At 31.8% G+C, this 57671-nt stretch carries 58 protein-coding genes and 5 pseudogenes (1 of these 63 running past the window's edge); 30 read left to right on the top strand and 33 right to left on the bottom strand.

Going from position 1 to position 57671, the window contains the following annotated elements:
* On the top strand, positions 1–241 hold the 3' end of the coding sequence (locus tag FS802_RS00315; protein WP_098720417.1) for a DUF7018 domain-containing (lipo)protein. The gene continues 269 nt to the left of window position 1, outside the view; only the last 241 of its 510 coding nucleotides appear in the window; the start codon falls outside the window, past its left edge; its stop codon occupies positions 239–241.
* A gap of 198 nt (positions 242–439) precedes the next feature.
* Here FS802_RS00315 and FS802_RS00310 read toward each other — a convergent pair whose 3' ends face one another.
* Complete coding sequence (locus FS802_RS00310; protein ID WP_033657770.1) at positions 440–1138, bottom strand: hypothetical protein; 699 nt, start codon at positions 1136–1138, stop codon at positions 440–442.
* 509 nt (positions 1139–1647) lie between these two features.
* On the opposite strand from FS802_RS00310, the gene FS802_RS00305 reads away from it, so the two are divergent.
* Complete coding sequence (locus tag FS802_RS00305) at positions 1648–2448, top strand: GNAT family N-acetyltransferase (RefSeq protein ID WP_098707718.1); 801 nt, start codon at positions 1648–1650, stop codon at positions 2446–2448.
* 45 nt (positions 2449–2493) lie between these two features.
* Positions 2494–3357 (top strand): glycerophosphodiester phosphodiesterase, encoded by an 864-nt coding sequence (locus FS802_RS00300; protein WP_098720418.1) that lies wholly within the window; start codon positions 2494–2496, stop codon positions 3355–3357.
* A 270-nt stretch (positions 3358–3627) separates the two neighbouring features.
* Here FS802_RS00300 and FS802_RS00295 read toward each other — a convergent pair whose 3' ends face one another.
* Complete coding sequence (locus tag FS802_RS00295) at positions 3628–4089, bottom strand: hypothetical protein (RefSeq protein ID WP_000021530.1); 462 nt, start codon at positions 4087–4089, stop codon at positions 3628–3630.
* 174 nt (positions 4090–4263) lie between these two features.
* Here FS802_RS00295 and FS802_RS00290 point away from each other — a divergent pair, with 174 nt between their 5' ends.
* On the top strand, positions 4264–4794 hold the full coding sequence (locus FS802_RS00290; RefSeq protein WP_000495201.1) for a DUF4269 domain-containing protein: 531 nt from the start codon (positions 4264–4266) through the stop codon (positions 4792–4794).
* 45 nt (positions 4795–4839) lie between these two features.
* Here FS802_RS00290 and norG read toward each other — a convergent pair whose 3' ends face one another.
* Positions 4840–6273, bottom strand: a complete 1434-nt coding sequence (gene norG / locus FS802_RS00285) for an efflux pump transcription regulator NorG (protein WP_098720419.1) — start codon at positions 6271–6273, stop codon at positions 4840–4842.
* Positions 6274–6419: 146 nt separating this feature from the next.
* On the opposite strand from norG, the gene FS802_RS00280 reads away from it, so the two are divergent.
* From FS802_RS00280 to FS802_RS00215, 15 genes and pseudogenes are all read left to right on the top strand, one after another.
* Entirely contained in the window at positions 6420–7334 is a 915-nt protein-coding gene (locus FS802_RS00280) for a DMT family transporter (protein WP_098720420.1), read from the top strand.
* A gap of 138 nt (positions 7335–7472) precedes the next feature.
* Positions 7473–8834: a family 8 glycosyl hydrolase gene (locus tag FS802_RS00275; RefSeq protein ID WP_001013582.1), complete on the top strand. Its 1362-nt coding sequence runs from the start codon at positions 7473–7475 to the stop codon at positions 8832–8834.
* 161 nt (positions 8835–8995) lie between these two features.
* Positions 8996–9919: a nucleoside hydrolase gene (locus FS802_RS00270; protein ID WP_098653998.1), complete on the top strand. Its 924-nt coding sequence runs from the start codon at positions 8996–8998 to the stop codon at positions 9917–9919.
* 76 nt (positions 9920–9995) lie between these two features.
* Positions 9996–10454: a GNAT family N-acetyltransferase gene (locus FS802_RS00265; protein WP_098707723.1), complete on the top strand. Its 459-nt coding sequence runs from the start codon at positions 9996–9998 to the stop codon at positions 10452–10454.
* A gap of 60 nt (positions 10455–10514) precedes the next feature.
* On the top strand, positions 10515–10961 hold the full coding sequence (locus FS802_RS00260) for an NUDIX domain-containing protein (RefSeq protein ID WP_098707724.1): 447 nt from the start codon (positions 10515–10517) through the stop codon (positions 10959–10961).
* Between the two features lie 199 nt (positions 10962–11160).
* Positions 11161–11433 carry a heterocycloanthracin/sonorensin family bacteriocin gene (locus tag FS802_RS00255; protein ID WP_001013079.1) on the top strand — a complete coding sequence of 91 codons (273 nt, stop codon included), beginning with the start codon at positions 11161–11163 and terminating at the stop codon, positions 11431–11433.
* A gap of 102 nt (positions 11434–11535) precedes the next feature.
* A complete protein-coding gene (locus FS802_RS00250) occupies positions 11536–12552 on the top strand; it encodes a serine hydrolase domain-containing protein (RefSeq protein WP_098707725.1) in 1017 nt (338 codons plus the stop codon).
* Positions 12553–12583: 31 nt separating this feature from the next.
* Positions 12584–12727, top strand: coding sequence for a hypothetical protein (locus tag FS802_RS30855; RefSeq protein WP_000653369.1), 144 nt, complete (start codon positions 12584–12586; stop codon positions 12725–12727).
* 283 nt (positions 12728–13010) lie between these two features.
* A complete protein-coding gene (locus FS802_RS00245; RefSeq protein ID WP_000815162.1) occupies positions 13011–14219 on the top strand; it encodes an L-lactate MFS transporter in 1209 nt (402 codons plus the stop codon).
* Positions 14220–14508: 289 nt separating this feature from the next.
* A pseudogene (locus FS802_RS00240) lies at positions 14509–15134 on the top strand (cadmium resistance transporter).
* A gap of 189 nt (positions 15135–15323) precedes the next feature.
* Positions 15324–15740, top strand: a complete 417-nt coding sequence (locus FS802_RS00235) for a GNAT family N-acetyltransferase (RefSeq protein ID WP_000706727.1) — start codon at positions 15324–15326, stop codon at positions 15738–15740.
* Positions 15741–15964: 224 nt separating this feature from the next.
* Positions 15965–16408, top strand: coding sequence for an NUDIX hydrolase (locus FS802_RS00230; protein ID WP_000757647.1), 444 nt, complete (start codon positions 15965–15967; stop codon positions 16406–16408).
* 30 nt (positions 16409–16438) lie between these two features.
* Complete coding sequence (gene dnaN / locus FS802_RS00225) at positions 16439–17569, top strand: DNA polymerase III subunit beta (protein ID WP_144524690.1); 1131 nt, start codon at positions 16439–16441, stop codon at positions 17567–17569.
* Between the two features lie 22 nt (positions 17570–17591).
* Positions 17592–18104: an NUDIX hydrolase gene (locus FS802_RS00220; RefSeq protein WP_088107275.1), complete on the top strand. Its 513-nt coding sequence runs from the start codon at positions 17592–17594 to the stop codon at positions 18102–18104.
* An 82-nt stretch (positions 18105–18186) separates the two neighbouring features.
* On the top strand, positions 18187–19128 hold the full coding sequence (locus tag FS802_RS00215) for a hypothetical protein (RefSeq protein ID WP_098653993.1): 942 nt from the start codon (positions 18187–18189) through the stop codon (positions 19126–19128).
* A 60-nt stretch (positions 19129–19188) separates the two neighbouring features.
* On the opposite strand, the gene FS802_RS00210 is transcribed toward FS802_RS00215, so the two are convergent.
* Positions 19189–20151, bottom strand: coding sequence for an MBL fold metallo-hydrolase (locus FS802_RS00210; RefSeq protein ID WP_098653992.1), 963 nt, complete (start codon positions 20149–20151; stop codon positions 19189–19191).
* Between the two features lie 296 nt (positions 20152–20447).
* On the opposite strand from FS802_RS00210, the pseudogene FS802_RS00205 reads away from it, so the two are divergent.
* Positions 20448–21040: pseudogene (locus tag FS802_RS00205) on the top strand (hypothetical protein).
* 152 nt (positions 21041–21192) lie between these two features.
* Positions 21193–21588 carry a RidA family protein gene (locus tag FS802_RS00200; RefSeq protein ID WP_098720424.1) on the top strand — a complete coding sequence of 132 codons (396 nt, stop codon included), beginning with the start codon at positions 21193–21195 and terminating at the stop codon, positions 21586–21588.
* Between the two features lie 628 nt (positions 21589–22216).
* Here the strand turns inward: FS802_RS00200 and FS802_RS00195 are convergent.
* From FS802_RS00195 to FS802_RS00170, 6 genes and pseudogenes are all read right to left on the bottom strand, one after another.
* The gene (locus FS802_RS00195; RefSeq protein ID WP_098653990.1) at positions 22217–23032 is read right to left on the bottom strand and encodes a YwqG family protein; all 816 of its coding nucleotides are present in this window, start codon (positions 23030–23032) and stop codon (positions 22217–22219) included.
* A gap of 78 nt (positions 23033–23110) precedes the next feature.
* Positions 23111–23518 (bottom strand): DnaJ family domain-containing protein, encoded by a 408-nt coding sequence (locus FS802_RS31365; RefSeq protein ID WP_001070912.1) that lies wholly within the window; start codon positions 23516–23518, stop codon positions 23111–23113.
* Positions 23519–23539: 21 nt separating this feature from the next.
* Positions 23540–24699, bottom strand: a pseudogene (locus FS802_RS31360) (alpha/beta hydrolase).
* Positions 24700–24778: 79 nt separating this feature from the next.
* Complete coding sequence (locus tag FS802_RS00180; RefSeq protein WP_000432668.1) at positions 24779–25144, bottom strand: hypothetical protein; 366 nt, start codon at positions 25142–25144, stop codon at positions 24779–24781.
* A gap of 268 nt (positions 25145–25412) precedes the next feature.
* Complete coding sequence (locus FS802_RS00175; protein WP_098653989.1) at positions 25413–25784, bottom strand: YxiJ-like family protein; 372 nt, start codon at positions 25782–25784, stop codon at positions 25413–25415.
* A 12-nt stretch (positions 25785–25796) separates the two neighbouring features.
* Entirely contained in the window at positions 25797–26648 is an 852-nt protein-coding gene (locus FS802_RS00170; RefSeq protein ID WP_098707561.1) for a patatin-like phospholipase family protein, read from the bottom strand.
* 179 nt (positions 26649–26827) lie between these two features.
* Between FS802_RS00170 and FS802_RS00165 the strand changes: the two genes are divergently transcribed.
* Positions 26828–27205, top strand: coding sequence for a PH domain-containing protein (locus FS802_RS00165; RefSeq protein WP_000522465.1), 378 nt, complete (start codon positions 26828–26830; stop codon positions 27203–27205).
* Between the two features lie 121 nt (positions 27206–27326).
* Here FS802_RS00165 and FS802_RS00160 read toward each other — a convergent pair.
* The 5 genes and pseudogenes from FS802_RS00160 to FS802_RS00140 form a co-directional block, all read right to left on the bottom strand.
* Positions 27327–27801: pseudogene (locus tag FS802_RS00160) on the bottom strand (GNAT family N-acetyltransferase); the annotation flags it as partial.
* A gap of 1 nt (position 27802) precedes the next feature.
* Positions 27803–28324 (bottom strand): YfiT family bacillithiol transferase, encoded by a 522-nt coding sequence (locus FS802_RS00155; RefSeq protein ID WP_000999066.1) that lies wholly within the window; start codon positions 28322–28324, stop codon positions 27803–27805.
* Positions 28325–28340: 16 nt separating this feature from the next.
* Positions 28341–28868, bottom strand: coding sequence for a GNAT family N-acetyltransferase (locus FS802_RS00150; protein WP_000708345.1), 528 nt, complete (start codon positions 28866–28868; stop codon positions 28341–28343).
* Positions 28869–28931: 63 nt separating this feature from the next.
* Entirely contained in the window at positions 28932–30254 is a 1323-nt protein-coding gene (locus FS802_RS00145) for an NAD(P)-binding protein (RefSeq protein ID WP_000482020.1), read from the bottom strand.
* Between the two features lie 62 nt (positions 30255–30316).
* Positions 30317–31096: an undecaprenyl-diphosphate phosphatase gene (locus FS802_RS00140; protein ID WP_001104283.1), complete on the bottom strand. Its 780-nt coding sequence runs from the start codon at positions 31094–31096 to the stop codon at positions 30317–30319.
* Positions 31097–31228: 132 nt separating this feature from the next.
* On the opposite strand from FS802_RS00140, the gene FS802_RS00135 reads away from it, so the two are divergent.
* A complete protein-coding gene (locus FS802_RS00135; RefSeq protein WP_000267714.1) occupies positions 31229–31435 on the top strand; it encodes a hypothetical protein in 207 nt (68 codons plus the stop codon).
* Between the two features lie 52 nt (positions 31436–31487).
* Here the strand turns inward: FS802_RS00135 and FS802_RS00130 are convergent, their stop codons facing one another.
* The 4 genes from FS802_RS00130 to FS802_RS00115 all read right to left on the bottom strand — a co-directional run bounded on the left by FS802_RS00130 (position 31488) and on the right by FS802_RS00115 (position 34626).
* The gene (locus tag FS802_RS00130) at positions 31488–31868 is read right to left on the bottom strand and encodes a nucleotide excision repair endonuclease (RefSeq protein ID WP_001048941.1); all 381 of its coding nucleotides are present in this window, start codon (positions 31866–31868) and stop codon (positions 31488–31490) included.
* 77 nt (positions 31869–31945) lie between these two features.
* Positions 31946–32509: a GNAT family N-acetyltransferase gene (locus FS802_RS00125; RefSeq protein ID WP_000282956.1), complete on the bottom strand. Its 564-nt coding sequence runs from the start codon at positions 32507–32509 to the stop codon at positions 31946–31948.
* A gap of 39 nt (positions 32510–32548) precedes the next feature.
* Positions 32549–33121, bottom strand: coding sequence for a YybS family protein (locus FS802_RS00120; protein ID WP_001015346.1), 573 nt, complete (start codon positions 33119–33121; stop codon positions 32549–32551).
* Positions 33122–33195: 74 nt separating this feature from the next.
* Entirely contained in the window at positions 33196–34626 is a 1431-nt protein-coding gene (locus FS802_RS00115; protein ID WP_098720426.1) for a PQQ-dependent sugar dehydrogenase, read from the bottom strand.
* Positions 34627–34827: 201 nt separating this feature from the next.
* Here FS802_RS00115 and FS802_RS00110 point away from each other — a divergent pair, with 201 nt between their 5' ends.
* Both FS802_RS00110 and FS802_RS00105 read left to right on the top strand, forming a co-directional pair.
* Positions 34828–35085, top strand: coding sequence for a hypothetical protein (locus tag FS802_RS00110; RefSeq protein ID WP_098720427.1), 258 nt, complete (start codon positions 34828–34830; stop codon positions 35083–35085).
* Positions 35086–35133: 48 nt separating this feature from the next.
* The gene (locus FS802_RS00105) at positions 35134–35583 is read left to right on the top strand and encodes an NUDIX hydrolase (protein ID WP_098707563.1); all 450 of its coding nucleotides are present in this window, start codon (positions 35134–35136) and stop codon (positions 35581–35583) included.
* Positions 35584–36018: 435 nt separating this feature from the next.
* Here the strand turns inward: FS802_RS00105 and FS802_RS00100 are convergent, their stop codons facing one another.
* The 8 genes from FS802_RS00100 to FS802_RS00065 form a co-directional block, all read right to left on the bottom strand.
* The gene (locus tag FS802_RS00100) at positions 36019–36207 is read right to left on the bottom strand and encodes a hypothetical protein (RefSeq protein WP_000170114.1); all 189 of its coding nucleotides are present in this window, start codon (positions 36205–36207) and stop codon (positions 36019–36021) included.
* A gap of 177 nt (positions 36208–36384) precedes the next feature.
* Entirely contained in the window at positions 36385–37053 is a 669-nt protein-coding gene (locus tag FS802_RS00095; protein WP_098653983.1) for a DNA alkylation repair protein, read from the bottom strand.
* A 427-nt stretch (positions 37054–37480) separates the two neighbouring features.
* Entirely contained in the window at positions 37481–38596 is a 1116-nt protein-coding gene (locus FS802_RS00090; RefSeq protein ID WP_098654057.1) for an NAD(P)/FAD-dependent oxidoreductase, read from the bottom strand.
* Between the two features lie 126 nt (positions 38597–38722).
* Positions 38723–39376: a YdeI/OmpD-associated family protein gene (locus tag FS802_RS00085; RefSeq protein ID WP_098720428.1), complete on the bottom strand. Its 654-nt coding sequence runs from the start codon at positions 39374–39376 to the stop codon at positions 38723–38725.
* A gap of 153 nt (positions 39377–39529) precedes the next feature.
* A complete protein-coding gene (locus FS802_RS00080) occupies positions 39530–40297 on the bottom strand; it encodes an arylamine N-acetyltransferase family protein (RefSeq protein WP_098653981.1) in 768 nt (255 codons plus the stop codon).
* Positions 40298–40435: 138 nt separating this feature from the next.
* Positions 40436–40960 (bottom strand): MepB family protein, encoded by a 525-nt coding sequence (locus tag FS802_RS00075; protein ID WP_078183525.1) that lies wholly within the window; start codon positions 40958–40960, stop codon positions 40436–40438.
* 84 nt (positions 40961–41044) lie between these two features.
* The gene (locus FS802_RS00070) at positions 41045–41416 is read right to left on the bottom strand and encodes a DUF4180 domain-containing protein (RefSeq protein WP_000403433.1); all 372 of its coding nucleotides are present in this window, start codon (positions 41414–41416) and stop codon (positions 41045–41047) included.
* Between the two features lie 171 nt (positions 41417–41587).
* On the bottom strand, positions 41588–42280 hold the full coding sequence (locus FS802_RS00065) for an HAD family hydrolase (protein ID WP_141547119.1): 693 nt from the start codon (positions 42278–42280) through the stop codon (positions 41588–41590).
* Between the two features lie 446 nt (positions 42281–42726).
* Between FS802_RS00065 and FS802_RS00060 the strand changes: the two genes are divergently transcribed.
* The 5 genes from FS802_RS00060 to FS802_RS00040 all read left to right on the top strand — a co-directional run bounded on the left by FS802_RS00060 (position 42727) and on the right by FS802_RS00040 (position 47706).
* The gene (locus tag FS802_RS00060; protein ID WP_000800743.1) at positions 42727–43392 is read left to right on the top strand and encodes a response regulator transcription factor; all 666 of its coding nucleotides are present in this window, start codon (positions 42727–42729) and stop codon (positions 43390–43392) included.
* Positions 43385–44857: a sensor histidine kinase gene (locus tag FS802_RS00055; protein ID WP_144524688.1), complete on the top strand. Its 1473-nt coding sequence runs from the start codon at positions 43385–43387 to the stop codon at positions 44855–44857. The genes FS802_RS00060 and FS802_RS00055 overlap by 8 nt, the downstream gene beginning before the upstream one ends.
* A 613-nt stretch (positions 44858–45470) precedes the next feature.
* Positions 45471–46487, top strand: coding sequence for a hypothetical protein (locus tag FS802_RS00050; protein WP_098653976.1), 1017 nt, complete (start codon positions 45471–45473; stop codon positions 46485–46487).
* 297 nt (positions 46488–46784) lie between these two features.
* The gene (locus tag FS802_RS00045; RefSeq protein WP_098707566.1) at positions 46785–47321 is read left to right on the top strand and encodes a DinB family protein; all 537 of its coding nucleotides are present in this window, start codon (positions 46785–46787) and stop codon (positions 47319–47321) included.
* Between the two features lie 202 nt (positions 47322–47523).
* Entirely contained in the window at positions 47524–47706 is a 183-nt protein-coding gene (locus FS802_RS00040; protein ID WP_098653974.1) for a hypothetical protein, read from the top strand.
* A gap of 295 nt (positions 47707–48001) precedes the next feature.
* Here FS802_RS00040 and FS802_RS00035 read toward each other — a convergent pair whose 3' ends face one another.
* From FS802_RS00035 to FS802_RS00005, 6 genes and pseudogenes are all read right to left on the bottom strand, one after another.
* Positions 48002–48679, bottom strand: coding sequence for an ABC transporter ATP-binding protein (locus FS802_RS00035; RefSeq protein ID WP_098653973.1), 678 nt, complete (start codon positions 48677–48679; stop codon positions 48002–48004).
* A gap of 11 nt (positions 48680–48690) precedes the next feature.
* Entirely contained in the window at positions 48691–50124 is a 1434-nt protein-coding gene (locus tag FS802_RS00030; protein WP_144524686.1) for an ABC transporter permease, read from the bottom strand.
* A 614-nt stretch (positions 50125–50738) separates the two neighbouring features.
* Positions 50739–51338 carry an undecaprenyl-diphosphatase gene (locus tag FS802_RS00025; protein ID WP_098653971.1) on the bottom strand — a complete coding sequence of 200 codons (600 nt, stop codon included), beginning with the start codon at positions 51336–51338 and terminating at the stop codon, positions 50739–50741.
* Positions 51339–51762: 424 nt separating this feature from the next.
* Positions 51763–54333 carry a type I pullulanase gene (gene pulA / locus FS802_RS00015; protein ID WP_098720432.1) on the bottom strand — a complete coding sequence of 857 codons (2571 nt, stop codon included), beginning with the start codon at positions 54331–54333 and terminating at the stop codon, positions 51763–51765.
* 485 nt (positions 54334–54818) lie between these two features.
* Complete coding sequence (locus FS802_RS00010) at positions 54819–56522, bottom strand: M4 family metallopeptidase (RefSeq protein ID WP_098653968.1); 1704 nt, start codon at positions 56520–56522, stop codon at positions 54819–54821.
* Positions 56523–57407: 885 nt separating this feature from the next.
* Positions 57408–57671 (bottom strand): annotated as a pseudogene (locus FS802_RS00005) (bifunctional metallophosphatase/5'-nucleotidase); the annotation flags it as partial.

Below are 57671 nucleotides of genomic sequence, written 5' to 3'. Positions count from 1 at the left end.
AGGTAATTTTAAGGTTGTAACACAGAAAATGAAAGAGATAAAACCACCTAAGAAATATGATGATTTACAAAAGGAGTTGTCTGATGCAATGTTAATGTACGAAGACTCTTTAACAGAAATGGTAGAAGGTTTAGATAAAGGTAACCCCGAAACAGTCACACAGTCTTCTAAACATATGGATGATGCTTTAAAGAAGATAAAGAAAACAATACAGACAATAAAAGAACTAAAAGATAAATAGTAGTAATTAGGATATAGATTTCTATGAGATACAAAATTCTAACTATATCTACAAGGGATTCTTTTGCATAGTGATCAAGATTTCCGGGATATTCCAAACTAATATAATGATTCCCTACAAAAAATAAGACAGTACACAATATTGATTTAAAGTAAAACTCAAATTATAAAAAGCACAGGATAATCATCCTGCGCTTATCTATCGTAGTTCAGCTGTCTTTCTAATAACAATCTTATCAATATCATCTTCTTCATCACCGATAAATAAACCGCGTTCTTTTAAATACGCCTCAAAATATAAATCTGCCTCTGCACGTTCATCATATGGTTTTACAGATAGAACGAAACCTAATTTATTTTGTTCCTCTAAATGAGAAGTGGAGATGTAGGCCGGTACATTGTGGCGTAAAAAGAGTTCTTTAACCGGAATAATCATATCTTTCATTAATTTCGTTAACATACCCATTTCAAACTCGAAATTAAAGCGATCTATGCTACATAAATCAGCGAATACTACACCAATAAAACCTGTATTAAATACTTCTTGATATTCTACTTCTTCGTTACCGTAAAAATTCTTTTCGATTAAATAATTTATAAAGTAAGAAACACCGTCACTTTGTTCAAATGGTTTCGTTGAAAGAACAAAGCCGATTTTCTTTTGTTTATGTAAATACACACATGACATGTATGCTGAAATGTTATGTTCTTTAAATAGAGAACTTGTTGCTCCAGAGAGGCCATCAAGTACGTGATGAACAATTTGAAGTTTTTTACGAGCGAAATAATAGGATTTCTTTTGTAACTCCAATGTATCAATAAAGACAGAGCCGATAAAGCCTGTATTTGAAATAATAGGTGTTTGCTTTTTTCTTCCTCTGCGCTTTGCTTGAGCCATTGTAAAAATCATCCCTTCATGTACAATTAAAATAAAAAAGAACGTTTGTTCGTATATTTATATTTTACTATTAAAACACTCTAAAGTAAAGGGTTTTTGATGAAAAAATAACAAAAAAGACACCTGTAAAAGGTGCCTTAAACGCTGTAGGGAAGAGGGTTCATCCCAACTATTTATATTATGATACAGAAACGATCTCTTCTGTATCTTCTACATCTAAATGACAGTCCATAGTACGAACATCTTGATCTTCATGACTTCCGAAATAAATAGTAATTTTCATATGTATCGCTCCTTTATTCTAGGAATACCTAAAATAATTACTAGTAATGTTACTGTTTATTATATACCACTTTTTTCATTCCGACAACGTTATATCATTTTTAATTCTTTTAGGGGAAAAAAGAGTAATGTATAGAGATATTTTTATAGAAATAGATACATTTCTTATGTGTTATATTTAATACTGAAGAATTCGAAAACGAATTTTTATGAAAGGAGAAAAATGAATGAATTATAAACAGTTACTAATAGATAACTTCACATATAAAACCTCATATATTGCGCGGCAGTTACATGGAATGAATGTAAAAGAAACGAAGGACTACATTGCTGTCGAATGTGGTTTACCGGCAGATACATTTAATATCATTACTATACTAAACAATAATTTAACGGAAGGTATTGAGAAACTATATAAAGTGGTAAACAACTATAATCAAAAGAAACTTCCAATGAGTGTTTGGTTTTGGGATGATAGGCATGAGCAGACTATAAAAAGCGTATTAATAAAACTTGGCTTAAAAGAAGCAGAACAAAATATCGCGATGGTAGCAGACTTAAAAACAATTCATCCAACAATAAACATGCCAGAAGGTTTTACGATACAAAAATCATCTTCGTCAGGACAAATTAAAAAGTTTGGGGAAACATTAGCTAATCTATTTGGTACATCAGAGGAAGGTACACATGTTCAAGCGTTCTACAATCAAACTGCTTCTTTCGATTTATGGAATAGTGAACAAATGAAACTGTACTTAGGATTTTATAAAGAAGAAGTCGTATCGGTTGGTTCATTAGTATGTACAAAAGATAGTATTGCTATTTATGATATAGCAACTAAAGAAGAATTGAGAGGGAAAGGGTTCGGCTCTGCTATGTTTAATTACTTGCTGCAAGAAGCAAAGGAATTGAAAGTTGCTCAATGCGTATTACAAGCTTCACCTGATGGCATTAATATTTATAAAAAGACTGGTTTTCAATCTGTAGGACAAATGACTGTTTTTGAAAATCGACATTTAATGGAATAAATCATCCAAGTCAAATTGCTTTCATGTAGGAGTTAAAACATCATTATGAAGAAGATATATATCGTTACAATCATTTGCACCTTTATAGTAATAGGTACTTTTGTTTTTCATAAAGCAAATGAACTTAAGTACACGAAAGCTATTAATCAATTAAATCATATAAAAAACATTGCACATAGAGGCGCTTCTGCGTATGCGCCGGAACATACAATAGCAGCGTATAAATTAGGGCAACAATTGAGAGGAGATTATATAGAAATTGATCTCCAAATGACAAAAGACGGACATTTAGTAGCTATGCATGATGAAACAGTAAACCGCACTACAAACGGTACGGGGCTAGTTAAGGAACATACATTAGAAGAAATAAAGCAACTTAATGCAGGTTCTTTTTTTAATGAAAAGCATCCAAGTTTAGCGAAGAAAGAATTTGAAGATGCTAAAGTTCCAACACTAGAAGAAATTATTGAAACGTTTGGGCATAATGCTAATTATTACATTGAAACAAAATCGCCAGATGAATATCATGGTATGGAAGAAAAGCTATTAGAAATTATAAAGCACTACGAAATAAGTGATAAAATTATTATTCAATCATTTAGTGAAGAAAGTCTGCAAAAGATTCATAGTTTAGATGTTAATATACCGCTAGTACAATTACTACCTTACAAAAAGGCAGCTCATTTAACTGAATTAGAGATAAAAAAGTATAAAACATACTGTATCGGTCTTGGGATGAACTATAAATATATTGATTCAGCTTATGTAAAGAGTATAAAGAAAAATGGATTAGAAGTTCATCCATTTACTGTAGATAATGAAACAGATATGAAAAAGTTAATTTTATGGGGAGTTGACGGGATGTTTACGAATTACCCAGATCGTTTACATTCATTATTACAGCCTTAAACTATAATGGTGTAATTATCACTGAATCAATAATACAAGTACCCAGAAGTATACAAAGATAGTTCGTCATCCAAATGGTAACATCATTGAATACATATAGCCGATATTGAAATGAAATCCGAAAAAGAATCCAATATTTTTATTGGATTCTTTTTATTTAGCTCTAAGTGACGAACTTAAAGCAATATGAAATTGAATTTGTTAATAAAATATTACATTGAGTATGAATTTTGTAATTACCATCAGAAAGTAACGAAATTGTAATGAATTTTAACTACGCTTTTTATATTTTTTTGATACACTGGCTACGAGAGGAATACCGATTAATGTAGGTAAAAACCAAAACCATATAGGCGGTAATAAATTAATTATGGGAATATGAATACCGACGTTTACTAAAAGTGCGGTAACGGCACCTATATAAGAGCCTAACATACCTCTAATATGGTGGTGAAGCCAATTTTTCCAACGTTTTTTTCGTGCGAGGTATCCATATATCGCAAATGAATAAGAGAAAATTGCTACATAAAATAAATATGCGATTTTATCCCAATTTATAATGGATAATATAATTGCAGTAACGGTGATAACAACATAGGATGCATGATATATTTCACCCCATTCCGTATGTTTTCCTTTTTTCTTTTGAGCAACCATCGCTACAATACCGCTGATTAAGCATATTGTTCCAAATAATATGTGGATGGTTAAAAGAATGTGAAAAATGCTCATAATAATTCCTCCTTTTTTATTTTTATAGTATTGCAGTATAGGAGGAAAGTTGAAACATATTGTTTGTTCGTCTTAATATATTGAAGTATTGGTACTCCTAGTACAAGTTTCAACGGATAAATTTTTCTTGAATTTAATAATACACGTATTACGCGAAATGAAGGAGAGACTTCCATGTTTACATCAATTACATATTTACAATCTGGGAATGAGAAGCAACAAAAAGTGTATGATGTTTTGAATAAACTTAACATTATGGAGGATTTAACTTTGTATAGTCCGGTTCTTTGCGGAACAATTCCTATTAGAATTGATACTCTTCAATCTGACTTAGATATAGTAATGGAAGTACATAACTTTGATGTTTTTGAACAGGAAATGAGATCTTTATACGGTTCTTATAAAGGATTCAAAATAAAAAAGAAAAAAATTAAAACTACAGAATCGATAAAGGTAAATTTTGAATTTGAAGGTTTTAAATTTGAATTATTTGCTCAGCCTAAGCCAGTGCGTAACCAAAATGCATATAGACATATGATAGTAGAGCACATGTTATTAATGCAGCATCCCCATATAAGGGAAGAAATTCTTCACTTAAAAGAGAACGGTTTAAAAACAGAACCTGCTTTTGCTCAAGTATTAAATATTGACGGAGATCCTTATGACGAACTTATTTTATTGGGACAGGAAATGAGATTGTGGTAAATATGATATACAAAAACTCCTCTATAAATAAAAGAGGAGTTTTTGTTATGGCATTAGCTTACGAATTAATTCACTCAGTAATTTAATCCCGTTAGTCATTTGCTCCGAAGAAGCATATCCATATGATAAACGAATGTACCGATCTGATTCTTCTTCATATATACGTCCTGGGTTTAAAAGAATTCCTTTTGATAGCGCCTCTGAAAATAATTTCTTCATCGGAATGCTAGGTACAATCTTTAGCCATATAAATAATCCGCCACTAGGAATATCCCACGATGCAATATCTGCGCAGTACTTATTTAAAGCTCGTATCATGATTTGTCTTCGTTCTTTTAGTTTAATTCTTACGTTTGCAACATGTTCTTCATAAAAACCTTTATTTATCCATTCAGCAGCAACTCTTTGGGATAATGAGCTTGATCCATAGTCTGTTTGCATTTTTATATCTGACAATCTATCAATTACAGGTTCTGGTCCAATAATCCATCCAATTCTAAGTCCAGGAGTAAGTGTTTTAGAGAGACTACCAACATATAATATATGTCCATGTTTATCTATCGACTTTAAAGGAGCTGGAGGTGGTTCATCAATCCATAACTCGCGGTAAATATCATCTTCAATAATAGGTAACTGTTCTTTTTCACATATTTTTAATATTTCTTTTCTTCGTTCTTGAGACATTAATATCCCTGTTGGATTTTGAAAACAAGGGATAGAATATAAAATATTTTTCTTTTGACTATATTTAATTCGTTTTAAAAATTCGTTAGGTAAAATACCGTGATGATCCATAGATATACCAGATAGATTTATATTTGCTGATTGAAATACATGAAGTGAATATAAGTAAGAAGGCTGTTCAAGTAAAACGGTTGATTCTCTATGCAAAAGACCAATTGATATTAATTGGAGTGCTTGTAATGCACCAGAGACGATTAATATAGAACTGGCTGATGTATGTATTCCGAATGATTTTACGTATTTACTAATTGCTTCACGTAACGGTAAAAAACCTTTTTGTTCTTCGTATCCAAAATACTCTAATTCCTCACATATGCTTTTCATAATCGTCTGCATAGTTTCTAGCGGGAAAAGTTGAGGCGCAAGTTCACCTTTACTAAGATGGATAAGTTTTTTATTTGCTTCTGCTTCATTGATTTCTCGTACTATTAACTTGCTAGGTTTATGAATACCGGCCTTTACATATTCACTCCAATCAGGCGGGGGATTCGTCGCTAATAATGACCATGTATTATTTGTTACAATTGTTCCTGCTCCAATTTTCCCTTGAATCAATCCATCTGCCATAAGTTCATCTAGCGCAGTTATTACAGTACTTCGATTTACATGAAATAATTTGGCTAACTGCCGTTGACTAGGAATCTTACTTCCAATAGGCCATTCACCGTTTTCAATTTTTTCTTTCATATAGTCTACTATCTGCCGATATTTAGGCAGTTTTTTATTAGTTGTCATAAAAAAACTCCTCGTTCACTTTATAAATGCCAAGTGGTTGGTTTTTACGATAAGTAACTGGTTGAAGACATTGTATCAACTATTAAATATGATGAAAAGAAATAATTGGTAATTATAAAGTGGTTGGTTTGAAGGAGGAGAAAAACATGAATTATAAAAAATGGGATTTTCGGATTATTTGTGCTCATGCTTTTACGATTTTAATATGGGGGACTGCCTTTCCGGCAATTCGTATGGGGCTTGAATCTTACACACCTGAGCATCTTACTTTACTACGTTTATTAATCGCTTCATTTATACTTCTGTTGTTTTCTTTTATTTACAAGTTACGGCTACCGGATTTAAAGGATATCCCAGCAATTTTTATGTTCGGTGCTTTAGGATTCACTTTTTATCACATTGCATTAAACTACGGCGAAAAAACAGTAAATGCTGGATCTGCAAGTTTAATTGTTTCAGTCACACCTATAGTAACGGCTATTTTTGTATCTGTTTTTTTGAATGAAAAAATGAAAATAAATGGTTGGATCGGTGGTGTAATTAGTTTTATAGGAATTGCTTTCATATCATTTAGTCAAGGAGATGCTATTCAATTGAATAGTGGAGGATTATTTATATTATTAGCAGCGATTTCAGAAAGCTTATTTTTCGTTTTCCAAACTTCTTACTTAAAAAAGTATGGTTTCTTGCCATTTACCATATATACAATTTTGTCTAGTACTGTATGTATGCTTATTTTCTTACCCGGAGTTTATCAAGAAATACTAGCAGCTCCTCTTGAAGTGAATATGAGTGTTATATTTTTAGGTTTATTTCCAACAGTACTCCCATATATCGCATTGGCATATATCATATCTCATTCTGGTGCTGCTGAGGCAACAAGTTCTCTATATTTAACGCCAGTAACTGCATGTTTTGTTGCTTGGATATGGTTAGGAGAAGTGCCAACTTTTGTTTCGATAATTGGCGGAGGGATTACTATACTTGGAATTGTGATTGCTCATATACCAGTATTAAGAAAAGAAAAACATAGGAATTTAGCAAATAATCAATCCGTATAATGTAATTCAATAATAATTTTATGATACTTTTTTATGTAATTTCCTTCTTATGTTGATAAATATAATATTTTGTATTTCAGTTAAATATTGTATGTTACATTTTATGTAGTAAGCATTTTAAAAGGAGATGACAACATAATGAATGGAAAAAGAAAAATTTTCACATGTATTTCTATTATAGGAATTGGACTAGCTAGTTTTTCTAATTCTAGTTTCGCAGCAAATGTAATGGACAATTCAGTACAAACTTCTATTCCCATAGTCAATCAACAAGTAGCTGCTGTAAAAGAAATGAAACCATTTCCCCAGCAAGTTAATTATGCAGGTGTTATAAAACCAAATCATGTTACACAGGAAAGTTTAAATGCTTCTGTAAGAAGTTACTACGATAATTGGAAAAAGAAATATTTGAAAAATGATTTATCTTCTTTACCTGGTGGTTATTACGTAAAAGGAGAGATTACGGGTGATGCTGATGGGTTTAAGCCACTTGGAACTTCAGAAGGTCAAGGGTATGGGATGATAATTACAGTATTAATGGCTGGTTATGATTCGAATGCTCAAAAAATCTATGACGGTTTATTTAAAACAGCAAGAACTTTTAAAAGCTCTCAAAATCCTAATTTAATGGGATGGGTTGTCGCAGATAGTAAAAAAGCACAAGGTCATTTTAATTCTGCTACTGATGGGGATTTAGATATTGCGTATTCTCTTCTTCTTGCTCATAAGCAGTGGGGATCACATGGAACGGTTAATTATTTGAAAGAAGCACAAGACATGATTACAAAAGGTATTAAAGCTAGTAATGTTACAAATAATAACCGACTAAATTTGGGAGATTGGGATTCTAAAAATTCACTTGATACGAGACCATCTGATTGGATGATGTCACACCTTAGAGCATTTTATGAATTTACAGGTGATAAAACTTGGCTTACTGTTATTAATAATTTGTACGATGTTTATACGCAATTTAGTAATAAGTACTCTCAAAATACAGGACTTATTTCAGATTTCGTTGTAAAAAACCCACCACAACCCGCACCTAAAGACTTCTTAGATGAGTCAGAATATACAAATGCATATTATTACAATGCTAGTCGGGTACCATTGAGAATTGTAATGGACTATGCGATGTACGGCGAGAAAAGAAGTAAAGTCATTTCTGATAAAGTCTCTTCATGGATTCAAAATAAAACGAATGGAAATCCTTCTAAAATTGTGGATGGTTATCAATTAAACGGATCCAATATTGGTAGTTATCCAACTGCTGTATTTGTTTCACCGTTTATTGCTGCAAGTATAACGGATAGTAATAATCAAAAGTGGGTAAATAGCGGTTGGGATTGGATGAAGAATAAGAGAGAAAGCTATTTTAGTGATAGTTATAATTTATTAACTATGTTATTCATTACAGGAAATTGGTGGAAACCTGTACCTGAAGATAAAAAGACACAAAATCAAATAAATGATGCAATTTATGAAGGATACGATAATTAATTAAATTTGAGAATGGTTACTTAAGAAAGGAATTAGCATACGCTAGTTCCTTTTTAATATTTTGTAAAACATTATCCGTTCTAAAATTTGCATAGATATACTTGCTTTTTTCATATACATAGTTATTAATGACTCAATTTTTTATGAGGGGAGGGTATTTCTTGGAAAAAGTATTATTTTTCGGAGACCCAGGTATTGATGACTCGTTTGCCATTATGTTTGGTTTACTGCATCCCGAAATTGAAATTGTCGGTATTGTAACCGGATACGGAAATGTTGAGCATATACATGCTGCACATAATGCAGCGTATATTTTACAGTTAGCAAATAGACAAGACATTCCTGTCATTAGTGGTGCAACAAAACCACTTACAGAAGAAATTACTACGTACTACCCTGAAATTCACGGAGCAGAAGGATTAGGGCCCATCCATGTTCCAGAAAGCGTATTATCTATTCCAATATACAATTTTGGAAGTATTGCTGCGATTCTTGTAAAGTACGGGAAAGATTTAACAATTGTCGATGTAGGAAGATCTACCTCGTTAGCGATTGCTTTTAATTTATGGAATAATTTAATGCTGAATGTAAAAGGAATATATTTCATGGGTGGTGTTTTTTTAGAAGTAGGAAACGTTACGCCATTAGCAGAGGCAAACGTGTATGGAGATCCTATAGCAAGTAAAATTATTTTTAAGCAAGCAAAGAATTTATTTATATTCCCTTTAAATGTAACAAATAAAGCTGTGTTAACTCCAAATGTATTTAACTATATCCAAGCTAATTCAAAAAATCCATTTCATACGATAATGAAACCGATGTATGATTACTATTTATCTGCATACCAAAAACTTAATCCATCTATCGAAGGGCCTTTGCTACATGATGTGGTTGCTATAAGTGGATTAGTTAACCCAAGTTTTTTTAAATTTGCGCTTCGTACAGTGAATGTAGATACATACGGAGATACGAAAGGACAAACATTCGCTGATTTTCGCCCTAGCTCTATATCTAAAGGTTCCCGTATAGCGTTAGAAATTGATGAACAACAATTCATTCAAGATTTTATAAAAATCATGTTATAAGTTGTTGTCAAAAAAGGGATATATTTCACTACGTTGAATATATAAATACATTCTCTTTATAAAGGAGCTTACAATATTGAATGTCCAGTTAAAGGTTGTCACGAGAGAGAATTGGGAAGATGCATTAAAATTACAAGTTAAAGAAGAGCAAAGAAAATTTGTTCCGGCTGTAGCAGTTTCACTAGCTAAAGTGTATATAAAACCAGATGGTGACAATGTAGAGTACATACCATTTGCGATATACGACGGTGATCTAATGGTTGGATTTATTATGCATGCCGTTGTAAGAGAGACAACTGATATGTATTGGATAAATGGATTTATTATCGATCAAAAGCAGCAAGGAAATGGTTATGGAAAAGCGGCGTTACAGGGAAGCCTCTATTTAATAAAAAACACATTTAAGGCGTGTAAAGAAATAAGGTTAACAGTACATAAAGATAATATCTCTGCAAAGAAACTATATGAACGTTACGGTTTTCAACCATTGGGACATGAATACGATGGGGAGCAAGTATATCGTTTGTTCGTTTAAGTATTACGAAGTAAAGATGTGAAATGAAGGATGAAATTAAATAACTGGGAGGAATAGCAATTGAAAAATAAATTTCACCATATTGTACGAGCTGTTATGATAAAGGATAAAAAATTGTTAGTGGCTGAATATATTGGCCATCATTATTTTTTACCAGGTGGTCATGTTGAAGTTGGCGAATCAGCTGAGAATGCATTAATAAGAGAACTACGAGAAGAACTCGGAGTAAACTGTAGTATAAAAAACTTTTTAGGAGTCATAGAAAACCAATGGGAAGACCGAGAAGTTATTCATCATGAAATCAATCACATTTTTGAAGTAGATTCGCAAGAGTTACATATTGATTTCATACCAAAATCTAAAGAATCTCATTTAGCGTTTCACTGGATAGATTATAATCAAGAAGCTTTACATACGTATAAAATCATGCCAGAGCCTTCAGTTAAAGAGTTACTAGAAAGAAAATTAAGTGATGAACTAGTAAACTGTTGGATTAGCAATTTTTAAACATCTCTATTAATAATAAATACGTCCACCGAAAGGAGATTAAGAAAATAGGCTAAAAAACAAGGTACATCACCTAGTGTAAGTTCATATTTTGTTGATGTACGCATTTAGTCTATAGTCTGATTTCTACTTTGTTTGCAAAAATAGATAAACTGTAACATTTGGACGGAATTTATTTGTATAAATGGAGGGTTTCGTAATGAATGGATTTCAACAAGAACTACAATCGTTAAACCTTAATGATTTTCAATCTGGTAATGTTGTGTATTGGGATCAACTACAACAAAATCAATATCCATACTATTACATTCAAGATGATGCACGTCGTTGTGGCGGATGTGGAGGCTGTGGTGGACGCTGTGGTGGATGTGGCGGCGGAAGATGCGGAGGTTGTGCAGGACGTTGCGGCGGATGCGTAGGTTGCGCTGGATGTTTCAGTTGCTTTAATTGCTGGAACTGGTGGATCATTTAAGTATAGAACATCAATAATATTTCATATGAAAGAAAGGTGTAAATACTATTTTATACTTTTCTTTCATGTTGTAATTTTTTATTCATGTTAAGGGGGATTTATTTGTATACATACGATAAATTGATTTCTTGGGTTGAGAATATAAAAGAAGAAAATCATAGTTCTGCAACAGCACTGTGCATTATAAAAGATAATCAAATTGTACTAGAGCATTATAGTGGCCATCATTCAAATATATCTACAAGTAAAAAAATAACAGCATCTTCACAATTCAACGTTGCTTCTGCGAGAAAAAGTTATTTAGGATTAATGGTAGCATATGCGCTTTTCGAGGGGAAAATAAACTCTATTGATGACGAGGCGATAAAGTACTTTAATGATTTCGACCCTGTATTACTTGGTAAAACAACGATAAGACATTTAGTAACCCATTCGCACGGTTTAGGAGAAACGAATGACGGGACAATTTTTCGTGAATTTGAATCTGGACAATCATGGGCGTATAGAGATATTAATGTAAGAATGATAACACGTCTTATTTATCAGCTATATAACAAAAGTTTTCCTGAATTGTTAAAGGAGCGTGTATTCGATCTAGTTAACTTCCAAGAAACAGGTTGGAGAATTCAAGAGCATGAAAACTTAGTTAAAGTTGTGGATAATCCAAATGAAGACGCAATTAATGAAATTGGTACGGTAGATGATGGTAGTGAAAAAAATCTGTTTGTCTCAGCTAGAGAATTTGCTTATTGGGGCAATCTTCATTTAAATCAAGGTATGATAAACGGTAAACAAATTGTTCCAAAAGAAGTTATAAAAATTGCTACGAGTTTGCAGAGTCCCACATTTATAAACAAGGAATTACCACAAAACGGATTGTTTTGGTTCGTTCAAAATGAACCTGCACTTTTAAGTGAGCTTGGTGAACGTGTTCCAAAAGGAGCGTATCAAATATTGGGAATTACTGGACCGACTCTTTTAGTAATACCAGAATATAATGTAGTTGTTGCGAAAATGTACAATAAAAGATGCAACTACGGTGGTGATAATTATTTATATTATTTACGTGAATTTAGCAATTTAGTCGCTGATACATTTCGTAACGGTAATAGGGCATAATTACTCCTATAATGAAAAGGAGTGAAAGAAAATGAAAGATAAAATGAATAAAAACAAAAAACAAAATATTAAAGATGTGAATACAGAACAAAATGCAATTTATAGCGATCCTAAAGATGCTGCTAATATGCAAACGGTACCGCAGCCGAAGGATTTTGATGAAATCGAATATTAATTTTTATCCATCCGACTATATGATGAATGAAAAATACATCTTAAGTCCCATCACATGACAGAAGTCTTTTGATATCATATATACATAAGCATTTGAAAATGTCTTATCTTAACAAAGCTTTCTTTAAGTAAATCTAATATAACCTACAAAAAGACACTTCATTATGGAGTGTCTTTTTGTGTACAGGAACTGAATTACCATTTTCCGTACAGTATTTTGTAATTTATGATGGTTATACTAACTGTGAAAATTCATGTCAAGATAAAAGAAGGGGACAGTTAGTATGAAACAAACTTCTATAAATCCGTTACTAATTGTTCTAGGTACAATCATTGTTCAAATTGGCCTTGGAACAATTTATACATGGAGTTTATTTAATCAACCCCTTGTTAGTAAGTTTGGATGGAACCTCAATTCCGTAGCGATAACTTTCTCCATAACAAGTTTTTCATTATCATTCTCAACCTTATTTGCAGGAAAGTTGCAGCAAAAGTTAGGACTTCGTAAACTCATCGCTACTGCAGGGATTGTTCTGGGACTCGGTTTAATACTTAGTTCACAAGTTTCTTCCTTACCATTACTATATTTATTAGCTGGTGTTGTTGTTGGTTATGCAGATGGAACTGCTTATATTACATCACTATCTAATTTAATTAAATGGTTTCCAAATCGAAAAGGACTTATTTCTGGCATATCTGTTTCGGCATATGGAATGGGCAGCTTAATTTTCAGATATATAAACGGAAGTCTTATCGATAGTCTTGGTGTATCACAAGCATTTTTATATTGGGGGATTATCGTCCTACTTTTAGTATTAACCGGATCGTTCTTCTTACGTGAAGCAATTGTAAGTAATACTGTAACTGAGACATTACACAATGACTATACTCCTCGTGAAATGATGCGAACGAAACAAGTATATCTCTTGTTTTTCATGTTATTTACATCGTGTATGGGTGGACTATATTTAATCGGTATGGTAAAAGATATCGGAGTACAGCTCGTTGGACTTAGTGCAGCTACTGCTGCTAACGCCGTTGCAATGATTGCAATTTTTAATACGGTAGGTAGAATAGTTCTTGGAACGTTATCAGATAAAATTGGCCGAATGAAAATTGTTTCTGCAACGTTTATAATAATTGGATTGTCAGTCTTTACTTTAAGTTTCATTCCTCTAAATTACGGCATTTATTTCGCTTGCGTAGCAAGTGTTGCCTTCTGCTTTGGTGGTAACATTACAATATTCCCGGCCATTGTCGGAGATTTCTTCGGCTTAAAAAATCATAGTACAAATTACGGAATTGTTTACCAAGGTTTCGGATTTGGTGCGCTTGCAGGAGCATTCATCGGAGCACTACTTGGTGGGTTTCAACCAACCTTTATTATAATTGGTGTGCTATCTGTTATCTCTTTCGTTATTTCAATATTAATTCGTCCACCAAAAGCAGAAAAGAAAAAAGAAACAAAACATTTATATCGGAAAATAGCTTAATTCTGGAAAAGAGTCCTAATAAAGGGCTCTTTTTATATTACAAAATATTTGATTTCCCCTTTTTAATAAATGTGTAGGAAGAAAAGAGTTACTTAATTCAAAATGAAATGATTTGAAAAGTAATAAAGTGATTTATTTCTCAACGAACTAAGTAGCAGATTAGTAAAATATTCATATTGTTTTATAAAGGTACTGAAATCATGTTATAAAACTACATTAACCACCTTTGTTATTAGATATGCAATTCATTTGTATACCATTATTTTATTATAAAGGTAGTTGGCTTATATTGGTTACAACCATAATTTCTTCTTTTATGGCATTCACTGCAACAAATATTGATGACATTTTCATACTCCTTGTTTTATTTTCACAAGTAAAGACAGGAGTAATTAAGAAAGAAGGTAGGACTGTCCGAGAAAAAACTAAGATGAAAGAACTTTATATTGTTATTGGACAATATTTAGGATTTAGTGTGATTACTTTTCTAAGTATCATTGGTTCTTTAAGCTCTTTTTTCATTCCAGTTTCGTGGATCGGATTATTAGGATTCGTACCAATTTATATGGGAGTGAAAGGAATATTGTCACATCGTTCTTATAAAAGGAATGAAGTCATTGATAACGTTTCTGGTTCAATATTTAAAGTAGCTTTGATAACGTTAGCTAATGGGGCTGACAATATTTCGATTTATATACCAATGTTCGCTAGTCAAAATCTTAAAACAAATATTGTTACATTAGTTATATTTTTACCATGATAGCAATATGGTGTTTTATTAGCTACACATTGTTAAGAGCTCCTATTTTAGCTAAAGTACTTGAGAGAAATTATCATATTATCGTTCCAATAGTTCTAATTGGTTTAGGAGTATTCATTCTTTTCCGCAGTAATACAATTGAATTATTGTACTAATATGTTAAAACTAACGGAAGTTTTAATTAAAAAGAATCAAACGCTGTATCAAGCCTTATTACAGATGAAATGTAGTAGGGCTTTTCTTTATTTTAATGAAATAAAACAATGCTCTACGACTATTAAGTTAGACAGGATATTAAGATTATTAAATTGAATAGATACTTTAAAAGGAGCGCGATAATTAAAATGAAAATAGTAAAACAATGGGTCCAAGAAGATAGTGATTACATAAGAGAAAAAGTAATTGAATATAACCAAAAACATATTTCGGAAGAAGAGAAAAAGCCTTCAGAAAAAATTAGTTTTATCGTGAGAAATGAAAAGGAAGAAATTGTAGGTGGAATAACTGCAATTACATTTTGGCACCACGTACATGTCGATTTCCTTTGGGTTTCTGATGAGTATAGACACGAAGGCTACGGAAGCAAGTTATTAAAACTTATTGAAGAATTTGCAATTGAAAATGAGTGTAGGCTAATCAATTTAGATACTTTTAGCTTTCAAGCTCCTGATTTTTATAAAAAGCATGGATATAAAGTGATTGGAGTAAGTGAAGACCACCCTAAAGGGCACAATCGATACTATTTAGAAAAAAGGTTATAAAGTAGATAGAATCCCAAACTGAATCAATCAAAGCATAAAGAGCGTACGTTGAATATTTACTTTCAAAATACGTTCTTTTTTATTTAGTAATGAAGGTTTATCGATTATTACTTTTACTAAGAGCAGATAAATGAACTACTCTATTAACTTTTTTATATTTTAAAACGATTAAATGGTAGAATGTAACAAAGGCAGAAAATTCTCGTTATTAAAGGTGGACTTAGATGAAAAAAGTAAATGTTACATATGCACTTTTATACGATAATACAAACGAAAAGATCTTAATGGTAAAAAACAAAGGAAAGAACGGTTCTTATTACACGCTACCAGGTGGCGCAGTTAAATTGGGAGAAACGTTAGAAGAGGCAGTAACTCGGGAAGTGAAAGAAGAAACAGGGTTACATATAACTGTAAACGGTATTTGTTCTATCAGCGAAGCTTTTTTCGAAGAGAGAGGTCACCATGCAATTTTCTTTAATTTTTTAGGCGAAATAATTGGCGGAGAGACATATATATCAAGGCCAAAAGAAATTGAAGAGATTACTTGGATGGAATTACATAGAGCAGCACCGCATTTACGTATACCAGAACACTTATTAAATACATTACAAAGGAAAGAAACAGTACCTTACTTCTTTAACGGAACAATCATTCATCAATCTTCATAAAATTATCATTTCATGTAAGGCGGGGAAAAAATGGAGTTTATCGTTAGTCATAAACATTTCACTCAAGCACTTTCAGAAGTAAGTAAAGCTATATCTACCAAAGCTATAATCCCTATATTATCCGGCATAAAAATAATTGCAGATCAATCTGGAATTACTTTAATCGCAAGTAATTCAAATATTTTCATCGAAAAATTCATCCCTAGTTCTAACGAAGACGACCAAATTACAACTATATTAAAAGTAGGGACTATTGTAGTACCTGCAAAATATTTCATTGAAATTATAAAGAAAATGCCAAGCAATGTAACAATAAAAAGTAAGGATGAGCAAATCATTGCGATACAGTCAGAAGAAATTACATTAAACTTAAATGGACTTCCAACATATGAGTTTCCGAATGTACCACTTATAGACGATCATGCAAAAGTACAAGTAGAAACGGAACAATTGATTGAAGTGTTTAAACAAACAGCCTTTGCAGTAGCTAAAAATGAATCTAGACCTGTTCTTACTGGTGTTCATTTAGAGTTAGATTATACTAAGTTAATTTCCGTAGCAACTGATTCACATAGACTTGCTATACGCGAAACGAAAATATCTACAGATGTGAAAGCAAGTTGTATCCTACCAAGTGCAACTATTAGTGAACTGCTAAAATTAATGAATAGTAATTCAGAATTCGTATACATCTATCTTTCAGAAAGTCACATTATTTTTACATTCGGTACAACTACATTATATTCAAGATTAATTGAAGGAAAATATCCTAATATATCTAGTTTAATTCCAAATGAATTTCAAACAGTCATTAACGTAGATAGAAAAAGGATTTTACAAGGTGTAGATCGATCCAGCTTATTAGCAAGTGAATGGGCAAATAACAATGTTAACTTAGAAATCATAGACGAATCCACAATTAAAATTTCTTCTAATGCTTCTCAGATTGGAAAAATATCCGAGACTCAACAGATAGATACGATTCAAGGTGAAAAACAATTAAACATATCTTTTGATGGACGATTTATGATAGATGCTTTAAAGGCAATAAAAGAAGAAACGGTTACTTTAAGTTTCAGCGGTTCTATGAGACCGATATTAATTGAAGCAGGGAAACTATCTGCAGCAGTACATCTTATATCTCCAGTAAGAGCCTATTAATAGCAAAGAAAGGAATCACATTATGTACAAGCACACTTTATGTTTTATAAAGAAAAATGAAGAGATACTTATGTTAAATAGAGAATATGACCCTGTAAAAGGATTGTGGAATGGGGTAGGGGGAAAGATAGAAAAGGGAGAAACACCTTTAGAGAATGCGATTCGTGAAATTAAAGAAGAGACTAATATAGAAGTTAAACATGAACAAATTCAATTTAAAGGTATTATTAAATGGGAGGACTCTTCATATTCTGGCGGTATGTATGCTTATTTAATAGAGCTACATAATGAATTTACATATCACACTCCAAAAAAAGTATCAGAAGGAATTTTAGATTGGAAAGAGATTTCTTGGATTCTAAGTGACTATAATTACGGCGTAGGAGAGATGATACCTAAATTTTTACCTGATTTACTCCACAATGAATTAATATTAGAGCACAATTTTGTTTTATCTAATCATAAATTAATAGATTATAGGAATGAAGAATTGGCTAAGCAGGATAGTTCTATAGATAATATAGTTCAATTATAAAAAGCAGGAATTGTAATCTATAATACACAGCAAAATAATTAAAACTTAAATGATTCGAAGAGTAGCTAAGGAGAAAATTAATATGAGGATGAGTGTGATGAAGAAGAAAATAATTATTTTACTCATAGCTGTAGTTCTAATTACTTTTGCTTTTTATCAATACAACAAAAAAGATAGTGTAGTAAAAAATGATAAGTTGTATGTAGAATACTTTAAAGGTAAAAATGATTCAAACAAAATACAATCTGCTATTAATAAAGCAGAGGCTAGTACAATTAAAACAGTATTGCTTGAGGATAAGAAGTATAAAATTACGTCACCAATCGTAGTGAAAAAAGGTGTAAAATTATTATTCGGTTATGGAACACAGTTTGTTGTTGAAGGTAATTTTAGAGTTCTAGAATTAGAAAGAAATGCTTCTATCGAAGGAGCTTATATAGCTATAGACGATCCTAAATTTAATTCTGAAGTTATATATTTAGACGGCAAAAATAAGTATTATAACACTTGGCACAAAACACAAATAAAAGATATAAATATTATTAATTGGACAGAAACAAATAAAGGTACTGGAATTTCTTTGTATTCTGGTGGGAAAGAAAATGAAATTTCATTTATTAACTTTGAAAATATAAAAGTTGTAGGAATGGAAACTGGGCTGAAATTAGTAGCAAAGAAACCGCAATCTGGTTATGCTTGGATAAATGCCAACCGTTTTATGAACTTCTCACTTGAAGATTGTGTATATATGATTTATATGGATAGTAATGTAACTACACCAAATGAAATTAGTGGGAACCAATTTACAAATCTACAAATACAACCATCAAGTAAAACGAAAAATATAGTAAGAGTAAGTGGACAGCATAACGAGTTCAATGGAATGGTGTGGGATTTACAGAAAATCAATCACGAAAACGAACTCATTGAACTAACTGATAAAAGTATGAATACGGTTATTAATATTACCTCTGTACAAACAAATAGAGTTTTAGATAGCGGTAAAGCAAATATAGTGAAGTAAGTTTAAATACAGAAAAAGAGCGAATTCCTTAAAAAAGGGTTCGCTCTTTTTTATTTATAGTTAAAATTCCCTCCACCAAGCTGATGAAGGATAGTCTGTAGATTTTAACGTAATAGATTCACCCATTTGTGGCGTTGCAATATTAACTCCTAAACGCTTTGCTTCTTTTGTCACACGTTCAATAGGATCACTCCATTCATGTAATGCTAATGTAAAAGCACCCCAATGAATCGGAAGAAGTAGTTCTCCTTTAACGTCAATATGTGCTTGTACCGTCTCTTCTGGCAACATATGAATAGCAGACCACCTTGTATCGTATTGCCCACATTCCATTAAAGTAAGATCGAACGGACCGTACTTATCACCAATTTCCTTAAAGTGAGGAGCATAACCGCTATCACCACTAAAGAAAACTTTAGTTTCTTGACCAAGAATAAGCCATGAACACCATAACGAACAATCTCTATCTGTCATACTTCGTCCTGAGAAATGCCTTGCAGGTGCACAAACTAATTTTATATTATCAAACGCAATTTCGTCCCACCAATTATGCTCACTAATTTTACTAGGTGAAACGCCCCATTTCATTAAATATTGCGCAACTCCAGTTGGAACATAAAAATGTTTTGCACGATCTTTTAACTGCATAATACTCTTGTAATTCAAATGGTCATAGTGATTATGTGAAATGATAATCGCATCAATTTCTTGAAGCTCTTCACGTTCTAAAGAAAAAACACCACTATAACGTTTACTATTAAACAGAGGAAATGGGGAAGAGGCATCTCCAAACATCGGGTCTAATAACAATGTTTTACCTTCTATTTTTAAAAGAGAAGCAGAGTGCCCAAACCATGTCAGACTCTCTAAAGATTCATTATTTTTATTCGATAAAACAGTAGGTAAATTCTTTACAGGACGCAGCTTTGTTTTCATTTTAAAGTAATCCGTCATTAAACCTATAATATCTTTCGGTTTAAAACTTACATCAGTATGAATTTGATTTATATATTTCTTTTTCATTCGTTCTCCTTTTTACGTTTAACAATATACGTATGTTGTTATTGTAGCTAATTGTAGTTTAAACGAAATCATTTTACCTTTCATCTTTAATGCAGTACATTTCATAAATTTGTCAAATTCATTATTCTTATATATAAAATACAAATCATATAGCAGCAGATAAAACCAATATAAAGTAAATGTAAATTGTTTTAATTTAGTAAATTCCTTCTTATACGCAACGAAGAACATACGTTTCATTGTATGTTATAGAAGTAAATACGCCTTTAAATAATAAAAGGAAGGAGAATTAATAAATGCAGGCAAATAGAAAAAAGTACTCAAAATGTAAACTATCAAAATCTGAAATAACGCAGCTATATGCAGAAGGGAAGAGCACCTCAGAAATCGCTACACTTGCTAATGTTTCTGCTAGGTATATTCGTATGGTGTTAACAGACAATAACGTTCCAAGGCGCGCTATAGGGAGTTGGAAGAGAAAGTATGACATAACAGAAGATTATTTTAAAACGTGGTCAAATAACACAGCTTATATTTTAGGGTTTATAGCAGCAGATGGTATCATACAGAAAGAAAATCAATACAACTATTTTCAAATTGGATTTATAAAGACAAAGATATTTATTTGCATAGAAAATATGAAGTGTTTCAGAAAGAAAGTCTAAGTTTAGACCAAGTACCAGATCGAAAACTAAAACAAACTCAAACTGCCGTTAAACAAAGAAAACAAAATTTCCTTAAAGAATATGTGAAAAATAAATGCAATGCTACAACTTGTTCAAATTTAGAAATAAGCGAATCGACTTTTAAACGTTGGTTAAAAAATGATAATCAATTTAAAAGAGAGTATGAAGAGATTAATTGGACAAGTTCCACTAGCGATAACTAAATATAAAACTCTAGAAAACCTTAGTATAGGTATGAAGATAGCTATACTAAGGTTTTTAATTTGAAATCATTAAAGGATTCTTAGTTTTATTTATGGAACATAATAAATACATAGATTTTACAATTAATTTACTAAAAAAGGAGAGAGACACCATGCAAAAGAAATTTATCAATCCAGAAACGATGCCACCAACTTTTGGATACTCGCATGTAGTCGAAATTAGTAACGCAAAACGAACAATTTACATATCTGGGCAAGTAGCAATCAATACCTATGGTCAAATAGTTGGCGTTGGCAATTTAGCTATACAAACGCGACAAATATTCGAAAATATTAAAAGTGCATTAGAAACTTCAGAATTACAATTTAATGATGTAGTAAAATTAACATTTTTCTTAACAGATATTTCTCAAATGGCCATTGTTAGAGATATACGAGATCAATACATTGATACTAAAAATCCACCAGCCAGTTCAGCTGTAGAAGTTAGAAAGTTAATTAACGATAACTTATTAATCGAAATCGAAGCAATTGCTGTAGCAAACTAATTTTAAAAACTTATATATCTAGAGACGTTATCATTAACAACAACAAATCATTACATAATTGACCACACAGAATGAACCCCGTGCAAAGGGGAACCTAACAAGAATAAGCTAACATATAATAAGTTTATTACTTTTATCTAGTTAACATAATATATATTATAGGTAGTTGCAGAAACAAAGCAATCTCAGGTATCAAAAACCAAGTAAACTATACTTAATGAGACGAAACAGAGATTTTTAGTGAGATTCACATAAAATCGTACCTAAACGAATTTCTACAGTTTTTATCATTCTTTTTGTTATAAATCCATCACAGCAAATTCAAATCAATAATCCGTTAAGAATTATCGAATCAAAATCATTTTTGATTGGCAAGAAATTTTTATACAAAAAAATATTTCTATACAAAATATAAATTAGTAATATTATTTTATGTTTTACTTAATGAATTTATTGCTATTTGCACACGTTTTACAACTTTACATTATTTGTTGTTGTTTTTGTTATTTACGCTTGACTTTCATTACACTCATTGTTCTAGTTAACATAACGTTTATTTTTAACATAAAAAAATCTCCCTCACCTTTAGGAAGATTTTTTAGCTTGCTAGTATTTCATTTATATATTTTTAATAACAATCCCAATTGTAAATAACATTGGAAAAATCTAGATTTAATAAATCTTCTTTCTTTATAAAGAAATTAGCAACACCAGAATCTCCCCACATAATATTTAATGAATCATCTGTATCAATTTGCAACAATAACATGTCATGTTGCTGGTATTTTTCTTCCCATTCCCTTGGATCTGTCTGTGTGAAAAATGGATAACCACCAATTTTATGCCCTTGATCTTTACATAAATCATCATACAGTTCGCCTAATTCTGTATGATTTTCTTCATCAACAATTTCTTCCCAATCAATTTCCTCACTAAACATCTTTTCAAATCGATAATCCCTTGATGTTACGGGTTGATAACCCAATTCAAACTTTAATTTCGCTGCTTCAGGTATGATAAAGTCCTCTAATTCTGAAGTGTTTAAATAACTAAAATCAGTAATAACCTTATTTAAATCTTCTATAACTGTAGAATGATAAATAATTCGAAAGTCTTTTTGGATTGTTGGATGATCAAAATCTGCTCCATAAAGTTCATCTTCAGCACTTACGAAAAACTGTAACATTCCCTTTTGAGGCATATATTCAACATGCGGCATTTCTTCAAAGTTTAACTGCGCAAGTAACATCATAGGTTGTCCATTTGAATCTTTAGGATGCTCTTGATCTATAGGTAAATACGGATAACCACCAAACTTACTCTCAAAAAGCGTTGTCTCTGCTTTCGCTCCAGACACTTTAATATACGGCTTCACACTTTCTTCTAAAATACTACGATACTGCTCTAGTTCTTTCGGAATTTGAAGTTGATACGTATTCTTCATTACATTTGCCTCCCTTTAATAATGAATTGAAAATGCCTTACTTAATTATATAGCAAGAAATAGCTGCATTGAAAATCGTTAAATATCCGTTTTCATCCTCGTTTTTTGCGCACTTGGTGGACAAAGTAAATTATGTTCTAAAACTTTTTTATTAATAGTTCGAATTAAATCAGCTGCTTCTGCAGTATTTGTATTTTCTTTTAGTCTCTCTTTTAAATCATCAATTTCTTTTGAAAGCTCAATCCACCTAGGTAAAACATGATTATTCTTTAGCGTTCTATACAGTTGCTTTTCAGGATTGTAAGAAAGATCATTATCAAGATTAAGAGGCTTCCCTTTACCGGGTAAATTATCAAAAGACCCTTTCTTTTCTGCTTCTTTAACGATAGAACTAATATGGTCTTCATACGTAAAGGACCAAACTTTCTCATCTTTTACTAATATCTCTTGCTTTTTTAGTTTTTTATCTAGTTCTTCTTGATTCATAGACTCTCTCTCCTTTTTAATTTAGGGTGTCGTTTTTGTAAGTTTTAATGCTTTCAATCCATCAAACAACTTTTCTCGCCACCAAACACCGTCATGTCCGCCTTGAAACTCTTCATAAGTAATTTGGGTATCCTTTTTCTTTCAAAGGTTTATACAGGCGTCTATTAGCCGTTAAAAGAGGTTTGTTTTCAAGTTCTCCTGCTGCAATATAAAAATGAGGTTGAGTCGCATTTAAATCTATAGATGAAATTTGATTTTCATAACCATCCTTTTTCCAATGCACGGATCCAGACATTGACAACACGTTTCCGAAAACATGTGGATTTTGAAGCGCTGCATAAAAAGCTGCTAAGCCACCAAGACTGAAACCAGCAATTGTTGTATGATTCTTTTCTTGATATACGTGATACCTAGCTTTAATCCACGGAAGTAGTTCCTCCGTTAAAAATGTATTCATTATATCGTTATAAGTTAGCTCTTCTAGTTGATCAACAGAATCTATTGCAACAGCAATACAAGATGGGATTTCTTTTTCGTATATTAAATAATTAAGTGTTTTTGCGATTGAAAGGTTATTAATGAATGAATTCCCATCAAACACAATGAGAAGTTCTTGAAGGTGTGAAGTGTGAGAATAGTCATGAGGCGTATAAATATGAATTTTACGTGTGTTATTTAAAATCGTACTATGAAAAGAATATGTTTCAATTTTTCCGGATAGATAATGGTTTATACTGTACTTCCATCCCTATACTTAACACTGATGCTTTATTAGCGCCTTCTCCAAATGTATTTCCATTAAATCGGTCTAGTTGGTACTGTTCACTACGCTTTATCCAATCATTTTCGAAAAAATCGTTTATTGAAAAATAGTAAGTTGAAATAAAACTCTTATCCGTCCTAAACGTTTCATACCATATATCTGTCTGTAACAACCTTTTTAATTGATTTACAGACAGATCCCAACCAGGAAAACTACCGAATACATAAACATTTTCAGTTTTTTGGTCTCCTAACCATATAAACGTTATAAGTTTATACTTATTATCTACAGGACATTGTTCTATTAGTGGCGTATTATTCGACTTTATTTCATGTAAAAAAGTATAAAAAGCTGTCTCATTTCCATTCTTTAATTGATTATTAAGCTCCTCTAACTTAGGACTAATTATTGAAGTCACCCATCTTCCTCCTTTGTATTTCTTTTCACTAGATTGCTTTTATAAAAATTAGGATTAGGATGATATGTATTTAGATGAGTTATTTATTAGAAAGTTTATCAATTGCCTGAATAGAAAGTTCCAATGCTTTTATCCGTCTTGTTAAAAGTGTTCTTTGCGGACTACCAACTTTAGACTTATCATAAGCCCTCTCAATTGATGGAAGTAAACCAACAAGGACGTTACGAGCTTCTGCTAACTCTTCTTGACTATACTGGTGACTTTCTTGATTCCAAACGTTTTCTAGTACTGCTAACCCTACACAAACGGCTTTAAGTCGTTTTTTCACTAATGTAGTATTTGCACCTTTTTGAGTCATTTGTGATAGTGCATTTTCAAGTTTACGAATAGTCGATCGTAAAGATTTTATTGATTCTGATTTACCTATATTTGATACGTTTTCCATTTTACTGTTGTTCCTCCTGGCTTAACTTATTTAATACTGGATATAATAAGTACTTGATTTCACTCGAAATATTTTATCATAAAAAACTAACGATATTCGAGTTGGACAATCCATTATAGGAAAACAATCGCTAAATGCCTCTCCTCCCTTACTTCATTCTATAAGTACTTCTTTCTGCACATTAAAATTCCTATATAAGCAAGGTATAAATATTGTCTTTTTTATGAACAAAAAACGCACAAGCAGCATAACTTGTACGTTTTAATTTTTATTCAGTAAGATAATATAGTAATAGTTTTCGCGCTTTCTCATAATTCATGAAATCTCTATACAAAACGGGATACTTCACAATTTCTGTTTCTATAGAACGATATTGCGGAAACCATTCAAAAAACGATTTCCTTAACCACTTTATTTGCTGAAACGTAATGTTCTGTTCGTTTCCATTTAGTACAGAACTTAAAGTACCTGCTGTATGCATCCAATAATGATTAAAATCAGCATTTATACAGTCATCATCTGTAAATTTACTTTTTAAGTCTCGTTGCAATTTTCCTGTAGCACGATACGGAAACGGTTTATGCAGCGGACTATGCATTTTCTGCAATTCATTAAAAATAACCATTTTACCTAATAGCAACTTTCCACCCCTTTATTTCTCTATCCAACGTAATAAATTTTCATAATGATATTGAGCATCTGTATAGCCAAGATTATATAAATTGACAAGTTTTTCTTTATTTCTTTCTATTCCACTTATAGGAAGCTGTACGCTAGGCTGAATGACATAAAAGTTGTCTTTTTGTTCTATATGATTCATATAAGATATCGTCTCATTATAGAAACGATAATGTTCTACTAAAGACTCTGCAATATTCGGATATTTTCTATATAAAATTTTAGCCAATCCTGAAAATTTATTTCGCTGCTTCTCATATCCTTCTGGCTTTGTCATAATGACAACGTTCTTTTGATAACCATCAGTTTGTGCTTTTAGAACCGGTATAGGATCTATAATACCTCCATCTAACAATTTTCGATTATCATATTCTACAGCAGGTGCTATAAACGGGACAGAGCTTGATGCACGAATGATTTTTAAAATATCATTTCCATGTTCTATTTTATTGTAATAAACTGCTTTTCCCGAATCGCAATCAGTCGTTCCTATGACAAACTGTTCACTTGAGTTTAAGAAAGCTTGAAAATCAAATGGAACAACTTTATTAGGGACTTCATCAAATAAAAAGTCCATTCCGAATAATTCACGTTTTCGAATCAAATTTCGATAAGATATATATCGGTGATCTGACACTAGCTCTGTATTTACTTTTTTATTCCTCCCTTTTTGACGTGATAAATAAGTTGCGCCCATACATGCACCAGCGGATACGCCAACTACATACGGAAAGAATAAGTTCTTTTCCATAAAATATTCGAGTACTCCTGCAGTATATAGACCTTTCATTCCTCCACCCTCTAATACTAAACCTATATTTTTCATGCTATATCCCTCTGCTTCTTTTTTCTTACTTACATGTTAGCACAAGATTTTAAGATGAGGTTATATAAATGAATTGCAATAATAACCAGAAACTACTAAAGTAATGTCATAATTTCTTAGTAAATAGCATGGTACAATATAAGTAACACAATCCACAAATAACGGAGGAGGAATTTCCTATGGGTTTATTTAGCGGTATTTTAGGAAATGCATCAAATGCGAGTACTGAAAGTGTAGAACGTGATTTAGAGAAGATTATGTTAGACGATGAGAAAGTTGAACATGCTTATAAATTAATTCGTGATTTAATCGTATTTACAAATCGTCGTCTTATTTTAGTAGATAAACAAGGGATATCAGGTAAAAAAACAGAGTATCATTCTATTCCTTATAAAAGTATTACACAATTTAGCATTGAAACAGCTGGGCATTTTGATTTAGATGCTGAGCTTAAAATTTGGGTATCTAGTTTGAGTACGCCAATTACGAAGGAATTTAAAGGTGACGATAGTGTTTTAAGCATTCAAAAAGCGTTAGTAACATATACGACGAAATAACGCCTTTTCGTATATTTATTCATTATCAAAATTACTAACCCGAGTATTTTGGAAGAATATTCATTGTTTTTGTATATTTAATCTGAAATAACATAAAAAGGTAAAGCGTATTCCAAATGCTTTACCTTTCTTTTTTGTAATAAATAAGTGTAGTTTTATCATTTAATTTCTTTATTACTTCTGTTCTTTTATACCCCATTTTTTTCGTATAGAAAACAATTTCTTTCTTCTTCTAAAATCGTAGCAAGTTCAAAGCTCCGTGTTTCTGGAAACATCTCTTCAATTAAAATAAGTACCTTCTGAGCGATTCCTTTCCCTTGATAGATTGGATGAATGAACATTGGACTAATCCAAAGTTTATAAGGTCTTTCTTTTCGGGATATACATATCGCTCCAACAAGGTTCGAATCTATTATCATCTTATAAAAGTTACTGCCAGGATTATTTATCCTTAAAATAGTTTTTTCAATAGATTCATTTGCTGGATTTGTTTCATAGTCTTTATATTTATTTAATAAAGGGCTAAATGAGTCTATTTGCATTTGAAATAATACTGCTGCATCATTTTCTGTCGCCTTCTCTAATGTAATCTCCATGTTACCAATTTAGTCGCTTTCTTAATGAAGTTATATGCGCTGTATGATGACGTCCATGCCATGCATATAGTCCAATTGCAGCAGCAAGTTTTGTTTCACCAGTATCTGGATGGTTAAATGTCTTTTCTAGATCTTGTAGTTCTAGAGAATATAAAAGGTTAACCCATCTTTTATGTAACGAATCTAACATTACTAGTGAAACGTCTACTGGTAATTTAGAATCAGGTAGTTCGGCCCACTTCTCTTCTTTATATGGTTTAATAGTTGGATTCTTTTCTGTTAGTGCTAATTTAAAGCGTATGTAGCTATTCATATGGCTATCAACAACGTGATGAACTACTTGACGAACCGTCCATCCACCAACTCGATATGGTGTGTCTAACTGCTTCTGATCTAAATCTTTAATTGCTTTTGCTAGTTCATTAGGTAAATCTTCAATTTCTTGAATCCATGTATCAATCATTTCTTCAGTTATAGGACGTTTGTATGTAAATTGCCCAATTGGATAACGTAAATCATTCATGTATAAGTCCCCCTTATTATAAGCGCGAAGTATTTCTCCATATATAATGTACAAACTTCACATGTTCCCCGTTTAATTCTACAGAATTTGTATCTGCTTCGTCTTGATAAGAAGAAAACCCGCTTTTTTCTAATATAATTTGTGATGCGAGATTATTAGTAGTTGTTTTAGCATGAACTTCCGTGATTTCATTATTTTTCGCTATGTCTAAAACTAATTTTACAGCTGCTGTTGCAACCCCTTTTTTAGTAAACTTTTCTCCGACTCGATACCCTAATGAACTGCTTCGAGTTTCCGTATCTATATCTACTAAATTTATTCGTCCTACAATTTCTTTTTCTTCATTACGAATTAAATAAAAATAAGAATCTCCATCCGCTTGTTCTATTAATAAATCGTCTAGTAACTTTTGAAAATATTCAAAATCAAAATATTGAGAGCCACGATTTGGTACCATTGTTTCAAAAAAAGATTTATTCGTAAGTTCAAACGTAAATAAATCTTTAGCATCGTGTTTCATTAATTGTTCTATGTATATTTTCATCTCAACTACTCCTTCTATATCTACTAACTGTTATATATTCTTTTTTAATCAACTATTTTCCTTCTATTTCTTTCGCTTCAGTAATACAGCAAGTAGCACTTTCGGATGAAATAGGTGAAATGGATTACGAATTAAATTCATCACTCTTACTAATCGAATATAAACGTCAGAGTCAGTTGCAGATAGTTGATATATTTGTTTCGTATACCATAGCTGAAATTTTTGCTTTATCGTTAATTCTCTTTTTAGCTGAGGATGACGTGATATTTCCGTTGTAGTCATTTCCCAAGGGGTTTGTATGATATGAGCAGTCTCTTTATAAAACTGCTTTGTAAATGCTTTATCAAGCTTTTGTTTCCTTTGTAAAAGTAACTGCAATTGGTGAGCTTCCATAGCTGCAACTGAAACGCCTTGACCGAAAACAGGATCGAAACGACAATGTGCATCCCCAACTACTAACAATCTTTCGGGTAGATGATTCACTAAATCAAATCGCCTACGTACTTGATATGGAATTTTGTACGTTTTGATATTTGAAATTGCCTCAGCTTTATTTAGAAAATCTGTCACATTAGAAATTGATAGGTTTTCAGCAAAATTATAAAATTCATCATCTGTTTGTGGTGCTTTCTCATTTGCATATCCGCTGAAAGTAACAAAATAACGATTATCCTCAATCGTTTGAATAAGTACACCATACGGATTGTCAGGGAAGCTTGGAGACATTAGCATATTACAGCAGTCTAATTTCTCATTTTCTTTAAGTTTAAACATTCTAGTTGCGTAAAATAAATCAATACGTACTTTCTCTTCTTGCACTTCAATATTGTATTCACGTAACCAAGCTATACTTTTTGAACCAAATCCACTCGCATCAACAACAATCTCTGCTTGAATTTCTTCTTGCGTGCCCGTCTCTAAGCATTTAGCTTTTACTCCACATACTTTGTTAAGCTTTCCATCTACTAATAAACCATCAACTAATGTTCCAAATTTAGTGGTAACATTTGAAATATCATCAATTCGTTTTTGAATATGCCATTCAAGCAAAAACCTACTTTGTTGAATCATATGTACTTCTCCTATGAATGGTTGTTTCCATAAACCAAATTGATGCCATTTTAAGTCACGAGTAAAGTTATTTATGATACTACCCGCTTCAATTAATTCATTAGTGCTATTAGGAAACAATTCCTCAATCGCTTTTTCTCCACCTTTCAATAACACATGAGGATGATTACTTTGTGGAACTCTTTTTCTTGAAGACTTTCCATCCCAGCTTTCACCAGCTTCTATAATGATTACTTCTTTAAAAGTAGATGATAATGCTTTTGCTGCGAATTTCCCTGCTATACTTCCGCCAATAACGATAGCCTTATTAAACATATTTTCCCCCTTAATGAAAAAAGACCCTGCCTTGTATGAATGAAACAGTATCTGTTACTAAATTAAAACACATGAGTAAATTGCAACGTTAATATTAAAATACCTAATCCCCATACGTAATACGCGAATACTTTTAATGAGTGACGTTTTAAATATTGAATCATCCATGAAACGGCTATATAACCGAAAAACGCCGCTGATAACGTTCCAACAATTAAAGATGTACTAGAAATAGATTCTGCTTTCCCTTGATAAACATCTGCTAATTGCAAAATGATAGCGCCAACAATGGCTGGTGTTGATAATAAAAAAGAAAAGTAAGCAGCAGTTTCCCGGTCTAACTTCCTCCATAATGCAGCAACGATTGTCATACCAGAACGAGAAATTGCTGGAAAAATAGCAGCCGCTTGAAAGGAACCGATAATTAATGCATCTTTATATGTAATGTCATCCATTTTTTTACGACCATTTTTTTGTTTATCGGCCATATATAGAAATAAACCTGTCACTAAAAACTCCCAACCAATCGTAATACCTGTTTTTGAAATATCCTCAAAAAAGTCTTTGAATAACAATCCAATTACAACTGCGGGTATCGTCCCAACAATAAGTAGTAGCATTAGTTTTGAAAATGGATTTTTAATTAAATATATAAATTCTTTTTTGTAATAAATAAACACTGCAAGCAAAGTTCCAATGTGCAGCATCGTATCTAAAAACAATCCTGCTTCATCTAATTGAAACAAATGCCTTCCTAAATAAAGATGACCTGTACTACTTATCGGTAAAAACTCTGTTAAACCTTGTATGATCCCTAATATAAAAGCTTCTAACCAATTCATGATGGTCCCCTTTCTCATTTGCTTGTACCAATATATGAAGGTTGAATTTTCGATATGAAAAAAACTATATTTCTCTATGAATTTACTTTCATTTTATGGATATATATGTAAAAAGAAGTGAAGAGGGTTACTATGTGGCAACATACGAAATTCGGTAATGTATTACTGTGGGCAGGACCTATCCTTGTGTTTATAGGGTTATGTATGACAAATGTTATTTCTGATATTCCTTTCTTTGAGGGAAAGCATAAATCAATTGGCATTGTACTTATATGTATAGGTGTATGCTGTTTTGTTGTTGCTAATCATTTAAAAAAAGGAGAAAAATATGAGGATTAAATTTAAATAAAAAACAATCCCAGTATATGCGCTAGGATTGTTTTTTTGTTACTTATTTATAGAACACTTTATCAACGTTATATTTTGCTTTGTATTCATTAATGATATATGTTTCGTAAATTTCTCTTTCTGTTGGATCTTCTACGATACATGCATCAATGCGGTATACTTCATCACGGTGATTTTTAATTGGTGAAACATTGTCTTCAAAATGCTTTTTAATACGTTGTCTAATTTTACGAGCTTTACCTACGAAAAGAAGTTCGTCATTAATATTGTAAAACATAAAAATGCCGCCTTTATCTCTAGGGAACAAGTGGAAATCGATAAAACCGTTAATTGGAGTAATTATTGGCTCGTCTCCTTTAATAACTTGTTTACGTTCAGTAATTGAAACATCAGCTTCAGGAATATTAATTTTAATCAAGTTCATTCACGTCCTCTTTTATTATAAAGATAAATAATAGCATACATATGTAAGAAAAGCTACGTTCAGAGGCATATTTCATTTTATAATTCAAATATTATAGGAGTATCATGTAAACTCTTCTTCCAAATCATATGATCACTTGATTCTCCCCAATAATCCTTTAATACATAACTAGGCTCTCCAAACTTATTCGTCCATATACTTTGTGCTTTTTTGTATCCACTGTCTAAACAGTATTCAGTTATTCCTCTGCTAAGTAACGTAATATACATTGCATTAAGTAATAACTTGCCTATGCCATTTCGTTGATATTCAGGTAGTACAAATACTGTTCCTATTTCATATAAATCTTTAAATACACCACCTGTACAACTATTAATCAATGTACTCGCTGGACCGATTTCAATTGTTCCAATGATTTTATCGTTACTTGTATCAACTGCTAATAAAAAGTAACGATTTTCTCCGTTACTCTCCAAATCATTTTTCAAATACTGTTTTTTCGTTTTAATTTCATTTTCTAAGTCATCTAATAACTGTGATAACCCTTCATTTTTAAATGTATCAGTAATAACAAGACGAAAAAACATATTTAGTTCATCTAAATCATCCGAATTTGGCCTTCTAACTTTAACGTTATACACGACTTAAATCTCCAATCTTTAAAAATATATGAGAAATTGTTAAGACCATACTTTATATACTCTATTCAACATTATTCTACAAATGCCTGCATAGATCCAGCAGTATAGAAAGCTCAGAATAAATATTGATAGAATAATTTTTATATCCAAAGTTGTATGAACAGTAGGACCTAATACAGGAAATCGAAAGATATCAAGAACGACCATAATTCCTATAAGTAAACATATCGCCGAAAAGGAAACAATCCAAATCCTTCTCTTGAATTGTATAAAGGATACTCCTAACACTATACCTAATAAACCTGTAGTAAAAGGAAAGACAATTAGTTCGCTTGGCTCAATAATAAATAATAGGAGAATAGTAAGAATGTAAGAAAGTATTCCCGTGCGAGTAGAATAACAAATAGCGAAAAATATAGGCAGCGTCGCAAAAGGACTAATAAATAAGCCGATACCAGGGATTAAGTTCCCGGCAGATTGAAAAATAGCAGCAAGTGAACCGAGTAACGCTGTAATGACTAACCTCTTTGCTGGCGTCCTCTTTCTTTTATGAACAAAATTCGCATCATGCGCGATCATCAGTTGATACCAATAGTTGCTAAAGTGATTCATCAAAATCCCCCTAAAGATATCTAATTATGCAATGGACGATTATATAATGAATGATTCTGAGAGTGTGTATCATATTAAGGAACGATTTCAAAAATAGTACCTTTGTTAAAGTCAGTTACTTTCATAGAACCGTAAACTCCTAAATATAATCTAGTCTGATCTAAATTTGTTCCTAAACTCATATAATAAGCTGCCTGCTCACCGAAATCATAATGGGTTTCAATAACATGAAAGTCAGTATGTTTACCATGCGTACCAGCTCTAGAATATGCTAACGCACCTTTTACTAAAGACTGCGTTTTTTCTTTCTTAGCAAGATCAGTAAACATGATACTACCCGTTAAACTAGGGATTGCAGTTCCCATATACGGTTGAACTCCAGTAAGTGAAGTTCCGTCAAATTTATCTGGTCTGGAATCTTTATGATAATAACTAATGAGAGGCTGTATACGCTGCACTGATGTTTCTATAGTTTCATTATAATAAGCCATTATTCTCTCATCTAAAGTTGGATTCTCAGAACAGTGCCTTATAAAAGAAGTAGGTAATTCTCCTTCCCACCCTCTCCAGCCAAAATTAATAAATCCATATTGATCAGGAGTATCTCTCATTAAATGGGTTTGAACGATTTCGGTAACTGGTATTGGTTTATATAGAACAAAAGAAAAAATAGACTCTACAATATCTTGTCCGACGTTTCCGGCATATTTGATATATTGATTATACAATCTTTGAAATGAAATACCTGTTATATTACGTATGCCTTTTGCAATTACTGTAAGAGTTTCTTGAATAGATAGAGGAAGTTCATTAAAACGTGTAACTACTGGAGGATTGTTTATGAATGTATTTTTACTTACATCAATTTCAATTATTTTACCCGCTACTTCTAAATCATCCTGGCTTAAATTAAATGGATCATAGCCCGAACCGCCATCTCCATTAGTAAAAATAAGTTTTCCAGTCTCAGGTGAAAAGTTTAAGCTATTTACGCCGTTATGATTAAAAAATGGTCTTCTTATATTAAGTAAAGTTCTTCGTTTTTGAGGTTTACCATTTGATTGTAAAATCCATTCTTCAACTGTATCAATATGATCATATTGAGTATCTCTATTTGTCCACTTTAAATTTAAAGTTTTCGGGTCACAAGGATTCGGTTTAAATTGTTCTGAAAGCGCACCTGGTCCTTGAGTGCCGGCTACTGAATAATGAAGATAAAATAAGCCGTTATGATTAAATTGCGGATGAAACGCCAGTCCGAGCAACCCGCGTTCATCATAACCGCTACTAGAAACACCTTCTTCAAATGTGCCTAATTTAATAATTCGGTGACGAATATTTAAAAATGTCTTTATATCTCCGTCTCCTATGTAAAAAACCTCTCCTAATTGGGTTGCGATAAATAGTCTTTCGGTCGATTCACCTGGAAGTATAGTTGTTTTTATTACAGTTGGTAAATTTATGTTATGAACGATGGGCCGTAAACGAACCTTAACGTTTGTCAATTAACTTTACACCCCTTTTATTCTTTTTAATAGAAGAATATGATTAGAGTAGTTCAATTAGTATCAAAACTATAGATGTGAAGTCGTAATATCTCTGCTCGTACAAGTCTGTTTTCTGCTTAGCATCAATTAACTTATATTCCTTTTTGTTACATTTATTGGTATAATATAAGTAGAAAATATAAATTAGGGGGACAATCCATGGCAATCTTACTACAAATCATCGTACCACTTATATATGCAATATACTTATTTACCCTCTATCGTAATAGTACTATTGGAAAAGCCACTTTTCTCTTAGCAGTCATAATAGGCATTTTCGGTATAGAAAATATTTTTCAATATGCTAGTTTAACAGATCATGTTGTTTATCCATATTGGGGGAGTTTGAAGGCCGTAATCTTTATTTTATCAGTTGTGTTTTTATTCAAAAGAACACCCACTCCATATAATAATTAACAATTATTCATGTTTATTTAAAGCTTATCTTCGGGAAGAGGTTATGCAATGAGAGCGCCATATCAAGTATTAATATTTCCTTATATAATAACTGATGATTCTATTCAATATGCTATTTTTAACCGAAGTGATTATGGTTATTGGCAAGGAATAGCTGGTGGTGGAGAAGATGGTGAGACTCCAATTGAATCAGCAAAACGGGAATCATTTGAAGAGGCTGGTATTTTAAGAGAATATCCCTATATAAAATTAGATTCTGTGTCTTCACTACCTGTAGAGGACGTAGTTGGGGAGTTTCTTTGGGGAGAAGATGTTTATGTAATAAAAGAGTTTTCTTTTGGAGTTAAAGTTCCTACAAAAAATATTTCATTATCCAAAGAACACTTCAATTATAAATGGTTATGCTTTGAAGAAGCAGTAATGCTGTTGAAATGGGATAGTAACAAAACAGCGTTGTGGGAATTAAACAAGAGGTTATTAAAACAATTACAGTATTAGCTAACAAAGCCGTTAGTTAAATAAGAATTAAACACCTTCAAAAACTTTGCTACACTTCATATGCAGCAAGGTTTTTAATTTTTCTAATTCCCAATTAGGTGTAAGTATAGAAAAAAATATGAGACATACTAAATAACTAACTATAAATTTTTTTCATTTTCATCTCCCCTATAATTCATGATGCTATCTACATTGTATGACAGTTGCCCTTACCCTAATATAGATAAAATGTAATACGTATATCATATTCATATGAGGTTAACATAACACATCATTAGCGGACATTGTTTATGTATAAAAATCATCTTACCAGTATTTTGCGAAAACAATATTCTATTTCGCTATTTTCATATAGAATATTGTTATCTGATCAAACTATAAAGAGACTGATATAGTCAGTTGTTTAAAATTTAGTTGTTTCACAGTTTCTTTGTATTATGAAACAAACTCACATTTCAAGGTATTTCGATTTACTATAATATATTTCCCTGTTGATTTATTTATTACTTGAGACACTTCCTTGGTATGTGTTACCTCAAACCAATCATTTTGTATATCCACCAATAATTTTATTTCCACATCACTTTTCCCGTATTTTAAACCACTATAAGATACTTTCGTCATTGTGATCGTCCCTTTCTTAATGATTAATATGTGTCATTCAATCTCTTTTTATATTACTCATTTCTATAATACTATACATTATTGAGATGCATAGTATTATAGAAATAATACAATTATCGAGGCATTAAAATCCTTTATTTTTTTGCATTAAACCCTAATAAATTATTCAAAGGTAACTTAATCATTATGTCGTTTGTTAACTTCAATCGTAATGAAATCCGGCAAATAGCTGGGAGTACATCCTTTTGCTACTATTACATCTTTGTAAAGACCTGTTTTCTCACCAAGTTTAATACAACGTGCACGATTCTTTTCATCATAAACGCCTATCCAGCCTGCGGTGAAGTTCATAGCCCATTGAACTTCCGGTTCTTCCTGCGTAATATTAGCTTCTAATGCAGATAGCAAGTCTGCGGTGTTATCAGGCGGTGTTTGTCCAGTCCATCTCAATCGCCCTTGATAATACCAAAAAGCTCGCCTTTGAAGAGCAGAAGGACTATTTTCCCATGACTCCATCAATGCAATTTTCTGCTTGTCTTTGGTGAGCTGATTAGCCATTAACCAATCCATTAAGTTATTTCGCTCATCAAAAGTGTGAGTCTGCATATCCTTATCAAGCTTATTTAGCACATCTTGTGAAAGAAGTTTTTTGTCCATAATTAAGATTGCTAATAGCCTAGGCAAAAACTCTTCGGTTGACCAAAGTTCCATAGCTAGTTCGTGATCTTTTTTAATGTCCTTCGCGATTTTTCGTAAGTTGCCTAGCTTAGTTTTACTATTGATCTGAGATAGAATGTTTTCTGCTTTTGAAGAGCGTTTTATTTCTGTATCTTTTTTTTCATTCATTTTATACAACTCCTTTATTAAAACACTGTTTCATTATAAGTCTTATTGCAAACGTTTTTCCATTTTTCGGGAAAATCGTCTCCTTAATTTGATGGCGATGTATGGTGACCCCTAATAATTAATAAAAAGCTGATTTTATATATGGAAATAAATATAAGTCTATGACCTATTTTTACACGTATCTCGGCTGTACCCCAATTATATTATCTCGCCCACTTTTTCATCTAAATATTTCAAAGACTCTTCCATTTTATCTTTTTTATATAAATTTCGCGATTAAAATCAATTGTCTTCAATTAACATAACCATCTTATCTGTAGTCAACGATGCATAATTTTTTTATGGGAGTAATTAAAAATATTAGCTTGATGGGTATATCGTGCTACCCCAAATAAAAAAGATTAGGAGCGAATCCTAATCTTTTTTATTATTCAATTGCACCCGCAACGTCATAATCGTTTAAATCTAATTCAATTGTTTGTCCGAGTGCTAGTTTAGCTAACTCTGACCCTAAATATGGACCGGCAGTTAAACCTGAAGCACCTAATCCGTTCGCAATGAGAATACCTTCAAAGTTAGGCAGTGGCCCAATAACAGGTAAGAATCCTGGTGTAAATGGTCTAAATCCAACTCTCGTTTCAAGCATAGTACCATCTTCTAAACCAGGCGCAACTGTTAATGCTTTATGAAATACTTCATGTAAACCACCTGCTGTTACTCGATGATCGAAGCCAGTTTCGTTTTCATGGGTAGCTCCAATTACGACATGACCATTGTCAAATGTTAAAATGTATTGATCGTTTGGCGGCATAACAACTGGCATATTTTCTGTTGCTGTATTTTCAATTTGTAAATGAACAATTTGTCCTTTTTGGAATGTAACTAAGAAATTAATTCCTAATGGATTCAAGATTTCATTCGCCCATGCGCCTGCAGTTACAATTACCTTTTCTGCTACAATTGTTTCGTCGTTTACTGTAACTCCAATAATACGATTCCCTTCACGAACTAATACAGCATCTCCTTTTATAAAAGTAGCACCATGTTTTTTCGCAGCACTTATTAATGCGTTACGTAATGATCTTCCATTTACTCGTGCAGCGCCACTAATATGAACAGAACTGTATTCTTCTGATAATGCTGGGAATAATCTTTTCGTTTCTTCAGCTGATAAACGTGTAATTTCTCCAATCTCTGGTGCATCTTCACGTCGTTTATAAGCGCGTTCTTCCATTTGATCTAGTTTTTTTTCGTCAGTATGTAAACTAATTGCACCTACACGGTTGTAACCTGTATCCGTTTCACCGTCTTCTTCTAATTGTTGGATTAACGAAGAATAGTAACGTGCACCGCCTTTAACGATTTTATACCATGCTTTATTACGACGCTGTGAAAGCCAAGGACATACAATACCAGCCGCTGCATCAGTTGCTTGACCTAATTGTTGGCGATCCACGATAGTAACGTTCGCACCTGCTTTAGCAAGATGATAAGCAGTAGACGCTCCTAAAATCCCAGCTCCAACTACAATATACGATTTCATTTCAAACACCTTTTCTCTTTTGCTAATTATTTAAATATATGAACATAATTTAGTATACTGAAAGGAATTCTTTTTTCAATGTGCTAAGTGTAATTAATTGTTGCATCATTGTGACTTTCCTTATCGTTATTGTTTCTTCTTACGGAATAATTCAATTGTTTTATAGCCTTGTGAAAGGATTTCAATCATTTTCTCAAGACGTTTATCGCGTGTTTTTTCTTGTTTTACAGAAAATAAATTACGTGCCCAATCTTTTTGATATCCAGGTGTTAAACTTTGATAAAACGTAAGTTCATTTGGATGATTAGCCAATAGTGCTTCAACATCTTTAATACGATTTGCATAATCGGCAACACATTGACTCATAGCAGGCGTTTTCTTCTCTTTTTTCTTTTCGCGCTTTAAACCTACAACAGTAAAGACGTCGTCCATACTTACCATTCGTGCAAATTTAATATCACTCTGTCCTACATACCCATCTTCGCCAACGTTTAATGCTGGAAACATTTCATCACGGTGAATAAACGTACTGTAACGAGAATTACCTTTTTTCGGATACGCGAAGAATATGTAGCCTTTTTCAATTAGTAATTCTTCATTACTAATAATATAATTCGTTTGTTTCACCATTTCATCAAGTGTTTCTACAAAAATAAAAATAGCATCGTGTTCTTTTGAAAATGCAGTTTCTTTCCCTGTAAAAATGTCATAATCACTAGGTTCATGAATTACGACCATATTTGTATACTTATTAAGTTTCAATTTATCAATAATTGACATGAAAATCTTCCTTTACATTCAAAATTCATTGTACATACTTTTTCATACCGTTCTAGTGTATTATATCTATTAAGAAAATTAAACTTTAATAGTTATTTTAAATCAAAATTAATATAATAGCCGTTTCTGAATAAGAACCGGCTATTTGTTTTATCATAACTCAATTGCAAATAAAGTATATAAAAGCTCTCTATATTGATCTTCTGTAATTTCACGTTTCGTTTTTTCACCATGAATCATTTCAGTTAAACTTGTATTCGTTAAAGAGACATGGCCAGAGTCTGTTAATTTGACCGCAATGGGTCCTTTATTGAAAATAGATTTCTCATCTTCTATTACTCTTTTTTGAACATCATTCACTACTGCCTCATCAATCATACGATTATAAAAAGCATGGCAAACTTTCCACTCACCGTTAATATCTTTTCTTTCTAGAACGTAATTCCCTTTACTCGTATCTTTTCGTCTCACTCGATACGTACCATTTTTAGAAGAAACAGACTTGCCAGTAAAAGGTACAGGGACTAGAGGTACTAATGAAGCAATACCTACATCAATTAAGTATCGTTCGTTAGCATAATTTAAAATAATCGTTATATGTCCATCCTCAAGTGCCCATGCGTTTATATCATTTTTATATACAGTACCAAGGGCAAGTTGTACATCATAACCACAATCTTTTAAAAAGTAGTAAAAAAGAGTATTTAATTCATAACAAAGTCCGCCGCGGGATGTAGTTGAAATTTTATTCTGTAAATTTTCCATAGTAATTGTATTTGCATTACGTGCTATAACATCTAAATTCTCAAATGGTATAGTGTGCGCAAATGCAAAGAGAATTGTATTTAATTCTTCAAACTTCATTTCAGCACGGTTTGCAAGCTTCAATCTTGTAAAAAGCTTATGTTGTAGACTTGTCATAGGCAGCACCCCTTAAATTTTATAAGTTACTATAGTATATGCTAATTGTAAATTTGATGGGGTACTGAAACAATGTACATTTCGTTTAACTGTACCGGTACAAAAAGTCTAACTCACAAGATTACTTAAAAAAAGAAGCTACAAATACAAATTTAATAGTTTATCTATAGGTAAATTATTATGATCGCTTAAATCAACAAAATATTGAAGTTGCCATATTTGGCTCTTTTTAGCTTGGTTGCTAACAGGGGTATCCCAAATTGGATAAACTCTCATAGCCATCTTCCCTTTTTGACTTTGCGTTTTTAATATTTTTTCTTTAAGAAGAATTTCTTTAGGGAAAATAAATTGCCCTAGTTTATTATCATTTATACAAGTGATAACTAATAGTTCAGGAGCAGCGTTATAAGAAAAAGCTTGATTTTGCATATTGTCATCTTTCTCCCAAAAAGAAACAAATTGACCAATTTTATTAGGCGTAATTTTTGATACTCTAAAACGGATAGTTTTGTTATTTAAGTGAAATAAACATCCTACATATTCTGCGTTTTGCTTTTCTTCTTTTAGATTAGTAAGCATTAAATTGTTAGGTTTGTAAACTAAATTGTTTAAATTTCGGATTGTATCATTAAAATTGTACAAGAAAACTCCCCCTTTATTCATCTCTTAGTTTACCACAAACATCAGTTCTTATATGTTGTAAATAATAAGCGACATGAAAAAGAGGGAGATTTTACTATGGTATTATTAATGCTTCAATGTACTTAGTTTTTCAATTGCTTGTTGTTCAGTTGCTAAGTAAAAAATGTCTTTCCCTTTATTACATTCATAAATAAAATCCTTTAAGCTTTTACTCGTATACATAGAGAAATCTCCAATAATAGCAATCTTTACCTTGTAGTTTATAAACTTTTGAAGAATATCACCCGCAAGGCGTGTTTTTAAGTCAAAGAACTTTTCACTTATTAATGATTTGTCGATAATAATATGTTTCGCATCTACTTCATATTGAACTGTTGCCATAAGATCCAACGCAGTTTGAACATCGGATATTAGTACTTTATCATTTTTTATGACCGCAATATTTATTCCATCGATAACTAATTTCTTTATTTCCATAGTCCCACCCCTTTATTACTTACACAGTATGAGTAAATTTGTATTGCAGCTCTTCATATTAATCATAGTTCAAATTAGATACAGCGAATAAAATAGCCTCTTTTTATTTCAAATATAGATTATTTATAGTACTAATACGGTCAATGAAATTATTAAATATCGAGATTGGTTTTACTTGTTATAAAAATATTGTGGTTTAACATAACTCAACAAACTATCCAAAGTATTAATCTCGGCATACGGTTGTATTTCGGCAGTGTTCTTGATTATCTGAGGGTTAAACCATACGCCCTTTATATTTGCATTTTGACAACCAGCAATATCCTTTTCTAAGTCATCCCCAACAAATAAAGTATTTTCCGGTTGTACATTTAGCTTATTTAATGATAGTTCGAATATACGTTTATCAGGTTTACTAAGTCCCACTTCTTCAGAGATAATGATAGTATCAAAGTAATTGTTTAAATTCGTGTTAATTATTTTAGCTTTTTGTCTATGCGTTGAGCCATTTGTTATAATTCCAATTTTAAAGTGCCTCTTTATATGATTTAAGAAATGAATAGTATTTTGGTCTATTGAAAAACATTTAGGGAAATTTTCATTCCAAAAATCTTGGATATAATTGTGTGGCAATCTATATTTCGGCGCGAATTCATTAAATAATGATTCTAAAACTATCGTTTTATCACTAATGCCGTATTCCCTTTTATCGTATTCTTTGAATTTCTGTAACATATTGTTTTTGACTGTATCACTAACATCCTCATAACACTTTTCTAAAACAAATAAAAACAATTTATCTACTGCCTTATCCCTATCAAGTAACGTATCATCTAAATCAAACAGCATCGCTTTATAACCCATCAAATAATTTCACAACCTTTCTCACATGATTTAATAATCCCTTGTTCGCACCTTAGGCCTTTACTAAATTAGCAAAAAAACTAAAAATTTTGTGGCGTACGCTCTAGAATTTCGCTGGCTTCTTTTATATTTAAATTCATCTCCCTTTCCCCTTCTAGTAAAGTATCGAAAGTATATTTTCAAACAGTTAAAAAAACTACATACAATTTACATTATTATACATTATTTTTTTGTAAATATTAATCGTTCAGCTTTTTATATGATAATTTTTTTCAAGCAGACAAATATTTCTCCATAAAAAAGGAATATGGGTAATAATACTTTTTTATGGAGAATACACAATCTTGAAAATGGAGTTAATACGTTAAACGTCCTATGAAGTTTCCTACTGTATCTCCACATAAACTACAGATAGTACGGCTATAATGACTACCAGAGGTGATATTATGAAAAACTATCATATCCTCGTGGTTGAGGACGATCAAGAAATTCAGGAATTAATTAAACAATTTTTAATGACACAACAGTATACAGTGGTAGTTGCTTCAGATGGACTAGAGGGTATGACACAATTTAATAAGCAATCCTTTGATTTAGTTCTTCTAGATGTAATGATGCCCAATCTTAATGGATTTGAAGTTGCTAAAATGATTCGAAGTCAGTCAAACATACCAATTATTATGCTAACTGCGTTAGAAGAAGAGGAAGATCAAATGAAAGGGTTCGATCTTGGGATTGATGATTATATAACAAAACCCTTTTCGTTTCATGTTTTGATTAGACGAGTCGAAGCTGTACTTAGAAGAAGTTATGATAAAAATGTAAATAATTATTTGGTATTTAAAGAAGTGCGCATTGATGTTGATGCATATAGAGTATATGTAAATGATGTTGAAATTTTGTTAACGACAAAAGAGTTCGAAATTCTACAACTACTATTTCAAAATGAAAGAAAAGTACTTACAAGAGAAAATATCGTAGAAAAAGTTTGGGGATACGATTATTTTGGAGAAACACGAATAATAGATACACATATTAAAAATCTACGTAAAAAACTAGCTATCCCCTATATTAAAACAATAAAGGGTATTGGTTATAAAATTGATGAATAGAATTGTAAAAATCATGAAGATGAAGCAAATTACTTATAAACTCTTTATGACTACATCTCTCATTTTGTTATCCTTTGCAGTGTTGATTTATTTAACTTTATATTTCTTTCTCCCTACGTTTTATGAGCAATACAAAACAGATCAACTTCAAACAGGGATAAAAGAAATAATTGATAAATCCAAAGATCTTACGTTTCAAGATGCGATACCACTTTTTGATGAATACGCAAAAAAAAATAACGCGATGCTTTCGCTTCAAAATAAAGAAGGAATAATTATTTACTCGCCTTCATTTTCTTTTATTCAAAGTGGTACACAAACAACAGTAGTTACTAAAGCAGCACGATTTGAGAATGCAGGTACCATTAGCAATTCATATAATGTTACGGAACCAATTCAATTCCAAGATGGTAGTTTAACGCTTGTAGTGTTCGCAACATTTCAACCGATTGATGAAGCTTCGCAAGTATTAGCGCGCTTTCTCCCCTATATTAGTATCATTGTGATCGTAATTGGTATAGGGAGTGCTTATTTCTATTCCAGGTTTATTACAAAGCCACTTATTTATATTAATGAGGGTGCACAAAAGATGGCAAATTTAGATTTCTCCGAAAAAATTGAGATTCGCTCCACAGATGAGTTAGGAGAATTATCTAATAGTTTGAATGACATGTCTATTAACTTACAACAAGCTATGTTTGATTTAAAAAAAGCAAATGAACAATTAAAAAATGATATTGAAAAAGAAAGAGAAATAGAAACAAAACGCAGAGAGTTTTTTGCGATTGTAGCACATGAATTAAAGTCCCCTCTTACTGTAATGAAAGGATACTTAGAAGGGATGATATACAATATTGGTCCTTATCAAAATCGTGATCAATATTTAAAGAAAAATCATCAAATTATTGAAAGTATGGAACAATTAGTTCGTGAAATTTTAAGTATGTCAAAGTTAGAACAACACACTTTTAAACTAAAAATAGAAGAAGTTAATCTTTCAAAGTTAATAGGTACAATCACAAAAGATCTCGAATTTTTCGCTTCTCAAAAAAGCATCCAAATAATAAAAGAAATTGACTCTGACCTTTCTGTTTATACAGATCGTGTACTTTTTGAAAAAGCATGTAAAAATATTATCCATAATGCAGTTATGTATTCACCACATAATGAAAAAGTCTTTATAAAGTTCAGTAAGGATTCTAAAAATGGTCAAATCAAAATGCAAATTATAAATACAGGTGTTAATATTAAAAATGAAGATATACAACAAATTTTCAAACCATTTTATCGAATTGAAAAATCAAGGAATCGAAATACTGGTGGAAGTGGTTTGGGGCTATATATTGTTAAACAAATTCTTGAAACGCTAAATATAAAGTATTCTATAAAAAATATGGAACATAGTGTGCAATTTTGCATGAACATTCCTTTATCTAAACAACAAACAAACAAACTCCCCTCTTAGTAGGACGAGTTTGTTTGTTTTTGTAGCAAGTATAATCTTATTAGGGTTCAATAATTACTAAATTTTAATTGTTGTATATTTGTTGATTGCTTTTGTTAACCGTTGTAGAGCACCTTCATGTTCCATTGTCCCAAGGGTTAGTGTGTACCTATCTCCCCACGCTTCTTGTAGTAGTTCACTCACTCTCGCGTGGGTAAGAATGCCTAAAAACCTTTCATCTTCCTCTACAATCGCAATATCAAGCATTTAATCGTAAAGAAAATTTGGTAGAACGAAGCATTTTCTTTGATAAATTCCGCCGTATCGATTTAAAGGAAGGGATATTTTATTAATATAATCAATTTTTATTGTACAATTGTTCTTACGATATGAAAATACAGTGTAAAGATGAACCTGATAAATCATATACTTGTAGAATTTAAAAAGAGATTAAAACAAATCAATTTTCTGTATTTCAAAACAGTAATGTTCGGGCTGATATGGGCGAAAAACATCAAGGCTCTAATCATTTAAAGTTTAAACTGTATAAAAGTTAGAGTAAATGACGAAGGAAAAGACAGCTTTGCATTGTGCTGCACATTCAAGAATTAATTCTTACGTAGGGAGTGCTTATATGAAAAGCATAAAAAATGTAATATTACTAGTAGTATATTTCATATTTTTAAGTGGTTGTAATCAAGAAAATGAATCTGAGGTACAAGAATATATAAAAGAAAAACACGGTATCGATATTGTGGTAACAGATTGGAGCTCGATAAATGAAAATAATGGTGGTAATACTTATCATACTGTGCAAGAAAAAAACAACAAAAATTTCAAATTTCGAGTAAAGGTACAAGGCCTCCTCTATTCATATATAGTAGGTGATGAATACAAATATGGAAAAAAAACATATGAGGCATATCAGAAATTCCAACCAACTCTAGAAGAAATGAAAAAGTTAGGGTACGTGGAAAATGAAAATGAAAATGTTCTGCAATATATGTTGGATAATCAAAATCCAGAAGAAGGAAGCCCAACAGATGAGTTGCTATTAACTTTGCAAATGAGTAACGAGATTGACTTTAGCCAATTGGATTCCGTAGAATTAGATCGTTTATATGCCCTATTTCAACTGATTCAGAAGAATAATAAAAAGATAACAGAACTAGAAATTAAAGATCATACTGGTAGATCTTTAGGTGGACCTTTTAAAAATGTACAAAGAGTAACAACAAAAGAAGAACTGTTACAAACAATGAAATCCACAATGAAAGACCCAATAAACGAATACTGGAAAAATTGGATTAGAACGCAGACCAAAGTAGAAGAAAAATTACATGAAATGCAAAACGATCGATTTTCAATTGAAGGTATTACGTATTCAAGTTCGGATGATGAAAAATATCGAAAATATATAGTGACTTTAGTTATTAATACCACCAATACTATATTTGAAAATAATCTCCCTTTAATTGAGGATTTAATCAAAGTAACCACAATCCTTAAAGAAGAACTAAATACGAAAAACTTTGACATCAATTTAAAAAATAAGTCTGGAACAAGAAATACAAATTGGTTATCATCAAAAGAAATTAAAGAAGCAAATAACATCGAAGATCTTGTAAATGAGAAGTATCCTGCGAATTAAATGTAAATTCCTATTCATGTTTGTTATTTAATGTGAAATCAAGCTCTTTCGATTTATTATGAAAACTTACAAAATACTTAAAAACCCCCAACAAATCTTTAGCTGTATAGAGAAAATGAGAAATAGGGTCCTATTCATATGGGACTCTATTTGTATATCAAACTTATTTAGGTGTTTACACATACGCATTGTAAATTCATTGTTGTTTCTATTTAATGTGAAATCAAACTTTCAGATTAATTTGGAACTCTTTTATGATAAGCTATATGTAAAAATTAAATATAAAGGATGATTCGTATGCAAATAAGACCAAAGATAAGTGAATATAACTCCTATTATGCAACGTATATTAACTTGGTATCAGACGGAAATATCATACATATTCTAGAACAACAAATGAAGAAAACGAATCTTTTATTAAAGGGAATTTCTGATAGTGAGGGACTTTTTCGGTATGGTCCTACTAAATGGAGTATAAAAGAAGTACTCGGTCATATAGCGGATACAGAACGTATTATGGCGTATCGATTGCTATCTATTGCTCGAGGCGAGACCGCAGAACTTCCAGGCTATAATGATGATATGTATGTTCTTAGAGCTGCTTTTGATAAGCAATCTATGCAAGTTCTTCTTGAGAATTTAATAGTTGTTCGCCAATCTACCCTGTATTTACTTAGAATCTTAGATAAAGAAGCTTGGTTACAAAGAGGAAATGCGAACAATTCTGAAGTTACAGTACGTGCATTAGCATACATCATTGCTGGCCATGAGCTTCATCATATTCAAATTTTAAAAGAACGTTATCTTGGTTCTGATGCACATCCAGCAAGTTAATACTTGAAGAAAAAGAGTCCTATTTAAGTAGGGCTCTTTTTCAGTATTTATAAAGGATTAGTGCTTAGAGCCATGACTAATTAAACGTCTTTATTTATAAAATTCACCACATAAGATGTAAGCTACCCCCTTCTATTCTGTACATAATTTTCTTCAGGCTGATATACTATAAACACAATAGTTCTAGAAAGGTGATGATGTTATGTATGAACAACAAAATAATAGGGATAGAGATCAAAAAATGATGTTTTCTATGCAAGGAGTTCCCACAAATAAAATTAACATGAATCAATTACCTAAATGGATTAGAATCTTCGGCTATTGTGCGTTTGGTTGGATAATAGTATTTAGTTTAATTATGATTGTAGGTTTAATTCTGCATTAACTATGCAGGTACATAGGTAAACGGGACGATATTTAGATCATGCATCTAAGTAATGTCCCGTTTTTTATGTGTAATTATCCCATGATATAAGTAACCAATTATAATAAAAAGAACCTGTAGAATATCCTACAAGTTCTTTTTCAAATATTGTTAAAAAGGAAACATCAAACTATCTTAACATTCAATACAGGGAGACCATTTTGATTATGGCTTGATTTTATTATCAATCAAATATAAGCTTTTGAAAGGGCTACATTTTGAAAATTATGTGAATTGAACAGCTACGATGTTTATATTAGATTTCATTTACGACCAACTTCTTCTTACTTAAATACACTGCACGATCTGATTTTTTAGCAACTTCCTGTGAGTGCGTCACAACAATAATGCATTTATTCTCTTTATGTGCAAGTTCTTGAAACAGTTCTATTATATCCATTGTGGTTTCCTCGTCGAGGTTTCCTGTCGGCTCATCTGCAATCAGTAAATCAACATTACAAGATAGTGCTCGAGCAATTGCTACACGCTGTTGTTGCCCACCACTTAGTTGCAAGACGTTTCGTTTCGCTTCAGCTTCTGTGAGTCCTACTTTCTCTAATAACTCTAATGCCCTTACCGTCTTATTTTTCACTTTAACACCTGTAATTTCCATTGCTGTTAAGACGTTTTGAAGAGCTGTCATATAGGTAATTAAGTTATAAGATTGGAAAATTACAGATACATTTTGATTACGGTATCGATCCAAACCAATTTTTCTAATATCTTTGCCATTATACAGTACATAACCATTTTTAGGGACATCTAGTCCACAACCTAAACTTAACGTTGTCGTTTTACCAGATCCAGATGGTCCTAAAATCGTGTAGAAATGCCCTTTTTGAAAAGAAAAGTTAACATTGTCTAGTATCGCTACATTTTTTCCATTACTTTCATAAAAATAATCCAAATTTTTAAATTGTAAAATTGTTTCCATATTATTCCTCCTTATTCATCTTTTAAAAGAATTTGTTTTGGATTTAAACGTAGAATTGATAATGCTGGAAGAAGCGTTGCTATTATAGCAATAGCTAGTCCAATCCCCCCCATTTTCCCTACATCTTCTCCTGTTACACTTACATCAATTTTATCAATTGGATCTTCTTTTTGATTTTGTAGAGTACCACCAGGTCCAGACATCATTACAGTACTATTATTTCGCATGGTGTCCGTTTCTTCGCTTGTTGTAGCAATTTCACTCGAAAGTAAATTATCCCCTATAAATTGAGAAACTTTGGCTCCTGTTGTTATGGATACTCCAAATGCTAAAATAGCGATACATACTACTTCTACTACGAACTGTGCCATCAGTTTCCACTTTTTCTCTCCAATAGATAACAGAATCCCCATTTCCTTACGACGTCCTTTAATTGATAGCATAATGATTAATCCTAAAATAATCGCACCTGCAATCGATACAATATAAATAATCATTTGAGAAGTCGAAGAGATATTTTCGATAGGACCAATCATTTGCTTGTACAATGAATCATGCGCATCTAATTTATAATAATTAAAATCAATATTAGATTTTTTTGCTTCTTTTTTAAATGCATCAATATATTGTGGATCATTCAAGAAATACACGACTTGAACACTACTTATACCTTGGTCTACTTCTAATTTTTTCATAGTTGAATGCGGCATATATAGTTTATTAGCTGGATCCATAATAGGAGGAGCCTGTTGACCCATTGCTTGCTCATTTGTTTCGTAAATACCGATAATTTCAACCTCAAGGGTTTCCTTCTTATCTCCTGATTGCACTTTAACTTTGTCTCCTACTTTCAAATTGTTTACTTCCGCTAATCGTTTTTCCATTAAAGCTACATTCTGATTCTTCATTTGCTCTGAAATTGGTTTTCCATCAATGATTTTACTTTTTCCGTTTTTAAAGCTTTCTTGTAATGCAGTCTTGCGAACCCCCTCAATCATAAAAGAAGCATTCATATCTATTTCTGTACCAGAGCTTGAACCGCCTCGCACAGCCGCCATTCCCGCTTTACCTTTTCCTTCTTCTTCTCCTTCTGAAGCTCCTACTAGTTTAAGTCCATCAGAAATACCGAAAGTGTTAGCTATGTAATTATAGTCTTTTACATGCTTGGACTTCGCTAATTGATCTGTTTCTTTTGTGTTAAGCTTCGGTGGATTAGGCATCTCTCCAGTTTCCCGAGCTTGTTGACCTAATTTGTCAAAATCAAGACTTAAAGTAACATCTGCACCTAGTTTTTTTCTTGCAGCATCCGCAGCTTTTTTTGATGCATTTTGGATTGTGAACCCTGAAAGAACCAAATTTGTAACAATCAGAAAAACTGCCATCAAAATTAATGATGTTCCTATCCTTTTTTTCATACTGAGAATTGCACGTTTCATAAAATTCATTTTTCTTACCTCCTTGATAACTCGTATTCTATATAGATTATCTAGAGTTTAAATGGAGTTAATCGGTAGTTTATCTAGAGATATAAGGAGTTTATGTGTAGTTATTCATTGGCTTAGTCAAGAAAAACTAAAAAACCAAAAAAACAACCCAAAATATAATCAGTTTTGAATATTGGTAAGAAGTTTGTCTATTTAAAGGACTTATAGAAAAAGAGAAAATTAAGCTTAATTTAATGTATGTAACATAAAAAAATATTTATTGTGTAATTTCTATGCAATAAACATAGAGAACCCTATCTGAATATCTATATGTGATTTTTTATGTTTCTCAAAGAAATCATGTCATTTTAAAAGGTGCACCTTTTAATAAAAATATAAGTAAGTTAATGTTCTCTTATATGGGGTAGTACCACATGCCCATCAACCTATACCTCCAAAACAAAAAAATAAGCTATTTTGAATGGTTGGATAAAATTGAACAAACTTATATTTAACTACGGGGTCCCGATATATCACTATCAATCTAATATTTTGCAATATCGATAAAACGAAAAAGACGTTATCCTTTCCTATAATTCTACAGAAAGGATAACGTCTTTTTTATACTTGTATACTCAAAATTCCTTTGAATTGTTTTTGGATGGTAAAACATGTTTCTCTACTCTTTCATATAGAGTAAGCAATTGAGTGATAAAAGAAAATTTTGGTACTAACCAATAAGAAAACAATGCTGAAACACATCCTATTAAAGCCCCTATTGCAACATCAAAAGGATAATGAACCCCTACCCAAATACGGGAAATCGCTACACAAAATGCAAGTATAAGCCATAACCATCCAGTTTTTGTACGAATAAGCCAAAACGAAAAACAAATTGAAAAAAAGAGAATCGTATGGTCACTAGGAAATGAATTATCTACAGCATGGTCGACAAGTTTATTCACATCAGGCAATACTGCAAACGGTTGATAATTTAGATGAAATTTCCCCGTTATTTTTCCAATCACCTCAGCAATTACAAAAGCAGTCATCGCTTGAATAACCATCATCCTACTTTTTCTGGGCCCAGTAAACCAATAAGCTAAAATAATTAAAGCAAAAATATATACCATATACTCTGCCAAAAATACCATGGTTGAGTTTAGGAATGAATATTGTTTACCTAAATCATTAATTGCTCGAAAAATATCAATATTGAATTGAGAAAATGTCATTTTCAAATCCCTCCTTTTTAGTAAGGTGTTTTACTGATTGCCATATACCTTCATTACATGAATAGTTTTGGTTATTGTACGCACCTAAAAATATCAACCTCTTATGACACCGCTTTCTTCTTTTTTACTTTAATAAAAAAAGAAAAAGGAAAACATCGAACTTTCTTACAAACATTCATGCATTCTTACAGTTTTGTCATTTTCTTGTCACTTTGTAAATTGGTTCATCGTCTTGCCTTTAGCTATTTTCAAAAACTCTTATATCTACAATTATGTAAACCCTAATTACACATAAAAAAGAGAAGAACTTTGGTGAGTTCTTCTCTTTTTGTTTATTGAATTGTAATAAAATTACAGTACGTGAAATTATATTACTTTAACTTTAAAAGCGAAGTAAAAACAACCTTCACTTCGCTTTTTGCATTTATTTAATCGGTTTCTCTGTTTTTAAAACTAATGAACTTAATGCGGGAACTTTAATTTTATTATCATGGACAACGTAAAGTGTTTTACTACCTGCCTGTTTACCGTCTACTAGTACTTTCCAAGGCCCTTTCGATGGAAGCGTTATGTCAATGGTTTCTCTATTTGCATTGTGAGTCACTATAAAGTATTCATTTTTATTCCCATTGCCCTTTCCATTTATTGAATAAGCCACAACATTTTTGGGAGTATCCATAAAAGCTATATGTTTTTTTATTTGTTCTGCAGATGTCATTCGAAAAGCTGAGTACTTTTTGCGTAAATCTATTAAGCCCATCATATATTCTACCTCATTATTAAATGCTGCACGGCGCAACCAGTCCATCTGGTTAATTGAATCTGGAGATTTGTAACTGTTATGATCACCATATTTCGTGCGCATAAACTCTTGTCCTGCATGTAAGAATGGAATACCTTGTGATGTTAATAAAATTGAAGAAGACAATTTGTGCATTTGTTTTCGCACTTCTTCACTGTCACCTGGATTAGTCAACTCAAGTTTGTCCCATAATGTATGATTATCATGTGCTTCCACATAAGTGAGTACCTGCTCTGGATCTTGATAAGTAGACGAATTTATATCGTAGTCAATGCCTGCCGTAATCCCTTTTTTAATACGGTCTTCCATGTCGTCCTTTCCATTTACAAATCCATTTTCCTTCTCCTCAAATACACTACCTTTCAATCCATCACGTATATTATCGTTAAAATGAGCAATCCCTTTCATTTTCTCCGCATTTTTTTGATTTGCTTTCAACTCAGCTGCAAGAGGTGTATTTAAATCCCAACCTTCTCCATGCAGTATAATAGAAGGATCAATTTGATTAACAGCATTACGTATTTCATTCATTGTTTCATAATCATGGATACCCATTAAATCAAAACGGAATCCGTCTAAATTATATTCTTTTGCCCAATATGTGACCGAATCCACCATAAATTTTCTCATCATTTTTCGTTCTGAAGCTGTATCATTGCCTACTCCGGTTCCATTTGCAAATGTTCCATCTTCATTGTAACGGTAATAATAACCTGGAACTAACTTATGAAAATTAGATTCAGCAGCATTATACATGTGGTTATATACTACATCCATTACAACACGAAGATTATTATCATGCAGTGTTTGAATCATTTGCTTTAATTCAGTTATTCGAACAGTTGGCTCATATGGATTTGTAGAATAGGATCCTTCTGGAACGTTGAAATTTTTCGGATCATATCCCCAGTTATATTGTGGTTCGTTTAAATTCTCTTCATTTACTGATGCATAATCAAATATCGGTAAAAGCTGCACGTGCGTAACACCAAGATCTTTCATATGATCAAGGCCTGTTTTCACACCTTCAGGACCTCTTGTTCCTTTTTCTGTTACCCCTAAATATTTTCCTTTCTGTTTAATACCGCTTTCGGGCTGAATAGAAAGATCACGTACATGCAATTCATAAATAATAGCATCTTCCGGATTTTTAAATTCCGGCTTTTTGTTTGCCTTCCATTTTTTCGGATTTGTTTCTTCTATATCAACAATTGCACCTTTATCTCCATTTACAGAAGCAGCGCGTGCATACGGATCAACTGCTTCAGTCCACTTATCACCAATTTTCACCTTATACGTATAATAGAGCCCTTTTTGGTTCCCTTTAAGTTCTGCTTTCCAAGTTCCTTTTTCACCTTGTTGCATGTTTATTTCAGTACCTATTTTATCGTTCCATTTTTTATATGTAACTAACTTCGCTTCACTCGCAGTAGGAGCCCATACACGGAACTTCGTATGCTGAGGCGTATATATATTACCTAAATCGTTACCACTATAATAAAATAATTTATCAAACTCTTCGCTACGAATGACTTTACCGATTTCAGTATTCGTATCAGCAACGTTTTCTATTTTAACTTTGTATGTCTGTTTTAAATCAATTTTCTGTTCTGTAATTATTTTTACCTTATTAGTAATATCTCCACTGTTTATATCATAAGGACTAATATCCTTAATTTTAATGCCTTCAATTTCAATATTCCGTTCTTTAATATGAAACGGGACATTAGTCGTTACAGTAATTTCATTAAAACTATCAATCGTTGCTTTTTGAATTGATAGATCCGAAGAAGGCTTAGAATTATATACTTTTTCATCACCAGAAAGAATCCAGACTTCAGCACGACCGTCCTTTATATTTTCAATCCAACGATCGCCACCATCTTTTTCCCACTCATTCGTACGAATGATAAATCCTACACGATCATAGTCATCATCTATATTAATCTTAGCGTACTTTCCAAATTCATCTTCACCAGTAAATTCATATGATTTACCATTCGCATTTTCTCCCCATAACCAAAGGTTCCAATCCTTTGTATTTCCAGACTGTTCTTTGTAATGAATGATAACTTCAGTTGTTTTCGAATTTGAAACTGCCTTTACACTTTGAAAAGAGAAAACAGAGGATAACATAACGATTATAGTAAGTAATAAAACTGATTTGTTAATTAATCTTTTTATCATTTGCACCACATACACCCTTTCTTTAAATAGTACGCACGATTTAATATGTTCGTACTAAATTACACTACTTAAATTAATCTAGAAATCTCTTTTATCCCCCCCCCATATTGGCAATTTTTACATATGGATTTCCATGAACTTTTTAATGCGAAAACGTTTGCATTAATGTTTAAAAAAATAGATTTATTTATGTCTACATATATTTGTAAATACTAAAAGATCAGGGAAATCATTTTAAAGCAATCGTTTGTTATCGCTTTCATTTTATAGCACTTTCTATTAAGAGGTCAATATATTATTAATTTTCTGTTTTTATATACTTTAAACCTTATATATGTGTCGTAACTTCATAAAGATAGACAACCTAATTATTGCTTATTAAGTGTATTTTCAATCATACATTGCTGTATAAAAAACAGCTACTATCTTTAAAATGACAGTAGCTGTTTTTCATAATGTAATAATATATGAATGAAAACTATATTTCTAACTTACTTAATTTTCGCTGCATCAAATGCCTTTTGAACTGCTTGAACTTCAGCAGTATTTGCTCCATATTTATTAGTTGCCACTCGAATACATGCTGATCTCAATTCTTTGAAATTAGAAGTCATGTTTAACTCATCTGTATTTGCATAATAGAAGATATCAAACATTTTATCTTCACCAATCCCTTTAACAGTTACACCGTTATGAGTTCCACCTTTTGCAATGAGATATGCAATTTTATTAATAATACTTGAATTAAAATGAACGCCACCTTGATCCCATCCATTAAAATCGTTAAATTCACTGTAATCATCTGGATAAGGTACTCCAAGTGAAGATGGAACAGAAGCCGGGTTTTCCATATCACGGAAAACAGATCCAGTTTGTTCTCCCATCGTCCAGTTAAAGCTTCCATTATTTACGTATTTCTCAATAGATGTTCCCATAATATCAGATAGCGCCTCATTAATCGCACCAGATTCACCGTAATATTCAAGATTAGATTCGCTAGAAGTAACTGCATGTGTAAATTCATGGCCAGCTACGTCGTAAGCTTTAACGATAGGATCTCCGTATACAAGCATACTTCCATTATTCGCACTTAATGCATTCTGCCAATTTTTCGGATCATTCGTATCTCCAGAATCCCAAGCATGTACAACTGAAACTACCTTTTGTCCCTTATTATCAAAGCTATTACGCTTGTATTTATCTTTATAAAAATCAAATACTTTTGTTGCTAAGTAATGAGCACTTACTGCTTTTGGATCGTTAAATGTTGTCGAAGTACTAGTTGCTAATGTACCAGGATAATAGCTTTCTTCTTTAGTAATGTCTCTATAATTCACATCATATGTTTCAATTCCTTGCCCTCTTGTATAATCAGCAAGAGCATATTTGCCATTACTTTGTTGAGAGATTCCAAATGTACGTGATATACCTAAATCATCTTTTCCTGTTCCAGTTAATGATGTAAGATTGCTTTTTTTACTTTTCTTTAATGCTCCAACTAGTTTTTCACTTGCTTTTAAGTTAGATTCTTGTACCATATTTTTTAACATATCACCATTTTGTGCATTTACTAAATAAGTTCCGGAAACATATTTTGGTGTTGCAGCTTCAAATGTAACCTGGTATGCATTGCTAGCTTGTCCATTATTTTCATCAACAAAAATAACTTCTTTAACTTCTGGCTCAGAAATAAAATTGATATCGTTCCCGTACTTCGTATAAATATATTGTTTTGCTTCATCTTTTGATAGATTAATAGGTTTTTTCAATTCTTCTTGTTTTAAATTTTGCGCGCTATCGCCTGAAACACTTTTAATAACACCGTTATTATCTACGTGTGCAGTTAATTGATGGCCATATACTTCTTTTCCTTCGTATGTTTGCTGTATACGTACAAGTGTAGTTCCATCATATGAACCACGTTTTTGAAGAACTTTATAATCTACTCCTGTTTCTCCATTGACTTGCTTTGGAGAAAGAGCTTGTTCTGTTTTCTCCTTAAGAGCATCTTTTACTACATTCTCTGGTGCCTTTTGTGACGGTTGTGTAAGTTCACCTGAACGGAACGATTCTTCCTGAATTTGAACTTGTAGTTGATCTGTTTCCTCAGCATGACCTACTCCGTATGGTGCTACAGCTGTTAAAGCTAAGCCTGTTGTTAATGCTACCTTAGTTAATGTCTTTTTGTTTTTCATTTTTTCACCTCGTATAATTTTTGAAATAGAAAGCTTGTACAAAGTATACTGTCTATTCCTGTCGGAAAAAAGAGAAAATACACAATTTATGTAACATTATGCAAAATTACATATATGTGGTCGATGATATAAATAAAGAACGACACATATATGTATATTAATTTCAATAAAACAGAGCTCTTTTAGGCGCTCATCCAATTGGTTAGTTGTTAATTATCTATATTCATTCTAATCAAAGTACCCTTACATCTAAATAACAACATAAAAACCCACTCTTTACTATTTTAAGAGTAGGTTTAATGCTATTAAAATAACAATTATTATAGGACATCTTATAATTTATATTACTTATTTAAACTTATATTTCGGACATGAAGTTGATTTAGGATAAAGATGGATCAAATGAATACTAATGACCTTGATAAACAAGAAAAAGAAAGTGCGTGTTTTGTTTTATGATATATATAGTATATAAATACTTTAGTGAGGCAGCGCATCTACAATTTAGATTTTTTAATATAATGTTGTTATGTATATAGCTACATGGATTGTAACATCATGAGATAGCTGAAGTCTCATATGAGTTTCAGGCTTTTTTATTTTGTCAAAAATATCTTTAATTTGTCTCCCATTTAAATATAGTAAAGGACACATCTATTGCATGTTATTAGCTCAAGGTATGTTCTTTTAAAGCATATTATAAATATGCATAGTAAGAAATAAAACCAAAATTATTCAAATAAAAAATCCCCCGGATTTGTTTAATGATCCAGGGGACTTTTTATCGTTGATTCTTTATATTTCCATACCAATCACAAACTTTTTTTAGGATAATGGTATGTCCAAATTTAATAGTTTTTTGCACGAAAGCTATCTATTTTATATTTATTTAATTATCCTACTAAGTTTTTTGTAAAATTCACCTTTTCTTTTTACATGATTAAACTGATTTGGATTAATATTAGCTTTTTGTGAGAGTGCTACAATCTCTTCTTTTGTAATTGAATCTTTAGTATTTATAGATGCTATATTTGTATATTTTCCATCTTCAGTTTTTGGAATTTCTAAAATTCCTTTATTTACAAGATCCACTACAGCCTTATGCTCTGAAGAATGTGTATTCACGCCAGTAATTTTCCAATTATGCAT

Origin of the sequence: Bacillus sp. DE0042 (genome assembly GCF_007680225.1) — a bacterium.
Classification (GTDB): Bacteria; Bacillota; Bacilli; order Bacillales; family Bacillaceae_G; genus Bacillus_A; species Bacillus_A wiedmannii.
The sequence above is the reverse complement of the archived record's forward strand: the minus strand, read 5'-3'. Positions and strand labels throughout refer to the sequence as shown.

Excerpts from the sequence above, each read along its gene's own strand:
- FS802_RS00310 (WP_033657770.1), bottom strand. The coding sequence starts at position 1,138 with ATGGCTCAAGCAAAGCGCAGAGGAAGAAAAAAGCAAACACCTATTATT.
- FS802_RS00305 (WP_098707718.1), top strand. The coding sequence starts at position 1,648 with ATGAATTATAAACAGTTACTAATAGATAACTTCACATATAAAACCTCA.
- FS802_RS00300 (WP_098720418.1), top strand. The coding sequence starts at position 2,494 with ATGAAGAAGATATATATCGTTACAATCATTTGCACCTTTATAGTAATA.
- FS802_RS00295 (WP_000021530.1), bottom strand. The coding sequence starts at position 4,089 with ATGAGCATTTTTCACATTCTTTTAACCATCCACATATTATTTGGAACA.
- FS802_RS00290 (WP_000495201.1), top strand. The coding sequence starts at position 4,264 with ATGTTTACATCAATTACATATTTACAATCTGGGAATGAGAAGCAACAA.
- norG (WP_098720419.1), bottom strand. The coding sequence starts at position 6,273 with ATGACAACTAATAAAAAACTGCCTAAATATCGGCAGATAGTAGACTAT.
- FS802_RS00280 (WP_098720420.1), top strand. The coding sequence starts at position 6,420 with ATGAATTATAAAAAATGGGATTTTCGGATTATTTGTGCTCATGCTTTT.
- FS802_RS00275 (WP_001013582.1), top strand. The coding sequence starts at position 7,473 with ATGAATGGAAAAAGAAAAATTTTCACATGTATTTCTATTATAGGAATT.
- FS802_RS00255 (WP_001013079.1), top strand. The coding sequence starts at position 11,161 with ATGAATGGATTTCAACAAGAACTACAATCGTTAAACCTTAATGATTTT.
- FS802_RS30855 (WP_000653369.1), top strand. The coding sequence starts at position 12,584 with ATGAAAGATAAAATGAATAAAAACAAAAAACAAAATATTAAAGATGTG.
- FS802_RS00245 (WP_000815162.1), top strand. The coding sequence starts at position 13,011 with ATGAAACAAACTTCTATAAATCCGTTACTAATTGTTCTAGGTACAATC.
- FS802_RS00235 (WP_000706727.1), top strand. The coding sequence starts at position 15,324 with ATGAAAATAGTAAAACAATGGGTCCAAGAAGATAGTGATTACATAAGA.
- FS802_RS00230 (WP_000757647.1), top strand. The coding sequence starts at position 15,965 with ATGAAAAAAGTAAATGTTACATATGCACTTTTATACGATAATACAAAC.
- dnaN (WP_144524690.1), top strand. The coding sequence starts at position 16,439 with ATGGAGTTTATCGTTAGTCATAAACATTTCACTCAAGCACTTTCAGAA.
- FS802_RS00220 (WP_088107275.1), top strand. The coding sequence starts at position 17,592 with ATGTACAAGCACACTTTATGTTTTATAAAGAAAAATGAAGAGATACTT.
- FS802_RS00215 (WP_098653993.1), top strand. The coding sequence starts at position 18,187 with ATGAGGATGAGTGTGATGAAGAAGAAAATAATTATTTTACTCATAGCT.
- FS802_RS00210 (WP_098653992.1), bottom strand. The coding sequence starts at position 20,151 with ATGAAAAAGAAATATATAAATCAAATTCATACTGATGTAAGTTTTAAA.
- FS802_RS00200 (WP_098720424.1), top strand. The coding sequence starts at position 21,193 with ATGCAAAAGAAATTTATCAATCCAGAAACGATGCCACCAACTTTTGGA.
- FS802_RS00195 (WP_098653990.1), bottom strand. The coding sequence starts at position 23,032 with ATGAAGAATACGTATCAACTTCAAATTCCGAAAGAACTAGAGCAGTAT.
- FS802_RS31365 (WP_001070912.1), bottom strand. The coding sequence starts at position 23,518 with ATGAATCAAGAAGAACTAGATAAAAAACTAAAAAAGCAAGAGATATTA.
- FS802_RS00180 (WP_000432668.1), bottom strand. The coding sequence starts at position 25,144 with ATGGAAAACGTATCAAATATAGGTAAATCAGAATCAATAAAATCTTTA.
- FS802_RS00170 (WP_098707561.1), bottom strand. The coding sequence starts at position 26,648 with ATGAAAAATATAGGTTTAGTATTAGAGGGTGGAGGAATGAAAGGTCTA.
- FS802_RS00165 (WP_000522465.1), top strand. The coding sequence starts at position 26,828 with ATGGGTTTATTTAGCGGTATTTTAGGAAATGCATCAAATGCGAGTACT.
- FS802_RS00155 (WP_000999066.1), bottom strand. The coding sequence starts at position 28,324 with ATGAATGATTTACGTTATCCAATTGGGCAATTTACATACAAACGTCCT.
- FS802_RS00150 (WP_000708345.1), bottom strand. The coding sequence starts at position 28,868 with ATGAAAATATACATAGAACAATTAATGAAACACGATGCTAAAGATTTA.
- FS802_RS00145 (WP_000482020.1), bottom strand. The coding sequence starts at position 30,254 with ATGTTTAATAAGGCTATCGTTATTGGCGGAAGTATAGCAGGGAAATTC.
- FS802_RS00140 (WP_001104283.1), bottom strand. The coding sequence starts at position 31,096 with ATGAATTGGTTAGAAGCTTTTATATTAGGGATCATACAAGGTTTAACA.
- FS802_RS00135 (WP_000267714.1), top strand. The coding sequence starts at position 31,229 with ATGTGGCAACATACGAAATTCGGTAATGTATTACTGTGGGCAGGACCT.
- FS802_RS00130 (WP_001048941.1), bottom strand. The coding sequence starts at position 31,868 with ATGAACTTGATTAAAATTAATATTCCTGAAGCTGATGTTTCAATTACT.
- FS802_RS00120 (WP_001015346.1), bottom strand. The coding sequence starts at position 33,121 with ATGAATCACTTTAGCAACTATTGGTATCAACTGATGATCGCGCATGAT.
- FS802_RS00110 (WP_098720427.1), top strand. The coding sequence starts at position 34,828 with ATGGCAATCTTACTACAAATCATCGTACCACTTATATATGCAATATAC.
- FS802_RS00105 (WP_098707563.1), top strand. The coding sequence starts at position 35,134 with ATGAGAGCGCCATATCAAGTATTAATATTTCCTTATATAATAACTGAT.
- FS802_RS00100 (WP_000170114.1), bottom strand. The coding sequence starts at position 36,207 with ATGACGAAAGTATCTTATAGTGGTTTAAAATACGGGAAAAGTGATGTG.
- FS802_RS00095 (WP_098653983.1), bottom strand. The coding sequence starts at position 37,053 with ATGAATGAAAAAAAAGATACAGAAATAAAACGCTCTTCAAAAGCAGAA.
- FS802_RS00090 (WP_098654057.1), bottom strand. The coding sequence starts at position 38,596 with ATGAAATCGTATATTGTAGTTGGAGCTGGGATTTTAGGAGCGTCTACT.
- FS802_RS00085 (WP_098720428.1), bottom strand. The coding sequence starts at position 39,376 with ATGTCAATTATTGATAAATTGAAACTTAATAAGTATACAAATATGGTC.
- FS802_RS00080 (WP_098653981.1), bottom strand. The coding sequence starts at position 40,297 with ATGACAAGTCTACAACATAAGCTTTTTACAAGATTGAAGCTTGCAAAC.
- FS802_RS00075 (WP_078183525.1), bottom strand. The coding sequence starts at position 40,960 with ATGAATAAAGGGGGAGTTTTCTTGTACAATTTTAATGATACAATCCGA.
- FS802_RS00070 (WP_000403433.1), bottom strand. The coding sequence starts at position 41,416 with ATGGAAATAAAGAAATTAGTTATCGATGGAATAAATATTGCGGTCATA.
- FS802_RS00065 (WP_141547119.1), bottom strand. The coding sequence starts at position 42,280 with ATGGGTTATAAAGCGATGCTGTTTGATTTAGATGATACGTTACTTGAT.
- FS802_RS00060 (WP_000800743.1), top strand. The coding sequence starts at position 42,727 with ATGAAAAACTATCATATCCTCGTGGTTGAGGACGATCAAGAAATTCAG.
- FS802_RS00055 (WP_144524688.1), top strand. The coding sequence starts at position 43,385 with ATGAATAGAATTGTAAAAATCATGAAGATGAAGCAAATTACTTATAAA.
- FS802_RS00050 (WP_098653976.1), top strand. The coding sequence starts at position 45,471 with ATGAAAAGCATAAAAAATGTAATATTACTAGTAGTATATTTCATATTT.
- FS802_RS00045 (WP_098707566.1), top strand. The coding sequence starts at position 46,785 with ATGCAAATAAGACCAAAGATAAGTGAATATAACTCCTATTATGCAACG.
- FS802_RS00040 (WP_098653974.1), top strand. The coding sequence starts at position 47,524 with ATGTATGAACAACAAAATAATAGGGATAGAGATCAAAAAATGATGTTT.
- FS802_RS00035 (WP_098653973.1), bottom strand. The coding sequence starts at position 48,679 with ATGGAAACAATTTTACAATTTAAAAATTTGGATTATTTTTATGAAAGT.
- FS802_RS00030 (WP_144524686.1), bottom strand. The coding sequence starts at position 50,124 with ATGAATTTTATGAAACGTGCAATTCTCAGTATGAAAAAAAGGATAGGA.
- FS802_RS00025 (WP_098653971.1), bottom strand. The coding sequence starts at position 51,338 with ATGACATTTTCTCAATTCAATATTGATATTTTTCGAGCAATTAATGAT.
- FS802_RS00010 (WP_098653968.1), bottom strand. The coding sequence starts at position 56,522 with ATGAAAAACAAAAAGACATTAACTAAGGTAGCATTAACAACAGGCTTA.